The sequence below is a fragment of the Herbinix hemicellulosilytica genome (genome assembly GCF_002904165.1).
Classification (GTDB): domain Bacteria; phylum Bacillota; class Clostridia; order Lachnospirales; family Lachnospiraceae; genus Mobilitalea; species Mobilitalea hemicellulosilytica.
Genome location: NZ_CVTD020000007.1, coordinates 1 through 57,671 on the forward strand (window position 1 = coordinate 1; position 57,671 = coordinate 57,671).

Annotated in this window: 51 protein-coding genes, 2 tRNA genes, 1 pseudogene and 1 riboswitch (1 of these 55 running past the window's edge); of the genes and pseudogenes, 44 read left to right on the forward strand and 10 right to left on the reverse strand. The window is 35.9% G+C overall.

The features are described 5' to 3' along the window. Window positions 1–300 precede the first annotated feature (300 nt). Window positions 301–2,139 carry an O-antigen ligase family protein gene (locus HHT355_RS00775; protein ID WP_103201558.1) on the reverse strand — a complete coding sequence of 613 codons (1,839 nt, stop codon included), beginning with the start codon at window positions 2,137–2,139 and terminating at the stop codon, window positions 301–303. Between the two features lie 760 nt (window positions 2,140–2,899). Here HHT355_RS00775 and HHT355_RS00780 point away from each other — a divergent pair. The 5 genes from HHT355_RS00780 (at window position 2,900) to HHT355_RS00800 (ending at window position 7,848) form a co-directional block, all read left to right on the forward strand. Further along, window positions 2,900–3,865, forward strand: a complete 966-nt coding sequence (locus tag HHT355_RS00780; protein ID WP_103201559.1) for a metal ABC transporter substrate-binding protein — start codon at window positions 2,900–2,902, stop codon at window positions 3,863–3,865. A gap of 16 nt (window positions 3,866–3,881) precedes the next feature. Continuing rightward, the gene (locus tag HHT355_RS00785; RefSeq protein ID WP_103201560.1) at window positions 3,882–4,664 is read left to right on the forward strand and encodes a metal ABC transporter ATP-binding protein; all 783 of its coding nucleotides are present in this window, start codon (window positions 3,882–3,884) and stop codon (window positions 4,662–4,664) included. Then, window positions 4,661–5,503: a metal ABC transporter permease gene (locus tag HHT355_RS00790; protein WP_170124951.1), complete on the forward strand. Its 843-nt coding sequence runs from the start codon at window positions 4,661–4,663 to the stop codon at window positions 5,501–5,503. Before HHT355_RS00785 ends, HHT355_RS00790 begins: the two co-directional genes overlap by 4 nt. 325 nt (window positions 5,504–5,828) lie before the next feature. Next, on the forward strand, window positions 5,829–6,956 hold the full coding sequence (gene ytvI / locus HHT355_RS00795) for a sporulation integral membrane protein YtvI (protein WP_103201561.1): 1,128 nt from the start codon (window positions 5,829–5,831) through the stop codon (window positions 6,954–6,956). Window positions 6,957–7,059: 103 nt separating this feature from the next. Beyond that, window positions 7,060–7,848, forward strand: coding sequence for a hypothetical protein (locus HHT355_RS00800; RefSeq protein ID WP_146039158.1), 789 nt, complete (start codon window positions 7,060–7,062; stop codon window positions 7,846–7,848). 96 nt (window positions 7,849–7,944) lie between these two features. On the opposite strand, the gene typA is transcribed toward HHT355_RS00800, so the two are convergent. Then, window positions 7,945–9,777: a translational GTPase TypA gene (gene typA, locus HHT355_RS00805; protein WP_103201563.1), complete on the reverse strand. Its 1,833-nt coding sequence runs from the start codon at window positions 9,775–9,777 to the stop codon at window positions 7,945–7,947. A gap of 308 nt (window positions 9,778–10,085) precedes the next feature. Here typA and HHT355_RS00810 point away from each other — a divergent pair, with 308 nt between their 5' ends. From HHT355_RS00810 to HHT355_RS00850, 9 genes are all read left to right on the forward strand, one after another. Beyond that, window positions 10,086–10,718, forward strand: a complete 633-nt coding sequence (locus tag HHT355_RS00810; RefSeq protein ID WP_103201564.1) for a single-stranded DNA-binding protein — start codon at window positions 10,086–10,088, stop codon at window positions 10,716–10,718. A 287-nt stretch (window positions 10,719–11,005) separates the two neighbouring features. Continuing rightward, window positions 11,006–11,181: riboswitch (Lysine riboswitch) on the forward strand. A 184-nt stretch (window positions 11,182–11,365) separates the two neighbouring features. Continuing rightward, a complete protein-coding gene (dapA, locus tag HHT355_RS00815; RefSeq protein WP_103201565.1) occupies window positions 11,366–12,259 on the forward strand; it encodes a 4-hydroxy-tetrahydrodipicolinate synthase in 894 nt (297 codons plus the stop codon). A gap of 31 nt (window positions 12,260–12,290) precedes the next feature. Then, window positions 12,291–13,046: a 4-hydroxy-tetrahydrodipicolinate reductase gene (gene dapB / locus HHT355_RS00820; protein WP_103201566.1), complete on the forward strand. Its 756-nt coding sequence runs from the start codon at window positions 12,291–12,293 to the stop codon at window positions 13,044–13,046. Between the two features lie 210 nt (window positions 13,047–13,256). Then, window positions 13,257–14,294: an ABC transporter ATP-binding protein gene (locus tag HHT355_RS00825; RefSeq protein WP_103201567.1), complete on the forward strand. Its 1,038-nt coding sequence runs from the start codon at window positions 13,257–13,259 to the stop codon at window positions 14,292–14,294. Then, window positions 14,278–15,141, forward strand: a complete 864-nt coding sequence (locus HHT355_RS00830) for an ABC transporter permease (protein ID WP_103201568.1) — start codon at window positions 14,278–14,280, stop codon at window positions 15,139–15,141. Before HHT355_RS00825 ends, HHT355_RS00830 begins: the two co-directional genes overlap by 17 nt. Window positions 15,142–15,158: 17 nt before the next feature. Next, window positions 15,159–16,613, forward strand: coding sequence for a GldG family protein (locus HHT355_RS00835; protein WP_158245847.1), 1,455 nt, complete (start codon window positions 15,159–15,161; stop codon window positions 16,611–16,613). Next, a complete protein-coding gene (locus HHT355_RS00840) occupies window positions 16,613–18,124 on the forward strand; it encodes a DUF4340 domain-containing protein (protein WP_103201570.1) in 1,512 nt (503 codons plus the stop codon). Before HHT355_RS00835 ends, HHT355_RS00840 begins: the two co-directional genes overlap by 1 nt. 290 nt (window positions 18,125–18,414) lie before the next feature. Then, the gene (locus tag HHT355_RS00845; protein WP_103201571.1) at window positions 18,415–18,894 is read left to right on the forward strand and encodes a GNAT family N-acetyltransferase; all 480 of its coding nucleotides are present in this window, start codon (window positions 18,415–18,417) and stop codon (window positions 18,892–18,894) included. A gap of 207 nt (window positions 18,895–19,101) precedes the next feature. Beyond that, window positions 19,102–21,600, forward strand: coding sequence for a SpoIID/LytB domain-containing protein (locus HHT355_RS00850; protein ID WP_103201572.1), 2,499 nt, complete (start codon window positions 19,102–19,104; stop codon window positions 21,598–21,600). Between the two features lie 75 nt (window positions 21,601–21,675). Here HHT355_RS00850 and HHT355_RS00855 read toward each other — a convergent pair whose 3' ends face one another. After that, window positions 21,676–22,569 carry a YihY/virulence factor BrkB family protein gene (locus HHT355_RS00855; RefSeq protein WP_103201573.1) on the reverse strand — a complete coding sequence of 298 codons (894 nt, stop codon included), beginning with the start codon at window positions 22,567–22,569 and terminating at the stop codon, window positions 21,676–21,678. A 362-nt stretch (window positions 22,570–22,931) separates the two neighbouring features. Between HHT355_RS00855 and HHT355_RS13690 the strand changes: the two genes are divergently transcribed. Continuing rightward, window positions 22,932–23,078 (forward strand): hypothetical protein, encoded by a 147-nt coding sequence (locus HHT355_RS13690; RefSeq protein WP_170124950.1) that lies wholly within the window; start codon window positions 22,932–22,934, stop codon window positions 23,076–23,078. A 24-nt stretch (window positions 23,079–23,102) separates the two neighbouring features. Then, on the forward strand, window positions 23,103–24,497 hold the full coding sequence (locus HHT355_RS00860; protein WP_103201574.1) for a tetratricopeptide repeat protein: 1,395 nt from the start codon (window positions 23,103–23,105) through the stop codon (window positions 24,495–24,497). Window positions 24,498–24,793: 296 nt separating this feature from the next. Here the strand turns inward: HHT355_RS00860 and HHT355_RS00865 are convergent. After that, window positions 24,794–25,968 (reverse strand): annotated as a pseudogene (locus HHT355_RS00865) (ISL3 family transposase). A gap of 262 nt (window positions 25,969–26,230) precedes the next feature. On the opposite strand from HHT355_RS00865, the gene spoIIAA reads away from it, so the two are divergent. The 7 genes from spoIIAA (at window position 26,231) to spoVAE (ending at window position 30,263) form a co-directional block, all read left to right on the forward strand. Next, entirely contained in the window at window positions 26,231–26,617 is a 387-nt protein-coding gene (gene spoIIAA / locus HHT355_RS00870) for an anti-sigma F factor antagonist (protein ID WP_103201575.1), read from the forward strand. A 32-nt stretch (window positions 26,618–26,649) separates the two neighbouring features. Further along, a complete protein-coding gene (gene spoIIAB / locus HHT355_RS00875; protein ID WP_103201576.1) occupies window positions 26,650–27,108 on the forward strand; it encodes an anti-sigma F factor in 459 nt (152 codons plus the stop codon). A gap of 37 nt (window positions 27,109–27,145) precedes the next feature. Then, entirely contained in the window at window positions 27,146–27,862 is a 717-nt protein-coding gene (gene sigF, locus HHT355_RS00880) for an RNA polymerase sporulation sigma factor SigF (RefSeq protein ID WP_103201577.1), read from the forward strand. 212 nt (window positions 27,863–28,074) lie between these two features. Then, entirely contained in the window at window positions 28,075–28,224 is a 150-nt protein-coding gene (locus tag HHT355_RS13540) for a hypothetical protein (RefSeq protein WP_158245848.1), read from the forward strand. A gap of 25 nt (window positions 28,225–28,249) precedes the next feature. Next, entirely contained in the window at window positions 28,250–28,750 is a 501-nt protein-coding gene (gene spoVAC, locus HHT355_RS00885; RefSeq protein ID WP_103201578.1) for a stage V sporulation protein AC, read from the forward strand. A 65-nt stretch (window positions 28,751–28,815) separates the two neighbouring features. Continuing rightward, on the forward strand, window positions 28,816–29,883 hold the full coding sequence (gene spoVAD / locus HHT355_RS00890) for a stage V sporulation protein AD (RefSeq protein WP_103201617.1): 1,068 nt from the start codon (window positions 28,816–28,818) through the stop codon (window positions 29,881–29,883). Window positions 29,884–29,906: 23 nt separating this feature from the next. Next, entirely contained in the window at window positions 29,907–30,263 is a 357-nt protein-coding gene (gene spoVAE, locus HHT355_RS00895; RefSeq protein ID WP_103201579.1) for a stage V sporulation protein AE, read from the forward strand. A 289-nt stretch (window positions 30,264–30,552) separates the two neighbouring features. On the opposite strand, the gene HHT355_RS00900 is transcribed toward spoVAE, so the two are convergent. Beyond that, the gene (locus tag HHT355_RS00900) at window positions 30,553–33,234 is read right to left on the reverse strand and encodes a transglycosylase domain-containing protein (RefSeq protein WP_103201580.1); all 2,682 of its coding nucleotides are present in this window, start codon (window positions 33,232–33,234) and stop codon (window positions 30,553–30,555) included. Between the two features lie 363 nt (window positions 33,235–33,597). Here HHT355_RS00900 and HHT355_RS00905 point away from each other — a divergent pair, with 363 nt between their 5' ends. Continuing rightward, entirely contained in the window at window positions 33,598–33,888 is a 291-nt protein-coding gene (locus HHT355_RS00905; RefSeq protein WP_103201581.1) for a DUF6514 family protein, read from the forward strand. 125 nt (window positions 33,889–34,013) lie between these two features. Here the strand turns inward: HHT355_RS00905 and HHT355_RS00910 are convergent, their stop codons facing one another. Next, the gene (locus HHT355_RS00910) at window positions 34,014–34,673 is read right to left on the reverse strand and encodes a YigZ family protein (RefSeq protein WP_103201582.1); all 660 of its coding nucleotides are present in this window, start codon (window positions 34,671–34,673) and stop codon (window positions 34,014–34,016) included. A 227-nt stretch (window positions 34,674–34,900) separates the two neighbouring features. Here HHT355_RS00910 and HHT355_RS00915 point away from each other — a divergent pair, with 227 nt between their 5' ends. Continuing rightward, entirely contained in the window at window positions 34,901–35,362 is a 462-nt protein-coding gene (locus HHT355_RS00915) for a VanZ family protein (RefSeq protein WP_158245849.1), read from the forward strand. A 15-nt stretch (window positions 35,363–35,377) separates the two neighbouring features. Here the strand turns inward: HHT355_RS00915 and HHT355_RS00920 are convergent, their stop codons facing one another. Beyond that, a complete protein-coding gene (locus tag HHT355_RS00920) occupies window positions 35,378–35,563 on the reverse strand; it encodes a DUF4250 domain-containing protein (protein WP_103201584.1) in 186 nt (61 codons plus the stop codon). A gap of 114 nt (window positions 35,564–35,677) precedes the next feature. On the opposite strand from HHT355_RS00920, the gene HHT355_RS00925 reads away from it, so the two are divergent. Continuing rightward, the gene (locus HHT355_RS00925) at window positions 35,678–37,006 is read left to right on the forward strand and encodes a replication-associated recombination protein A (protein WP_103201585.1); all 1,329 of its coding nucleotides are present in this window, start codon (window positions 35,678–35,680) and stop codon (window positions 37,004–37,006) included. A 150-nt stretch (window positions 37,007–37,156) separates the two neighbouring features. Here HHT355_RS00925 and HHT355_RS00930 read toward each other — a convergent pair whose 3' ends face one another. Both HHT355_RS00930 and HHT355_RS00935 read right to left on the reverse strand, forming a co-directional pair. Next, window positions 37,157–37,414, reverse strand: coding sequence for a hypothetical protein (locus tag HHT355_RS00930; RefSeq protein WP_103201586.1), 258 nt, complete (start codon window positions 37,412–37,414; stop codon window positions 37,157–37,159). 24 nt (window positions 37,415–37,438) lie between these two features. Further along, window positions 37,439–39,550 carry a methyl-accepting chemotaxis protein gene (locus tag HHT355_RS00935; RefSeq protein ID WP_103201587.1) on the reverse strand — a complete coding sequence of 704 codons (2,112 nt, stop codon included), beginning with the start codon at window positions 39,548–39,550 and terminating at the stop codon, window positions 37,439–37,441. Window positions 39,551–39,866: 316 nt separating this feature from the next. On the opposite strand from HHT355_RS00935, the gene HHT355_RS00940 reads away from it, so the two are divergent. From HHT355_RS00940 to HHT355_RS00960, 5 genes are all read left to right on the forward strand, one after another. Next, complete coding sequence (locus HHT355_RS00940; RefSeq protein WP_103201588.1) at window positions 39,867–40,373, forward strand: hypothetical protein; 507 nt, start codon at window positions 39,867–39,869, stop codon at window positions 40,371–40,373. A gap of 492 nt (window positions 40,374–40,865) precedes the next feature. Beyond that, a complete protein-coding gene (locus HHT355_RS00945; protein ID WP_242967479.1) occupies window positions 40,866–42,074 on the forward strand; it encodes a S1C family serine protease in 1,209 nt (402 codons plus the stop codon). A 383-nt stretch (window positions 42,075–42,457) separates the two neighbouring features. Then, the gene (locus HHT355_RS00950; RefSeq protein ID WP_103201589.1) at window positions 42,458–42,811 is read left to right on the forward strand and encodes a hypothetical protein; all 354 of its coding nucleotides are present in this window, start codon (window positions 42,458–42,460) and stop codon (window positions 42,809–42,811) included. After that, window positions 42,801–43,979: a cation:proton antiporter gene (locus tag HHT355_RS00955; protein WP_103201590.1), complete on the forward strand. Its 1,179-nt coding sequence runs from the start codon at window positions 42,801–42,803 to the stop codon at window positions 43,977–43,979. The genes HHT355_RS00950 and HHT355_RS00955 overlap by 11 nt, the downstream gene beginning before the upstream one ends. A 180-nt stretch (window positions 43,980–44,159) precedes the next feature. Next, entirely contained in the window at window positions 44,160–45,428 is a 1,269-nt protein-coding gene (locus tag HHT355_RS00960; RefSeq protein ID WP_103201591.1) for an Ig-like domain-containing protein, read from the forward strand. A gap of 85 nt (window positions 45,429–45,513) precedes the next feature. Here the strand turns inward: HHT355_RS00960 and HHT355_RS00965 are convergent, their stop codons facing one another. Next, window positions 45,514–46,908: a L,D-transpeptidase family protein gene (locus HHT355_RS00965; protein WP_103201592.1), complete on the reverse strand. Its 1,395-nt coding sequence runs from the start codon at window positions 46,906–46,908 to the stop codon at window positions 45,514–45,516. A gap of 353 nt (window positions 46,909–47,261) precedes the next feature. On the opposite strand from HHT355_RS00965, the gene HHT355_RS00970 reads away from it, so the two are divergent. From HHT355_RS00970 to HHT355_RS01030, 13 genes are all read left to right on the forward strand, one after another. Then, entirely contained in the window at window positions 47,262–47,585 is a 324-nt protein-coding gene (locus tag HHT355_RS00970) for a hypothetical protein (RefSeq protein ID WP_103201593.1), read from the forward strand. Window positions 47,586–47,939: 354 nt separating this feature from the next. Beyond that, window positions 47,940–48,446, forward strand: a complete 507-nt coding sequence (locus tag HHT355_RS00975; protein ID WP_103201594.1) for an SEC-C metal-binding domain-containing protein — start codon at window positions 47,940–47,942, stop codon at window positions 48,444–48,446. Between the two features lie 185 nt (window positions 48,447–48,631). Then, on the forward strand, window positions 48,632–50,092 hold the full coding sequence (locus HHT355_RS00980; protein WP_103201595.1) for a putative glycoside hydrolase: 1,461 nt from the start codon (window positions 48,632–48,634) through the stop codon (window positions 50,090–50,092). Window positions 50,093–50,148: 56 nt separating this feature from the next. Further along, on the forward strand, window positions 50,149–50,523 hold the full coding sequence (locus tag HHT355_RS00985) for a TIGR04086 family membrane protein (protein WP_103201596.1): 375 nt from the start codon (window positions 50,149–50,151) through the stop codon (window positions 50,521–50,523). A 68-nt stretch (window positions 50,524–50,591) separates the two neighbouring features. Then, complete coding sequence (rfbD, locus tag HHT355_RS00990) at window positions 50,592–51,473, forward strand: dTDP-4-dehydrorhamnose reductase (protein ID WP_103201597.1); 882 nt, start codon at window positions 50,592–50,594, stop codon at window positions 51,471–51,473. 274 nt (window positions 51,474–51,747) lie between these two features. Beyond that, on the forward strand, window positions 51,748–52,488 hold the full coding sequence (gene rlmB / locus HHT355_RS00995) for a 23S rRNA (guanosine(2251)-2'-O)-methyltransferase RlmB (RefSeq protein ID WP_103201598.1): 741 nt from the start codon (window positions 51,748–51,750) through the stop codon (window positions 52,486–52,488). Between the two features lie 28 nt (window positions 52,489–52,516). Continuing rightward, complete coding sequence (gene sigH, locus HHT355_RS01000) at window positions 52,517–53,164, forward strand: RNA polymerase sporulation sigma factor SigH (RefSeq protein WP_103201599.1); 648 nt, start codon at window positions 52,517–52,519, stop codon at window positions 53,162–53,164. Between the two features lie 20 nt (window positions 53,165–53,184). Further along, window positions 53,185–53,257, forward strand: a tRNA-Thr gene (locus HHT355_RS01005). Window positions 53,258–53,303: 46 nt separating this feature from the next. After that, window positions 53,304–53,378, forward strand: a tRNA-Pro gene (locus HHT355_RS01010). Window positions 53,379–53,897: 519 nt separating this feature from the next. Beyond that, entirely contained in the window at window positions 53,898–54,905 is a 1,008-nt protein-coding gene (locus HHT355_RS01015) for a methionine ABC transporter ATP-binding protein (RefSeq protein WP_103201600.1), read from the forward strand. Then, a complete protein-coding gene (locus HHT355_RS01020; protein WP_103201601.1) occupies window positions 54,906–55,565 on the forward strand; it encodes a methionine ABC transporter permease in 660 nt (219 codons plus the stop codon). A gap of 54 nt (window positions 55,566–55,619) precedes the next feature. Beyond that, window positions 55,620–56,546, forward strand: a complete 927-nt coding sequence (locus HHT355_RS01025) for a MetQ/NlpA family ABC transporter substrate-binding protein (protein ID WP_103201602.1) — start codon at window positions 55,620–55,622, stop codon at window positions 56,544–56,546. A gap of 220 nt (window positions 56,547–56,766) precedes the next feature. Beyond that, window positions 56,767–57,671, forward strand: partial view of a DUF3810 domain-containing protein gene (locus tag HHT355_RS01030; protein WP_103201603.1) — the 5' portion only. Its footprint extends 208 nt past the window's final position; 905 of the gene's 1,113 nt are visible here — the first part of the coding sequence; the start codon lies at window positions 56,767–56,769; its stop codon lies beyond the right edge, outside the window.

The window sequence follows — 57,671 nt, forward strand, 5'->3', positions numbered from 1 at the left end:
CAAAGAGCCGGAAATTAAAAAGATTAATTTTTAAACAATACAGGATTCAATTCAACTAATTTTAGGGTTAGTAAATTTTTAATAAAAATCTTTTTTTGAGCCTTAGGCTATTATCATATATTATCTAAATTTTTATACTAACTTTATATACTCACAGGGATATATTATTAATCATATTATCAGAAAATACATTAAAATTAAGCATTACACACTACAATGCAATAAATTGGTAGATATATTAAATTATTAATTCCTTAGCGTTTGCAACATTTAGTTTGCTATTTAATTTTCTATAATATTTTAAGCGTTACCTAATAGTTTTTTTTCTTTTTTGTTGGTAACAATTCCTAATCCGATTAAGACCCAGAAAATAGGAGATACGGCTATAATAGAGTCGTTTGCCAGACTTACGACCATATAAGTAAAAGTTGAAATAAGTATAGCTACACCAACTTGAGAATAATAACTTATAAATTTACTTTTAATATATAGTTTAAAGCTTGAAACAAAATACATTGCGTAAAAGACAAGATAAGCTACAAGTGAAAGTACTCCAGACTGAACGGCTATTTGCAGATACATATTATGGGGTTTTGTAAGAATTTGATTAGAAAATCCATAATTATAAAGGTTTACATAATCTTGCTGAGGAAATGCTAGTACGTAAGTATCTGCTCCTGCACCCAAAAATAAATATTTTTTAAGTAAAGGTATAGTTCTTGACCAAATGTAACCACGACCTGATGCATATTTTTCATATCCGTTAAAAAGTACTGATGGGGCCTTTATAATTTTATCCAACTTTCCGTATCTGGTAATGTAATAATAGGTATTATCAGGTGTGAAATTTGTGAAAAACCAATCGTGTTCATCAATATTTACATAAAAGCTATTTATATCATTAAATAAGGCATATCCAAGTTCAAAACCTGGAAACCTATCATCCATTATAATATAACAATTCTTTTCCTCGTTATATAAAAGCGGCAAAGAATTATTATTTTCATCTAATGCTAAAAAGATTACATCATTATTATATGGAAAAGATATTATCTGAAGTTTATTTCCCTGATAAGTAATTAAGATTTTGTCATCCAATGTTTGTATATCTTCTAAAGCTGGTTCTGTTTTTACAAAATTAAATGCTTGTTTTAATTGGTTTACCAGAAGATTATTATTAGCATTATTATAAGTAAATAATAAACCTATAACGAAAAAGATAAAGGGAATACTCAAATAAAAATATTTTATAATAAATCTGTAAAAAACAATAACAGCTAGCAATCCACCTGCTATAAGCCCTATTATAGCAGTTTTAGATTTTGAGCCAATCAAGCATATTAAAATACCTGCAAATGAAGTAAGATAAATAGGAAGTTTCCAATACTTATTTTTAATAAAAAAAGTTAAAATCAAAATAAGAGGAGCTGCAAGAGCTATGTATGAACCAACGTAATTTGGATTATGCAATGTAAGGTAAACACGATTTTTTTCAAAATTAAATGATATTAAATCTAAATTATTCCAATATGATTTGGGTAAAATTAATTTTTTGCCTAATGTGGTTGCAAAAAAGTCTTTTCCCAGATACTGAGTAAGGCCCAATATACTCATCAAAATTATACTAATAATAAAACAATTTATAATTATCTCTATATCTTTTTCAGTTTGAATATATAGTAGGACATAGTAAACAATTATACAATAACCTAAAAATACAAATACAGGTTCATGATGATCAATAGTTCCTCTTAAACTGTAAGTTCTAAATTTAGAAAACAAAGAGGACAATAATGTAAGTGTGCCATATATAGTAAGAGGAATTAAAATACGGGTGTATTCCATGCTTATATTATTGATATATATTTTATATAAAACCAAAATAAACATATAGCATACGGCAAATAAAAATAAAACCTTTTTATAATAAAGAAAAAAGTCAGCATCAATATCATTTAAAGGAAACCAAGGATATATAGACAGATTAGCATTTGTTTGTTTTAATCTTGTGATAAAAGGTAATACTGAAATAACAAATATAACCGGCATTAATAACCAAAAATTTGATTTTGATTCATTAACGTTGGTGTAATTTTTGTATGATTTTTTCTTAGAGTTGTTATTGTTTTTATATCTCATTGCTATTTCTCCTACTTTTATATTTTGCAAAAAACTTAGATTATATATTTTATTTGAAAAATTATCGAATCTAATTATACAATATTATAACTATTAAGACAAGAAACCAATTAATATGCGTCGTTATAATGATTTTTATACTTAATAAATCTATTAGGATTTTTTATGAGGAGATTTCTATCTCATAGGTCTAATCGACAAACTGATATAGTCAAGAAGAAATGATTTGCATATAAGCGTTAATTTTCTATGACTCTGCAATATATTACCATTTATGTCTTAAAATGTACATATTAGTTTATGATGAAAATCAAACTGGATAAGAAAAATTTAGGAAAATAGTAAATGTTTTGCCTTGTTTTCAGAAGCTTGACTATTTGTAAACTGCATACCATAAATTTTTAAAAGTATCACATCAGAACAGTAAAGATTTTATAAAATACACAAAGAACTGCATAAAGAATATATACTATTTCAAAGTCTCAAAATAGTTCAATTAATAAATTATATCATTAGTTGCATATTGGTAATACAATCTTGAATTTTTTGGTAAACTTAAGAAATAGTTATTTTCTGTTTGTAATTTTTTTTGTAACTTAATCGTAATACAAAAGAGATTATTACGTTTTATATATTTTTTTTACCACATGTATTTTAAATCCTAAATAGTTAGACTACAATACGGCTAAAGCATTTGACATAGGGTAATACTTATAATATAATTTGTAAATGCAAATGAGTTGCAATAGAGGGAGACGTTATGAAGAAAAAATTATTAATTTTATTAAGTATAATGCTGGTGGTATTTGCTGCTGTTTTTGCCGTAATTACCGTCAACAATAGTAAAGAATTAAAAACAGATGAGGATAATATCAGGATTGTTACTTCCTTTTATCCGGTATACATCCTGACCTTAAATTTAACTGATCAGGTTTCTGGCATAAAAGTAGACAGTCTTACCGACTTTAGCGCAGGATGCCTGCATGATTATCAGTTGACTACCAATGATATGAGATTATTGTCAGATGCCGATGTATTTATAATAAACGGCGGTGGGATGGAAGAATATTTGGAGGATGTTATTAAAAACTATCCGGATATTACAGTAATTGACCTTAGTAAAAATATTTCTATGCTTGAGAGTCTTGAACATGAAGGTGAATATAACCCCCATGTTTGGCTTGATCCGGACCTATATATGATACAGATAGAAAACGCTAGACAGGGATTAGAGGAATACTTCAGTAATATATCTGTTAAAAATCAGAGCGAAATTACTGAAAAGATAAATACCAATGCCAAGGCATATCTTGATGAAGTTAAAGTTATTTCTGATGAAATGAACCGGTTACTTGATATAATAAAGGACATGGCTGAAAATAAAAACATCAGCAATAAGGTTATAATATTCCATGATTCTTTTGCTTATCTTGCCAAAAAGGCAGGGCTTGATGTGGCTTTTGCATTGGAGGTCCATGATGACAATCCTCTAAGTGCTGGTACAATCGCTGAAGTTATTGACTTAATTAAAAAAGATGGTATCCGTTATCTTTTTGCCGAAGAGCAGCATAAAGATACCGTATCGGATCGGATTAAGGAAGAAACAAATGCTCAGGTATATATAATAGATACCGCGGTTACAGGCGATGCGGACAAGGATTCATATGTTAAATCCATGAGAAAAAACATAGAAACACTAAAAGAAGCATTTGAAAGCGGCAATTAGCCTAAGGAGGAAACCTATGCTGTGGACCTTTAATCAGGATATAAAAAGAAACAAAGTTCATGAAAGTTCCGGCAATTTTGCCTGTGGTCAGCACTGTTTAAAAATCAGGGATATTAGTGTCAAGGCTGATGAGGAGTTTATCATAGACAAAATTAATCTTCATATCCATTGCGGTAAACTTACTGTTATAATAGGTAGAAACGGAGCCGGAAAAACAACATTGATAAAAGCAATTCTTGGTGAAGTAAAGCATAGCGGAAGGATTGAGTTTACCGATTTAAAAAGTAATGCAGTGGAAGATTTAAAAATAGGATATGTTCCGCAGAATTTTCATATCGAAAAAAATACACCTGTAAGTGTATACGATCTTTTTGCCGGCTACATAAGCAGGACTCCGGTTTTCCTTAAAAAAAGCAAGAAATTATATGACTTTATTAAAGAGCGTTTAAGTATTTTTGATGCGCAGGACTTAATCGACAAAAGAGCCTGCGATTTGTCAGGCGGTGAACTTCAAAGAGTTTTATTGGCAATTGCTATAACTCCTATGCCGAATTTATTGCTTTTGGACGAGCCGGTTTCCGGTATAGACAAAAACGGCATGGAGCTTTTTTATAATAACATTCAGAAAATCAAAGAAAATTTTGATTTGGCGATAATAATGGTTTCCCATGATTTTGAGTTCGTAAAAAAATATGCAGACCATGTGGTTTTGCTGGATAAAACTATATTAAAAGAGGGCACTTTTGAAGAAGTAAGCGGATGCGAAGACTTTTTAAAAGTGTTTGGGAGGGTTGAATGAATACTATCTATAATTTATTGGAAACAATACTTCCTTTTTCCTGGATTGAATATAATTTTATGAAGAATGCTTTGCTGGCTGTAGTTATTATAACACCCTTATTCGGAATTTTAGGTACCATGATAGTAAATAACCGAATGGCCTTTTTTTCGGATGCACTGGGGCACTCGGCATTAACCGGCATAGCCCTTGGGGCAATTATGGGAATAGCGGATACAAACTTTTCAATGACAGCTTACGCTATTATATTTGCAGTATTGTTAAATTACATCAAGAATAAAAAAACTTTGTCTACTGATACTTTAATATCGGTTTTTTCTTCATTCAGCATGGCACTGGGCCTTGTAATTCTGTCCCGGGGCGGAAATTTTTCAAAGTATTCAAGTTTGCTGTTAGGCGACATATTAAGTATTAACCCCATGGAAATAAGGCTGTTATGCATTATACTTATCGTTACACTAATATATTGGTTTGTCGGATTTAATAAACTTCACTCTGTAGCTATTAATACATCATTGGCGAAAAGTAAAAAAATAAATATTAACTTGGTCGAAGCATCTTTTTGTATTTTAATTGCCGTGATTGTAATGCTTTCTATAAAGTGGGTAGGCATACTGATTATTAACGCTTTACTGACTTTGCCTGCTGCCGCCGGCCGCAATATAGCATCAAATATGAGGGAATATCACCTGTTTTCCTTGCTGATTTCCGTATTTTCAGGTATTACAGGTTTAATTTTATCCTTTTATCTGGGAACTGCCACCGGTCCTACTGTGGTGATAATAGCTGCCTTGATTTTCTTTATTACATTAATTATCGGAACAGTTAAAAGCAAATAAGTAAAAATTATACGGGTTTAACAAAACATTTTCCATAATCACTGGAAAAATTAATTTATTTGGTGTAAAATTTATAAAATTTAAACGTTTTTTTGATAAGAGTATTTATGCCTGACTATAAACATTAAGGCTATGCTTATAAGCAGGAAAAGTGTGAGATAATATTTATTAATGAATCAATATTTATAATATTAGAAAATCTAATTTTAATATTAGTTAATTTTTTATTTATTCTATGGAAATGTATAAATATTTATGATATTATATTAAAAATGGGTTACTGCAAGTCTTATACAATGAGGCATAATCCGGCGCTGGAGGATTTATGGGTGAATCAAGATTTATAAAATATTTAAAAATATTTATAAATTTATTATTTGCCGTGATTGTTGTTTTATGTCTGGTTATTATAGTACCTAAACTGCTTGGTTTCTTTTTGCCTTTTGTAATAGGCTGGATTGTAGCAATGATTGCAAATCCCCTTGTAAAGTTTTTGGAAAGCAAGGTTAAGTTGCTTAGAAAACACAGCTCAGCAATAATTATTATCGTAGTTATTGCAGCCATAGTGGGAACTTTATATCTGATTGTATCGGTATTGATTAAAGAGAGCAAGCAGTTGGCAAAAGATCTGCCTGCTATAATAGAACAGGTTGAAGTACAGATTGATAATATATCTGTAAAAATAAGGGATATAAATAATGATATGCCAAAACCGGTCCAGAAATTTGTTGACAATCTGTTGGACAGAATAAACAAGAATCTGATGAATTTTGAACCAAGCGGAGATTTGCTTACCTTCAGTGGAGCAAGCAACCTGGCACAGAATATCGCTGAATTTTTCCTGACATTTATAATAACCATATTGTCGGCATATTTCTTTATAATTAAAAGAGACGAGCTTATGGAAGGCTTCAAAAAGTTTTTTCCGAACTCCGTAATTGAGGGATGGAATTTAATATATAACAATTTTACAAAGGCTGTAGGAGGCTATTTTAAAGCCCAGCTAAAAATTATGTTTGTCTTAACAATTATTATGATTGTGGGATTTGAAATACTAAAGGTATCATATTCGGTTTTGCTGGCGCTTGGTATAGCCTTTCTTGATTTCCTTCCAGTTTTCGGGACAGGAGCGGTGCTTTGGCCCTGGGCCTTGGTGGATATGCTTTCGGGTAATTATTTCAGGGCAATAGGATTGGTAATTATATATCTGATTTGCCAGATTACAAAGCAGGTACTGCAGCCCAAAATGGTCGGTGACAGTATAGGCCTCAGTCCGCTTAGTACATTGATATTTTTATATATCGGATATAAGTTATATGGGGTTTTGGGAATGATTTTAGGCGTTCCTGTCGGAATGGTGATAGTAAACTTATACAGAGTGGGGACGTTTGACAGGCTTATTAGGGGCTTTAAAATTATAATTCATGATATAAACGAATTCAGGAAATTTTAATTTTATATTATGCAAAGGTAATTACTACTGATGAGTATATATATATCAATTACCGTTGTTATATCCATAATAGCCATAAGATGAGGAGTAGAGGAGTATGGAAATGAGTAACAAATATGAAAACGAAGGGGTAATTACATCAGAGGAGATTAGAGAAATACTTGAAAAATACCGGATAGGAAAAAAACCTTTAGCCAAATTGCTTGGTTGGGGAGAAACTACAATAATTCGTTATATGGAGGGGGATATACCCACCAGCGAGTATTCCAGTAAGCTAAGGACTATTTTGGACAATCCTGAATATTATTATGATTTATTGATGAAGAGAAAGGATTGCCTTACTAATGTAGCTTTTAAAAAGAGCAAGAAAGCAGTTCTTTCAAAAATCATGGCATCCAAGATATATGCTGTGGCGTATTATTTGATTGCTAAAAGTGATGCCGAAGTTTGCCCATGCTATATTCAGTATTTGCTGTATTATGTTCAGGCCTTTTCTCTTGCCCTGTATGATAAGGAAATGTTTGAAGAAGACTATGGAATTAATAACGAGAAAATGCCGTATCTTAAATTATATCAAAATATGAAACGCTGCGGCATACAGAAATTGGATTTGGGTGACGATTACCTTAATGATGAGGAAAAGGAATTAATAGACGAAGTTTATGAAGCTTTTATGTGGTACGGACCTAAAGCTTTAGAAGCCCTGATGAATTTTGAAAGAACTATGATGAAGGTATCTCTTGATAAATATAATAACAAGATAATATCCAAGGAAAGTATGAAGCAATATTTTAAGGATATTTGTATAAAATACGATATTAAATCCGTAAAAGATATCAAAAAATACCCGGATCGTTGCTTTGATTATATATTGGAGCAAACGGGTTGCTGACGGAAAATAAATTATAAGTAAAAAGAGTGTAAACACTTAGGAATGTTTGCACTCTTTTTATATAACCAACTGTAATATCAGGCTGTATGATTACATTTATGAACCTGTTCTGTTTCTGCGTTCGCGCATACGCTGGGTTGAATCGAGGATTTTTTTGCGGATTCGAAGGCTTTTTGGAGTAATTTCCAATAATTCGTCCGTTTCAATGAAATCCAGAGCCTGTTCAAGACTTAATATTTTAGGCGGTGTTAATCTTAAAGCCTCATCGGAACCTGCAGCTCTCATATTGGTAAGCTGTTTGCGTTTGCATACATTTACTTCTATATCTTCGGATTTGGGATTTTGACCCACTACCATGCCGCAATAAACTTTCGTTCCGGGGCCGATAAAGAGGATACCACGCTCCTGGGCATTATATAAACCGTAAGCTGTACTTTCACCGGTTTCAAATGCTATAAGGCTTCCGGTCTTGCGGTACTGAATATCTCCCTTATAGGGGCCGTATCCGTCAAAAATGGTATTCATTATACCCGTTCCTTTAGTATCGGTAAGAAACTCTCCGCGATAACCGATAAGGCCTCTTGAAGGGATGGAAAATTCCAGTCTGGTATTGCCTGTTCCTGTGGGGCGCATATTTATCAATTCACCTTTACGCTGGCCAAGCTTTTCTATAACAATACCGGTATATTCATCGGGAACGTCAATAAGGGCCCGTTCCATAGGCTCCAACCTGTTGCCCTTTTCGTCTTCTTTATATAAAACTTCAGGTTTGCTTACCGAAAATTCATAGCCTTCTCTTCTCATATTTTCGATCAGTATGGAAAGATGAAGTTCTCCTCGGCCCGAAACCTTAAAACTTTCCGTTGTATCAGTTTCTTCTACCCGCAGGCTTACGTCTGTATTTAATTCTCTAAACAAGCGGTCACGCAAATGCCTTGATGTGACATACTTGCCTTCGGTACCGGCAAAAGGGCTGTCATTTACATTAAAATACATGGCAATAGTAGGCTCGGATATTTTCTGGAAAGGCAGGGGTTCCGGCCGGTCGGGAGAACATATTGTATCACCGATATGAATATCGGCAATACCCGATACGGCTACAATTGAGCCGATTGTTGCCTCTGTCACCTCAACCCTTTTAAGTCCGTCAAATTCATAAAGTTTACTTACCTTTACCCTGTTACTTTGATCGGGATTATGGGCATTTACAATTACAACATCGTCATTTACGCGTATAGTTCCCCGTTCTACTTTTCCGATGCCGATACGGCCTACATATTCATTATAGTCAATGGTACTGATAAGAATCTGGGTGCCCTGGTCGGGATCTCCTTCCGGAGCGGGGATGTAATTTATTATTGTATCAAAAAGGGGCTTAAGACTGTCTGTTTTCTCATCAGGTGAAAAGGATGCAAAACCTGCCTTGGCGGAAGCAAAAATAAAAGGACAATCAAGTTGCTTTTCATCCGCATCAAGTTCAATGAGCAATTCAAGGACTTCATCCACAACTTCCATAGGCCTTGCTTCCGGCCGGTCGATTTTATTTACACATACTATTACAGGAAGTGAAAGATCTAAAGCATTTTTAAGTACAAATTTAGTTTGGGGCATAGGTCCTTCGAATGCATCTACAACCAGAATGACCCCGTCAACCATTTTAAGCACGCGTTCAACTTCGCCGCCAAAGTCCGCATGGCCCGGCGTATCCACTATATTAATTTTAATACCGTTATAAGTAACGGCAGTATTTTTCGATAAAATGGTAATGCCTCGTTCTCTTTCCAAATCATTAGAATCTAAAACCCGTTCCATTACGAACTGATTGGAACGAAATACACCGCTTTGCTTTAATAACCCATCCACCAAAGTAGTCTTGCCATGGTCGACATGAGCTATTATGGCCACATTTCTGACATCGTGCCGTTTCATTAATTTAACCTTCTTTCTAAATTTAGCATACCATTATTTATACAACTTTTACATTTTATCAGAGGGAAACATAAAAATCAACTTTTGATTCAGGAAAAACTCACAATGTATTACATTATTTTTGTATAATATAACAAATTTTGGATAAAATAAAAAAATATGTAAATTTTTACTTCTAAATTATGTATATTAGCATATATATATCATAGGTGAATGAATGCTGTTAACAATAAACAGATAAATTTACCCCACATTTTAATAAAAAGCAGTGGCGTAAAAAACGTCACGAAAGAAGGGAGAGGTACGATATGGCGGATAAAATTTTTGAAAACAATCAAGTAAGTATTGCAGGTGAAGTGGCAAACGCTTTTACGTTTAGCCATGAGGTCTTCGGAGAAGGATTTTATCTTTTTGACGTAATCGTTAAAAGGCTTAGCGATGCGGTCGATATTATACCGGTTATGGTCTCCGAAAGGCTGATTGACGTAAAACAGGATTACACCGGTAAGTACGCCGAGATAATTGGTCAGTTCAGATCCTATAACAGGCATGAAGAAAACAAGAATAAACTGGTGCTGTCGGTTTTTGCCAGGGATATTAAAATAGTCGACCAATTATCCGAAAATGTCAAAACCAATTACATCTTTCTGGACGGCTATGTATGCAAACCTCCGGTTTACCGTAAGACCCCTCTTGGCAGAGAAATAGCGGACATATTGCTGGCAGTAAACCGACCGTATGGAAAATCTGATTATATTCCCTGCATAAGCTGGGGCAGGAACGCAAGATATGCCGAAACATTTGCGGTTGGCGGTCATGTGCAGATCTGGGGCAGAATTCAAAGCAGGGAATATCAAAAGAAAATTAGTGAAACCGAATTTGAAAAGCGCATAGCTTATGAGGTCTCCGTAAGCAAACTGGAATATTTGGATGAATCATAATCTTTGGATATTTAAAATGTATAATGTCAGATTCAAGGTATGCGGATATAACCAAAACATAACGATAAACACATTTTGAATTTAAGGTGCATATAATGAGGTAGGTGTGTTGGGTTATATCTGTATACCTTTATTTATTTGGTAAAGCTTCTTTTAAAATATTTATTAAATTTTTTGGCATTTTAATAAAAATATGAAAAGTTTGATTAAAAAATTAAGGCTTAATTATTTGTATTGACATCATATGATATAAATGCTAATATAAGTTTACGAAAATTGAAAATTTTGCTTAAGGTAGAGGTGCGGCATTCATAAGTACGCTGTATGATATTTCAGGGATAGGTGATTACAGCGGAAAGGGGATGCTGCCGAAGCAATAATAATCCTGAGTTATTATTGCTGGGCATATGGTGAATAACCATATGACTGTCATCAGTTTTATTGATGGAGCGCTACCTAAAGAATTTACGTATTATATACGTATTATGCGTATATATCTTTAAATTTATACGTATAGTACGTCTATAAATTAATATACGTACAGAATTCTTTAGAGTCGACTCTGCAGTCGACCTTTTTTTTAGCATAATATTGAATACAGAACGAAATGTAATTAATCATAGATAAAATTTTACGGAGGTGTCATTATGGCTTTATTCAAAGGAGCCGGTGTTGCTATCGTAACACCCTTTAACGAAAAAAACGAGGTTAATTATGAGAAACTGGGTGAATTGATTGACTATCAGATTGAGAACGGTACGGACAGCATAATAATTTGCGGAACGACAGGAGAATCATCCACACTTACCGAAGAAGAACATCTGGAATGCATCAAATTTGCTGTGGAAAAAGTAAACAAGAGAGTACCTGTTATAGCGGGAACCGGGTCAAACTGCACCGAAACAGCCATATACCTGTCAACCGAAGCAGAAAAATACGGGGCGGACGGACTTCTGCTTGTCACACCGTATTACAACAAAGCAACACAAAACGGGCTTATAGAACATTTTACGGCAGTGGCAAAAAAGGTGTCGATTCCTATTATACTTTATAACGTACCGGGAAGAACCGGATGCAATATTCTGCCCAAGACGGTAGCAACTCTGGTAAAGAACGTTGATAATATAGTAGGAATAAAGGAAGCCAGCGGCAATATAGCTCAAGTGGCAGAAATAATGAATTTGACTGACGGAAATATAGATATGTATTCAGGAAATGACGAGATGGTTGTTCCTATTTTATCCCTGGGCGGCATAGGGGTAATCTCCGTATTGTCAAATATTGCTCCCAGAGAAACCCATGATATGGTTATGAAATATCTGGAAGGCGATATAATTACAAGCCGCAATCTTCAGCTTAAATATCTTCCTTTAATTAATGCATTATTCTGTGAAGTTAATCCTATCCCGGTAAAGGCAGCTCTTAATCTGATGGGCTTTAATGTAGGAAAACCCCGTATGCCTTTGACCGAAATGGAACCTGCAAATCAGGAAAGACTTAAGAAAGAAATGAATAATTGCAACATTAAAACGGTAGCATAAATACCGGTAAAAATACGATCGGAGGAAGCATATGACAAATATCATTTTACGCGGATGCAATGGCAAAATGGGCCGGGTAGTTACGCAGTTGGTAAATGAAGATGAAAATGTCGCCATTGTGGCAGGAATTGATTTGTCAACTGATGGTCAAAATACTTATCCGGTTTTTCAAAGCTTTTCCCAGTGTAATATAAAGGCAGATGTCATTATTGATTTTTCTTCACCGGTGAATGTCAGGGATATGCTGGATTTTGCCATAGACAGGGGTATAGGGATTGTACTATGCACAACGGGCTTTACAAAAAAGGACCTGGAGCTGATAGAGGAAGCTTCAAGGTTAATTTCCATACTTAGGTCGGCGAATATGTCCATGGGTATAAACCTGATTACCAAGTTGGTCAAAGAAGCCGCAAGGGTTCTTGCTGTATCAGGCTTTGATATTGAGATCGTAGAGAAGCATCATAATAAAAAAGTAGATGCCCCGTCAGGGACAGCACTTGCCTTAGCCGATGCCATAAACGATGCGTTAAACAACTCTTATGAATATGTCTATGACCGTACCGATATCCGGGCTCCCAGACAGAAAAAAGAAATAGGAATATCGGCTGTCCGCGGAGGAACTATTGTCGGCGAACATGAAATAATATTTGCGGGAAGCGACGAGGTTATCGAAATAAAACATACGGCTTATTCCAAAGCGATTTTTGCCAAGGGCGCTATACAGGCAGCAAAGTTTTTGCATGGCAAGCCTGCCGGAATGTACACTATGAATGATGTAATAGGCTAAGTAAAAAATAAAACTGGACCCTAAAACACTTAACCGGTGATTTTAGGGTTTTTTATTTTTACTCTTATATATGATGATGGTTAATATATATTTTCAATTACATAGAATGATGAAATAATATCAAATTGTATATTTGTTCACAATTTTTTCGTATTCTTATTGTATTATACTGGATGGAATATATACATATTTGCAAGGGAGGAGACTGTTTTGATTGAGGTAAAAAATCTGGTTAAGCGTTATGGAAACCATACCGCTGTAAACGATTTGTCTTTTACCGTTAACAGGGGGCAGATATTAGGTTTTCTCGGCCCCAACGGGGCAGGAAAAACCACAACTATGAATATTATTACAGGTTATATATCTGCGACGGAAGGAACAGTAACAGTAAACGGCATTGATGTTTTTGAAGAGCCTGAAGAAGTTAAAAAAATGATAGGTTACCTTCCGGAATTCCCGCCTTTGTATCCTGATCTTACGGTTTGGGAATACCTTAACTTTGTGGCAGATATCAAGAAAGTAAAAAAATCTGCAAGAAGACAGATGGTGAATGATGTCATGGAAGCCACAAAGATAGCAGACATGAGAAACCGTCTGATAAAACATTTGTCTAAAGGTTATAAGCAAAGGGTAGGACTTGCCCAGGCCATTATGGGATATCCTGAAGTTATTATTCTTGATGAACCGACAGTCGGACTTGATCCTAAGCAGATTATTGAAATAAGAGATTTGATTCGTGACCTTAGCAAAAATCATACTGTAATTTTAAGTTCACATATAATGCAGGAAGTAAATGCGGTTTGTGACAGTGTTATGATAATTGATAAAGGCAGATTAATATTACAGGACAAACCGGAAAACTTAAGCCTGCATTTCGGGTCTACCGGAGGCCTTAAGCTGGTTATTAAGGGCAATAAAAACGATGTACTTAATGAGCTTAAAAAGATAGGAAGAATAACCAAGATAGAAGAAAAAGAAAGCCTTGAAGAGGGAACAGTCAGTTTTACCGTATATTGTAAAGAAGACGATGATATTAGGGAAGAAGTCTTTTACAGCATGAGCAAAAACAATACTCCTATCTTAGAGATGCAATCCATACGGATGAGTCTGGAAGATATCTTTATTAAGGTTACTCAGGATGATGCTTTTATAAATGAGGACAAACCGGAAGTATATGAGGATAAAACCGAGGATTTGTCATCATCCGCAGATAAAGAGGAGGTAAGTAATAATGCTGGCGATTTATAAAAAAGAATTGCGTTCGTATTTTACTTCTATGATAGGGTATGTATTTATATCGCTGTTTTTGGCTATAATCGGAGTTTATTTTTACATTTATAACCTGGTAAACAGGGCAGCAAATTTTGAATATACGGTAGCAAATGTAAGTTTTATCTTTGTTCTTCTTGTACCTCTTCTTACTATGAGAATCATGGCGGAAGAAAACAGACAAAAAACCGACCAGCTTCTTTTGACATCGCCGGTTACGGCTGCCGATATTGTTCTTGGTAAGTTTTTTGCGGTATTTACCATATTGTTTATGGTAGTTGCCGTTATCAGTACATACCCCCTGATTATGTCAAGGTTCGGGGAAGTTCCGTATGCTTCGGCTTATGCCAGTTTATTTGGCTTTCTTTTGCTTGGAGGAGCTTATCTGGCAATGGGCTTGTATCTTTCTTCCCTTACTGAAAGCCAGGTTGTTGCGGCTGTAATTACTTTTATAGTATTCTTCATAACTTTATTTATGGACAATATAGCCAAAAGTATATCTACCGGCAGTAAATCCGCATTTATCTTTTTTACGGTTTTGATTCTAATAATTTGCTTTATACTCTGGCTTATGATGCATAACCTGACTGTTTCTGTCGGAACAGCAGTTGTAGGAGAGGGGATATTACTTGCCATTTATCTGTCTAAACCTGCTCTCCTTGAAGGGTCTGTTATAAAGGTATTTAATTGGCTTTCGGCAAATGCCCGTTTCTATAATTTTTACATGGGTATATTTGATTTGTCGGATATAATTTATTACCTAAGTATAATTATAATATTCTTGTTCCTTTCAATTCAGGTTATTAAGAAAAAGAGATGGAGCTAGGGATGGAGGAGGAAGCAATGAGCGATAATAAAAAGCAAAATTCAAAAAATATTATTGAGCAGATAAAGGCTTCCTTTACCGGAAGAAAATTTAAAAGCGGAGCTTATGTATCTGTAATATCTGCGGTAGTTATAGTTTTGATTCTTCTTATAAATTTAATAATATCAGAATTTGATTTAAAAATTGACTTAAGTAACAATAAGCTGTACACCTTAACTGACGAAACCAAGGAATACATAAAGAATATGGAAGACGACATAACAATTTATTATCTGGTCGAAGCGGGAAATGAAGCTCAGATTTTCCAAAAGATAGCCGAAAAATTCGACAGTCTTTCCGACAAGATTACCCTGGTGCAAAAAGACCCGGTTCAATACCCTACTTTTGCCCAGCAGTATGTGGATGATGAGATTAGTGTAGGCAGTTTTCTTGTAGTAAATAACCGCACAAACAAGGCAAAGTATGTGGATTATAATGAAATGCTTGTGCAGGAATTCGACTACCAAAGCTTTCAATATTTTACGGTAGGTGTGGATGTAGAAGGTAAACTCATATCAGCCATTCAATATGTTACAAATCCGGATCTTCCTGTTGTTTATTATACGGTCGGCCATGAAGAGTATGAAATCGGTGAACTGTTTAAGGATACCTTAGACAGGATGAACATAGAAATCCAGTCTCTTCAGACTCTGACTCTGGAAAAGATGCCGGATGACTGTGACGTATTGATAATTAACAGCCCTAAGATAGATTTCTCCGATTCGGAAATCGATATGATAAAGCAGTATATGGCAGCAGGGGGCAAGGCAGTCATAGTAATGGACTATCAGGCCCAGGATTTTGTAAACTTAAATTCATTAATAAATTACTATGGTATGCAGATTGAAAAAGGGATTATATGTGAAGCGGATGCCGACAGATATGTTCCATTATATCCACGATACATTGTGCCTGAGGTATTGGAACATGATATTACAAATACCTTATCAAAAAGCAACCGTATTGTGGTTACCCCCAAATCTTCCGGCATAACCCTTTTGGATAATGTAAGAAGTTCCCTTACCATTGAACCGTTACTAAAAACTTCCGATTCTGCATACTCAAAAGTCGACCTAAATCCTCAGACCCTCTTGAAAGAGGATGGGGATATTGACGGGCCATTCTATACTGGTGTTGTTTCCAGTGACACCTATGAAGGAGTTACTTCAAAACTGGTAGTATATACATCGGAAATGATATTTGACGATAATATGATAAGCGATTTCGGAAACTTTTATCTGCTTGTCGGAACAATATCCAATCTGGTAGGAGAAATGGATACCATATCGGTAAGAGCCAGATATCTGTATCCTCAGTTTCTTAATATAACACAGAAAGCTGCTATGATATGGGCCGCCGCCATAGTAATAGTGCTGCCGGTAATTATCCTAGCTTCAGGTATAGTAATCGTAGTTAGGAGGAGGAAGCGCTAATGTCAAAGAAAAAAAAGAAAAACCGGATAACACTGATATCCCTTATAGGGATATTAGTGATTTTGACGGGTTTTTATGTATGGTATCTAAACAGGGATAAATTCGGCAATAACAATGAAACAAGTGATGAAGATACCTCTCTCATCATGGCGACAATGGACCCTGAGCTTATAGATACTATTCATTATAAAAATGAGAATGCGGATATGACCTTTATAAAGGAAAATGATACATGGGTATATGTGGACGATAAAGAAAGGCCTATAAGACAAAATTATATTCAAAATATGATAAATCTCATTGATGAGATCAAAGCTGACAGGATTGTCATTGAAAATCCCGATGACCTTGGACAGTACGGGCTTACTGATCCTTTCGCATCTATAAAAGCAACCCAGTCCGACGGAAAAAGCGTTTATCTTTTAATCGGAAACGAAGTTACCGGCGGGAATGGGTATTATGCAAAACTGGAGGGTAATGATACCGTATTTATACTGCCTACTATATACGCAACCAATCTGTCTTACAGCGATGTCAATATGACTCAGGTAGAAAATGGGCCTTCCATAATATCTAACAATATATATCATATAGAGGTCACAAAAAAGGACGGAGAAGACTTTGAGCTGCTTTATGACCCCGATTCGGAATATCATGTGGCAGGTACACCTTTATTGTCCTGGGCCATACTCAAACCTTATGAGGAGCCCTATGCCGCAGACAGTTCCAAAGTTACAGAACTTCTTGATGATTTTACCAATTTTTACTTCTTAAGTTGTGTAGACTACAAAGCAAGTGATTTCTCCAAATATGGATTAGATGAGCCATTAGCCACCATATTTGTGGAATATTATGAAGAACGGGAAGAAGAACTTGAAAAACCTGAAACAGATCCGGACACCGGTGAAGAAATCACCAAAAAAACTGTCAGGGAAGATAAGAGCTTTAAATTATATGTCGGCAACAAGGACGATAAGGGAAATTATTATGTAAGGAAAGACGGAGACAATGCGGTCTACACCATGACCCCAAGCTATGTGGACGCTATGCTTGAAATAGATATTTTTAACCTTATGAGTTCGTTTGTAAGCATCCATAACATTGAAAATATTGAGCGCGTAGATATTGATATCTCCGGAAGGCCTTACACAATGGAAATTAAACGGGAAGTTACTACAGACGAAGAAGGAAACGAAGAAACCGTAGCAACTTATTACTATAACGGCAAGGAAGCGAAAGAGGACGTATTTAAGGAAGTATACCAGGCTATGATAGGAGCCAAGTATGATACTCAGCTTAAAGAGGAAGTATCTGTAGAAGGCCTGCAACCCGTGCTTACCATTACTTATCGCTATAAAGATACCGGTGAAACATATACAAGCAAATACTATCCGTATGATGAAAGCTTTTACCTTGTAGATACCGGTTATCCCATCCGCTTTACCGCCGATAAAAGAAAAATTGATGCAATTATAAAAGCCATACGGGAATTCAAAAAATCAGATGAATAATAGGTAAAGAAACCGATTCAATTCTATTTAAAAGCCGATATAGCGTGCCTGTTTTTATTTAAATTATCGGTAAACGGTTAACAGAGCTGTTTATAAACCTTAAAGGTTGTATATGGTTTATAAACAGCTCTGATTTATTTAAATCGATAAATTTTAATTAGTAAAAAATGTAGGACGAGATATAGATGCTCTGTTATATTTAATATAAATAATTTGCCACGAGACCTTTACTATGATATTATGATTTTAACTAAACAAGAAAGTTTAATCCGAATAAGAGAGGATAAATAATGGACATAGTTAAATTAAGCTCACACCCTGATCTCTTTGACAAAGCGGCGCAATTTTTTCATAGTATATGGGGAATACCAAAACAAGCCTACCTAGACAGCATAAATGAAAGCCTGAACGCAAAAGAAGGCATACCTGAGTGGTATATTGTAAAGGAAAATGATGAAATTATTGCAGGGATCGGAGTAATAGAGAATGACTTCCATAAGCGCCCGGATTTAAGGCCCAATATATGCGCTGTTTATGTGAAAGAAGAATACCGCCGTCAGGGAATAGCCCGCAGGCTTATGGACAGGGTATGCAAAGACTTATATGAGCATGGAATAACTGACGTATATCTTATAACAGACCATACCGGCTTTTATGAACGCTGCGGATGGGAATTTTTCGGTGAGATTGAAGAAAACAGCGGCAATTTGGCCCGGTGTTATCACAGAAGGACAAATGAAAAAGAACCGGATTATCAGGACAGGTTTTAAGATGAGTTTGCGGAAGAATTAAAAAACGACATAAGAAAAATAATATCAGGCCTTCAGGGATTATTCCGGAGAAGGCTTTTATTATTAACAACTTGTACGAATATTCCGTGCACTGATATAATATATTAGCATATGGGATAACAATCCGCACTAGTTTTTTGGCAACAAGCAGAAAAGTATGCTTCTGTGCCCGAAGGGGGAATATTTATGAATATAAAGAAAAAGCTTATTATAATAGGTGTATGTTTTGTAATCATAATAATGGTATTAACGGCCAATATTATCAGACGAATTATAGCGGATAGGGATAATAAGCAGGAAGATAATGTTCTGGCAGAGAACGTTATTTCAAGGGCAGAAGCTTACCGCCTTTTAAGCTATCTTGAATATGACAAAGCAAAAAGAGAATCTCTGCCGATGGGGATTACTTATGCCGATAAAGATATGTCTGATTGGTATGACAGGTATGTAAATGCCATTTGGAGAATGGGCCTGATAGACGAAAATATAACCGTATCCCCCAAAGAGGCTTTGACACTTGGGGAATGCAAATTTTTAATCGATAAACTTATTACTAAAAAGCCAATACTGCAAGGGGTGTATTCAGGAATTTCTTTTGATTTTCTGAAGGCTGAAAGCGAAATGCTGATACCTCAATTTTTGGAATTGTATAATGCCATTCTTGATTTGCTTCCTGAGGATGAGAAAATTGTTAAGGACGAGATTCTTTTTGTCCTGGACCGTGAAATAGCCGAGGACGGCAAAGACAGAATAGTTACCGACCAAGGGAAATATTTTTATGTGAATTCAATGGATTACGAAAAGTTTTATAATCCCGAAGCAGACAGGCCTTATGACAGGCTAACCGGGGAAGAGGTACTGAGGCGTTTCAATAATAAAGGAATAGAAGTGTTGGCCTGTAAAAATGAAATTATATATATAAAAAATATTTATACCGGTAAAATTACAATTAAAAATGTCTGGATTAAACAGGGTAAAGAACTTAAAATTGATACTTTTATAAACGGAGTACATAAAGAGTTCCAGGCTCAGTTTAAACTTTCCCAGGATATTGAAGAGATAGTCGGTGATATTGCTATTGAAAACGGAAATGTAGTCGGTATCAGTATCAAGCCTGATATTATAACAGGAAAAGTATTGCTGTCGGGTGAAGATTTTATAGAAATCGAAGGTTACGGAAAAATTCCGCTGGATGATGACTATAAAATATATAAGATTTACGGCGAATTGTCAATGGAACAGACAAGCGGAATTCTGGTAGGATATGACACCACGGATTTTGTGGTATCCGAAGGAAAAATCAGCGCCGCACTCATCAAGGAAAGTATAAAAGCCGAAAGAATTAGGGTGCTTCTTCATACTACGGGATTTAAAGATATATATCATAAGCAGGTTGAAATAGGGGCGACTTCCGATTATGTAGTAAGAACCGGTGAAAGCGAAACCCGCTATAGCGCTTCTGAAACTTTGACTTTAGAGCCGGGAGACAAGATGCTGTCTTTGGGAAGAGTAATAATAGAGCCTGTTTCGGAGGAAGGCAAAATTAAGTTGTTGTCAATAGAGCGCTCTACGGGTACTCCTAAATACAGGGGGAGAATAGAGATTACACAGGAAGACAAGGGGCTTCTGATTGTAAATGAATTGCCCCTGGAGGAATATCTGTATGCGGTTATACCCAGCGAAATGCCCACATATTACGGTCTTGAGCCGTTAAAAGTGCAGGCGGTTTGCGCAAGAAGCTATGCATATCGCCATCTTTTGGCAAACAGCTTAAGTGCATACGGAGCTCATGTAGACGACAGCGTAGCATATCAGGTTTACAACAATATAGAAGAAAATGAAGAATCCATTCTTGCCGTCAAGGAAACTTACGGAAAAGTCGTAGAATACAATGGAGATGTGGTTGCGGCATATTATTTTTCTACTTCCTGCGGGCATACAACCGACGTGGAATATGTATGGCCTAACGGAAAAGATTTGCCATTCCTGAAAGGAAGGCTGCTTTCCGCAGAAGATGAGAGTGAGAGTGTCATATCAAATCAGAAAACCAATATCTACAGTGATTTAACCAATGAGGATAATTTCAGGACTTTTATTCTTGATAAAGATTATAATACCTATGACAGCGATTTTGCCTGGTACAGGTGGCAGGTAACAATAAATGCAGACGATATAAAGAATAATATAAACGATAAGCTTTCAGCAAGATACAAGGCAAATCCTGATTTTATACAAACTCTTGTTTCAAATAAGCCTACGGATAAAAATGCAGTATTTGAAAGTATGCCGGTGGAAACAGTAGGGGATATTCTTGATATATCCGTGGCAAAGAGGGGAACAGGCGGAATTATATATGAGCTTATTATACAAGGGACCGAAAGGACAATAAAGGTGCAGACAGAGTACAATATAAGAGCCCTTCTGGCACCGGTTAATGCTACGGTTTATCGGCAGGATGAAAAAGGCATAAACAATTTGACTTTGCTTCCCAGCGCATTCTTTTTTATAGAGCAGAATAAGGAAAACGGAAAGCTAAAAAGTATAACTCTTACCGGAGGAGGTTACGGTCACGGGGTAGGATTAAGTCAGAACGGTGTTAAATCATTGGCTGATGCAGGGAAAAAATACGATGAGATAATTTCGTATTTTTACAGAGGAACCAATATAGGTTTTATTTATGAATAGCATAAATATTAGGCAGGATTTATATTCAACTCAGTTTCTTTATGCGGAGACTGTTGAATATGAATCCTGCATATTTTATTGTTCGCCCCTCTCTGCGTGTGAGCTTGCGTAATGGATTTCATTTTTATAAAGTTGTTTTACTTTGTTTATTAAATCTTTGTTTTGAAGGAGTATGTTGATCTCCGCACCTAAAAAGAGGATATACATGCAAAAATACATCCAAAGCATAAACAGCACAATGGTTGTAAGGCTTCCGTACATGGAAGAATAATTGGAATAATGGTCAATGTAATATGAAAAAGCATAGGAATATCCCATCCATCCCGCAGCACAAACAAAGGCTCCCGGGACTTCTTTGGACAGTTTGGTTTGTCGGTTTGGTACAAACTTGTATATTATTAAGAAGAAAATAAACAGGGCAATCAGGCCTACCATTGTACGAATGCTTATAATCACCAGGGCTAAATCGTGTAAAACGGAAAACCTCTGGGTTATCCACAGGTATAATCTGTTTCCGAATACAAAAATTGTCATACTGATGATTATCATTATGGCAAATATAAGAGTATACAGGGTTGAAACAATTCTTAGAAATATTGAATGCCTGGTTTCCTGGATTTCATAAACGGAATTTAAACCTTTCATTATTGCAAGAAAACCTTTGCCTGCCGACCAAAGGGCAGTAAGAGCGGTAACAGAAATTACAGTTCCTGAATTGGTGAGGTCATAAATTTCGGTTATAACCCGGACTATTAATGAGTTAAAAGCCTTAGGAAAAACCTGTATAAAAATCTTCAGAATGGTGCTTTCCTGAATATTAAAAAATGGAACAATGCTTAATAAAAACATGATAAACGGAAAGAAAGATATGATGATAAAAAATGCTGCCTGAGCCGAGAAGGCAGATATATGATCATCTTTTATTTTTTTAAAAAACATATCGATAATTTTTATTGTTGTTTTTATCATAACACTACCTCTGCCTTATCAATAAGAGTTAAATATGCTGCTTTAGCAAAGTACTTTCAAACAGCAATATCGGTTTTAATTATTTATTTATATTATATTTCCTGTTTTACATGTATATAATTTAGATTAAAAGTTAAGCACTTTTATTGTAAACTATTTGACCGGTTAGTCAAGTATAAAGGACTGAAAAATATGTGGCTTTTAAGTAACGGAATTGTGGACGGAATGAAGATTTTATAAAAATTGCTATATAATAGTATAAACACTTGATTTTTAGTATTATTATGAGTATGATGATAGTTAGAATATAGAAATTTTTGAGATATTCCTAAAATCATCATTATAGATAAGGAGAAATGATTATGATTAATTTTGAAGAAGAAATCGAAAAATTTCAACCGAGTCCTGAAATAGAACAAGCGGAAGACTTGATCAACAACAATGATTTGACGGATATCTCTGACATTTTAAAAGCGTTACTTAAGGATAAAGAGAATAATTCATTTTGATGAGTGAAGTTAGGTGGGGATTATATGGTTTGTCCGAATTGCCATGGCATGGTTTCTGAAAAAAGAAGTCGCTGTGACCGATGTGGGCAGGATTTGACTTTATACAAAAGGATATACAAAGCTTCCAATATGTACTATAATTTGGGGCTTGAAAAAGCAAAAGTAAGAGATTTATCCGGAGCGGTTATTGCTTTAAGAAAGAGTCTGGAATTCAATAAAAGGAATACTAATGCCAGAAACCTGCTGGGACTGGTATATTTTGAAATGGGTGAAACGGTAGCTGCACTTACCGAATGGGTAATCAGCCGGCATTTTAAACCGGATGATAATGATGCAGATAAATATATTAATGCCGTACAGGAAAATCCTACAAGACTGGATGCCCTAAACCAGGCTATTAAACGGTATAATAATGCGCTTACGTTTGCCAAACAGGGAAGTGATGATCTCGCTATAATACAATTAAAGAGAGTTCTTCAGTTAAATCCCCATTTTATAAGAGCTTATCACTTACTTTCAATCTTATATATTAAAAATGGTGAGATTGAAAAAGCAAGAAAATGTTTACTTCGGGCATCTAAAATAGATGTATCAAATACTACAACCTTAAGATATATGAATGAGCTGGAGCAAAAACCTGCTGGCGGGCAGGAGGGAGAGGCTTCTTTAAGTCATGACAGTTCCACAATTATGCCTATTTCTTCTTACAGGGAAGATAAGCCCAATATTATGGCGTTTGTTAATTTGATTATCGGGGTATTGATAGGCGTTGCCGTAACGGCATTCCTGATAGTTCCCTCAATAAAAAGAAATAACGTAGCCGATAACAATCAGGATTATGTAGATTACAGTGCGGGGCTTGCCGCTTTGGAAGAAAAAGAGGCTGCTATTGCAAAGCTTCAGGAAGAAAATGCAGAATTAAGCCAAAAGATAAATGACCTGCAGGCCGAACTTGACGGTATTGAAATGCCGGAAGTAAATCCTGAATTGTACGACCCTTTATTTGAAGCAGCTTCCCTATATATGGATGAGCTTAAAAAAAGGGAAAGAGACAGGGATTATTCGCAGATAGCCGAGATTTTAAGAAACATAGATACCGACAAATATGAATCCGAACAATCCCTTCTGCTTATAGACCGGCTTAAGCAGGATATTTTCCCGGTTGTATCGAAAATACATTATGACATAGGGCATAAATTATACAGTGACTATAAATATGAACAAGCACTGGATGAACTGTTCCTGGCATATAATTATGACCAGACCAATGTAGATGCTATCTATTTTATTGCCCGGTCATATCATAGGCTTGAGGATTATGAGAGTGCCCGGACTTATTATGAAATGATAGTAAATGATTTTGCCGATTCCAGAAGATATCAGAGTGCAGCAGAATTTTTGGAAAGTTTGCCTGATTAATATATCAATTACATAAAAAGATTATAATGAAAAATAGTAAGCCATATCTCATTCTTTTGAAGAATTAGGCTGTTTATAAATTTTGCCGTTATTTATGCATTCACATACGGATTGTTGTATCCTAATGTGAAGCATAAATAACGGCTTTTTTTAGAGGCTCTTTGTCAAGTGTTGGGGTATGATATGTTTGAATTATGTTAAAACACTAGGCTTAGAGCCTATTTTTATGATTGATTCATTAATCCCTGTTTTTGGGCATGACAAATAAACCTCGGGCCAGTCATATTTATTTTTACTTAATTGCAAGAATGTAAGATACGTGTACGAAATCTTTCAAAGTTTTTTATACCATACGATATACGCTAGGTACCTTTATTTTATTATTAAATCCCTCTGTTACACCATTGGTTAAGCCATATTTAAATGCATTTAGTATTTCTTTTGACCAATGTCGGAAAGTTGCTGCACATTTTTTAAACTCTTTAATGCCTGAGTTTTCTGCATTCTTTATCCATTCAAATAATTCTTTTCTTTGAATAGAATACTTTTCATTATGACAAATATCATAAAACCATTCTTTAAGCATATGAGCTTTCCTTAAATCATCGTTATAAAGCAGCATAAGATCACAGGCTTTTTTATCTTCATCCTTTAACTTATAATACCTGGTAAGAATTAATTTACGGCTTCTTTTGTAGTATTTTCTCAAAGTAGGAGACATGGATTTTTGTATTCTTTTACGTACATTTTCTATTGCCCAGGTTACATGCCTTATGAAATGATATTTATCAATAATTACTACAGCATTAGGAAAATAACTATAAGCTAAATCAACATATGGCTGCCACATATCACAAACAAAGAATTTTACCCGATGCCTTTCATTACGATTCATTTCTCTAAAATAAGCAGAAAGATGAGATTGTGTTCTGTCAGGTAGGATGTCCATAATGTAATTCTTTTTAGGATTAACAATAATACATTGATATTTACCTGTTTCAGCGTTACCTTTAAATTCATCAATAGCAATAGCATCTTTCAAAGGGAAACTAGAATAATGAATAGTATCCAGAATTCTAGTGACCGTTGAATGAGATACATTAGATTTTTCAGCAACAGCTTTTATAGAAACCGAATTTCGTAATTCATTAGCTATGTATTGAGTAAGACGAGTGGTTCGTTGCTGATATCTAGCTAAAAAGGGATATTTTTCATAAAAACGTTTTCCACACTTACAACGATACCGCCTTTTTTTAAGAATTAGATAGCAGTCTTTGAACTGTAAAGGTAAATCTTTAATTTTTTGATAACGGTAATCATGTATCTGTTTAGTTTGTTGATGACAACAAGGGCAAATCTGTGTTGTGGCTTTTGTTTCAATATAAATTTTTAAATAATTATCTGCGTGGTTGATTTTTTTTACAAAAATACCTTCCAAATTTAATAAAGATGTGATATGCTTATTAAGCATATTTATTTACCTCCTGGTGGTCTACTTATTGACTGGCACTGGGAGGTTTTTTTATTATAAACTAAAATGCTGGGGTTGTGAACTAAATGATTCACTTACCCCAACATTTATTATAGAACCTTTTTAGACATAAAACAGAGAAGGTATTGGTATACCTTGTTTATAAAGGACGGGATATCTTAATAATTATTTTTAACTTGACTATAACTGGAATAATATGTAAAAATATAACTATATCCAACAGAATGGAGGTTAAGTTTTAATGCAAGATAGCAAAAGGTATTATAAACCGGACGTAAGGACGGGAAAGGAGGGGACAAGCTATGAAATCTACCAAAGATGCCTGATTATCAGACTGAATGACGAGTTAGACCATCACAATGCGGTAAAAATAAGAGAACAGTCGGATAAGCTGATTGACAGGAATCATATAAAGTATATTATATTTGATTTTTCAGGTACCGATTTTATGGATAGTGCAGGTATTGGGGTTATCATGGGCAGATATAAAAAGTTGGTTTTCATTGGGGGGAAAATAGCCGTGGCCAATGTGAGTTCTGCTATAGACCGAATTTTAAGGCTTTCCGGCCTTTATAAAATTATAGAGAAGTACGATACGGTTGAAGCAGCTTTGCAAAGTTTTATATAGATATAAGTAATAGGAAAGGGGAATAAGTATTTATGGATAATACTAATCGAATGGTATTGGAGTTTGAAAGCAGGTCTCAAAATGAAAGTTTTGCAAGAACTGTGGTTGCGGCTTTTGCGGCAACAATGGACCCAACTTTAGAGGAGCTTGCAGATATAAAAACAGCCGTATCCGAAGCTGTAACAAACTGCATAATTCATGGATATCCTGACAAAATCGGCATTATTACCATGAGATGCTCCATTTCGGGAGATGAAATAACTGTTGAAGTAGAAGATAACGGAGTAGGCATTGAAGATATAAATAAGGCCATGGAGCCGTTATATACAACCAGGCCGGATCTTGAGAGGTCTGGTATGGGTTTTTCCTTTATGGAGGCTTTTATGGACGAGCTTGAGGTGGAATCTGTAGTCGGAGAAGGTACTTTAGTAAGAATGAGAAAACGGATAGGTAAAGAAGCAATTAAAGGTTATACACAGCATACCGGATAATTAGGCCTAAACTTAACCGAAGGGAGTGGGGTTTAATGTGGATACGCTGGAATTGATTAAAAGGAGTAAGGAAGGCGATAAGGAAGCCCGGGACAGGGTTGTAGCTGAAAATGTCGGTTTGGTATGGAGTATAGTAAGAAGGTTTGCCAACCGAGGTTATGAAATGGAAGATTTGTTTCAGATTGGCAGTATCGGATTGATTAAAGCAATTGATAAATTTGACTGTTCTTATGATGTTAAATTTTCTACTTATGCTGTCCCTATGATAACCGGTGAAATAAAACGGTTTTTAAGGGACGACGGTATGATTAAGGTAAGCAGGTCACTAAAGGAAAATGCCGCCAAAATAAGAGCGTACAGAGAAAAATACAGCAATATGTACGGTAAAGAACCAACCATAGAAGAGATAGAAGAAGAATTAAAACTTCCAAAGGATGAAATTTTGATGGCTCTTGAAACAGGAGCCGAAGTTGAATCACTTTATAAAACCATATACCAAAGTGACGGAAGCCCAATATATCTGATAGATAAATTGGCACAATCAAAAGATGAAAGCGAAAATATGATAGATAAGCTTGCATTAAGAGAAGTTATTGCTTCCCTGGATGAAAGGGAACAGGAAATAATCAAGCTTAGATATTTTAATGATAGAACTCAGACCGATATAGCAAAAGAACTTGGTATTTCACAGGTTCAGGTTTCCAGAATGGAAAAAAGAATTTTAAAAATACTAAAAGATAAGCTCGGTGCTTAAATTCATGGATTTTCCAGTATAGTAATTTTCTAAAAACACATAATAATATAGGTAAATGTAAACAAAAAGCATCAGGATAAATAAACTGATGCTTTTTTATATAAATAAAATTTTTCAATTTTATGCTATAAAATATATCCATTAAAAGGCGGAAATTCTTATATTTATTCAAATAAATCTTGATAAAAAGCCGTTTGCTGGGAGGGATGTTTATGATAAAAAAACGAAAAATTATTGTAGTGGCAACCCTGCTAATTATAGCCGCAGTTGCTGTTGTGCTTTGCGTAGGTTTTCTTACAGGAGAAAAGAAAAGGGATATTGACGGGACACTGGTGAATATAAGAATTGAGCAGGATTGCTGAATATGTTTTCTGGGAGGTGACTTAAGTGGAAAAGGAGAAGAATACAGTATCTGATATAATAAGGGAAACCAACAAGACGATAAGAGATGAAAAATACAATCAATATGTAAAGCAGGTCACACCGACATTCAGTACGGTAAAAAACTGCGTGGCAGCGTATATTGTAGGCGGTTTTATTTGCGTTATCGGCCAGGGGCTTACTAATTTCTTTTTAAAGAGGTCGGGAGATATAGAATTGGCAAAGGCATATACTACAATTTGCCTTGTTTTCCTGTCTGTTTTTCTGACAGGAGTCGGTTTGTACCAGAAACTGGCCAAATTCGGCGGTGCAGGAACATTGGTTCCTATTACCGGATTTGCCAATTCTGTAGCCGCTCCTGCAGTTGAATACAAGAAAGAGGGACAGGTATTCGGGATCGGATGTAAGGTATTTACAATAGCAGGACCTGTAATTTTATACGGAATATTTTCGTCATGGGTATTGGGTTTAATCTATTATATTTTAAAACAGGTTGGAGTTGTATAAGAATAAAAAAGTAAAAAGTAAGCACGATGGGAGTTGGGAAAATGGCGGAAAATCTCAGTGGCAATATGCAGGAAGCAAATACCGGCAATGAAACAAGCGTAAGTAAGATTGTAGGAAAGCAAAGTGTCGCTTTTAGGAAGCCACCGTATATAATTGCAGCATCCTCCATAGCAGGGAAAAAAGAAGGTGAAGGACCGCTTGGTACCTTGTTTGACCAAATAGTTGAAGACCCGATGGTCGGCAAGGAAAACTGGGAGGCGGCTGAAAGCGAACTGATGAAAATGGCGGCACAAAAGGTTCTGACAAAAGCAGGCCTTAAAAATACCGATATCAGGTATCTGATAGGCGGAGACCTGCTTGGTCAGCTAATAGCGACATCTTTCGGTATTGCGGAACTTGGCATACCTGTATTCGGTGTCTTCGGAGCATGCTCTACCATGGGTGAAGCCATGATTATAGGCTCCACGCTTGTAGAGGGAGGATATGCAAATAAAGTTATGGCTATTACTTCAAGCCATTTTGCCGGGGCGGAAAAACAGTTCAGATTCCCACTGGATTACGGCAATCAGCGGCCTTACTCTGCATCCTGGACCGTCACCGGGTCCGGAGCGGTTATTATATCAAATCAAAAAGATCCTAATAAAAATACAGGAGAACCGGATATCGTTATTACCGGATTTACTACAGGCAAAATAGTGGATTACGGAATAAAGGACTCTATGAATATGGGTGCCGCAATGGCTCCAGCCGCTTTTGACACCATAAAGCAGAACTTCGAAGATTTTGGTATCAAACCGGATTATTACGATAAAATAATTACCGGAGATCTGGGATATGTGGGCAAGAATATACTGATAGAATTGCTGAAAGAAGTAGGCTACGACATTACAAATCAACATATGGACTGCGGTATGGAAATCTTTGATCAGGAATCCCAGGATACCCATGCAGGCGGAAGCGGATGCGGCTGTTCTGCCATAACATTTGCAGCTTATATATTAAAGCAGTTAAGGGAAAGAAACTGGAGAAGGATATTGTTTATCCCGACAGGAGCTCTGCTTTCCCAGGTCAGCTTTAATGAAGGAAATACGATACCGTGTATTGCTCATGCGGTTATGGTAGAGGCAAGGTAACAGAAGAAAGGAGTAGATTTTTAATGGATTATGTTATCGCCTTTTTGGTTGGTGGGGCCATATGCGCACTGACACAAATATTACTTGATAAAACAAAACTGATGCCAGGGAGGGTAATGGTAATATTAGTCTGTTTGGGTGCTGTTCTTGGAGCTATCGGTATATACGAACCTTTTTCAAAGTGGGCTGGAGCCGGAGCCAATGTTCCTTTGACCGGCTTTGGAAATGCCCTGTTTAAGGGTATAAAAAAAGCTGTGGATCAGGAAGGATTTATCGGAATTTTTAAAGGCGGTTTTACCGCATCGGCAGTCGGAATTTCGGCAGCGCTTATTTTTTCATATATTGCTTCATGGTTCTTTAATCCGAAGATGAAATCATAAATTTAAGCCAATCTAATACGGATTAAAAATTTTACTATAAGAACAAATTCATATAACAGATTCATAAATGTCAATTTTTAATTGAAAACACCTGCTTAAGCAATTTGTTGTTTAGAACGAAATACAGTTAAATAAAGCAGCAGGTGTTTTATTATTTTAAATTCAAACAAAAACACATAGTGTACTTTACTGTGGCCTATTGGCGTTATAGTACACTATGTGTCTTTTATCTTTTAAACTATATCTTAGTATTTAATTTTCGGTAACTAATTATATAATATCAGGCAAACTACCTAAAGTTAGTGAAAAAATCGTTAAAATTATCTTCAAAATAGTATTCATTGAAATAATTATCATCGGAAGGAGCAAAAGGCGGTTCATCTTCATAATAGTTGCCGGTATGAATATGACATGTTTCTTTAGGAAGGATATAAGGGGTGTCATAAGTAGTACCGGTTTCTGTTTTGTCAAGGTATACGGCCTCTTTCTGCTTATTTGCAGGACAATATTCGGTAGCGAGAGCCGATGATTCGGTACAGATTGTAGCTTTTACATGTACGTCACATTTTTCTGTAGGTTCTGTTCCCTTGGCAAAGTATTCTGTTTTTATCGTATTTCCACCCAAATAGTGGTCACATAAGCCCTCTACGGCCAATTTTCCGGATTTTGTGCATATCTTTGCTGTAACTATAGAATTGGGCATAGGAAAGCTTTGTTTTTCCAGGCCTTTTTCAATATGGATTCTCTCCATAATGGTACGCCAGATAACTCTGTTAAAGGTACGGTCCACCATTGTCTTGTTGTTGTCAAAACCGGCCCAGACTGTGGCGGTATAATAAGGAGAATAACCGGAAAACCACAAATCATTATAATCCGAAGTTGATCCGGTTTTACCGGCTATGGGCATATCGATTTCTCTGAGTCGCAGATTGGTACCAGTTCCGATTTTAACAACGTCTTCCATGGCATTTGTTAGAAGCCAGGCCGTTGATTCTTTCATTACCTGTTCTTTCATAGGGTGTTTTTCAAGGAGAACCTTGCCGTTTTGATCCAGAACCTTTGTATAGAATATGGGCTCAATATATACCCCTTTATTGGCAATGGCTGCATATGCTGCCGTCAGTTCCAGATTGGTTACACCGTCCGTAAGCCCTCCCAGAGCCATAGGAAGGTTTATGTCTGATACCACTCTGCCGTCGGCTTCCGTTCTGGACTCAACCAGGGTAGTAAAACCAAGTTTTTTAAGATATTCATAACCTACCTTTGGTGTAACTTCAGCCAGGGTCTTGACTGTAACTATGTTCATAGAATCATAAATACCTTTACGAAGAGTTACCAATCCTTCATATTCTTTTTTCGATCTCCAGTTGCTGACCTCAACCTTGGTACCGGGATAATAGTATGGGCCTGAATCGTCCTGAACGCTTGCCAGGGTAAAACCGGCCATATCCAGTGCGGGTAAATAAGTAGACAGGACCTTAAAGGTTGAACCGGGCTGTCTTTTTGTATCAGTAGCCCTGTTTAAGGTACGGTTACCAACCTTTTCGCCTCTGCCGCCGGCTATAGCCACAACATGGCCTGTATGCTGATCAATAACCACAAAGGAAATTTGAGGTTGGATAGTCATATTAATCCTTTCAAGCAGGATTTTATCGCCTTCTTCTAGTATGGATGCTTTAAATTCTTCAATTTTTTTGAGCATGTCATCCTTATCTTTAAAGTATAAGGAAAATTTTCTGCCCTTTTCATCCGCATATAAATTATCCGGATCGGAATAGTTTTTAAAGTATTCTAGCAGGTCTGAGCTGTGATAATGTTTAGTTGTTTTCTCTTCATCATTCTTTTGAATTGAAATGGCATAATTCAACTCATAATATGATATGCCCATTTCTGGATAATATGATTCGTCAGAAATTACTTCATCAACAATTCTTTGGATAGTGGGATCCATAGTTGTTATTATTCTTAGACCGCCGCTATATATTAAATCCAAAGCCTCTGACTGGGTATAACCCAGTTCGGACTGAAGATCATTCATTAGCTGGTCTATTAATTCATCTACAAAATAGCTGTAATATGAAGTTGAAGAATATTCTTCGTTTACGGCCTGAATTCTGGCATAAACATCATCAGCCATGGCCTCGTCGTATTCTTTTTGAGTACATTTGCCCTGTTCGAGCATCAGGCTAAGAATCTTGTTCTTTCTGGCTTCGTTTCTTTCCGGGTTGGTGATGGGATTATGATATACCGGCAATTGTGCTATGGCAGCCAGTACCGCTGCTTCGGACAAATTAAGTTCCCAGACATTTTTATTAAAATATCTCTTTGATGCCGTCTGAACTCCATATGTACCGGAGCCGAGATTAATGGTATTAAGATAATATTCAAGTATCTGCTTTTTATCCATCCGGTTTTCCAATTGGATAGCCAAATACTGCTCCTGAATTTTACGCTTCAGTCGGTCAATAAATTTTTGCTCCCTGCCTCCGTCAAAAACCTGATTCTTTATAAGCTGCTGGGTAATTGTGCTGGCTCCCTGGTCAAACTCGCCGCCTTTTATACCTGAGAAAAAGGCCCTGAGTATACCTCTGATATCAATTCCGTCATGTTCGTAGAATCTCTCGTCCTCAATAGAGATAAATGCATCTTGGACTATTTTCGGAATTTGATCTATGGTAACATATTCGCGGTTTGCCTCGGCGCCTATCAGATTTTCAATAACGTTGCCTTCGCTGTCATATACTTTTGTGGTAAAACCCTTGGGGCTTACGTCAATCTGGGTAATGTCAGGCGCACTGTCAATCAATCCTTTTAAATAACCAAAACCCGCATATGCACCGATTATTACCGCCACAACGGCAGCAATAACGCATAAGCGGAATACAGTTATCCTGAATTTTGATGTAAGGCGTCTGGCATTTGACTTTATATAATTTTGCTTTTGCTCAATTCCTTTTTTACTGTAATTCATAGTAACCTCCAATTTGCATTAAAAATGCATGGACTTCGGACTAAGAAGAGTATAACAAATTATTCTTATTAAATAAAGTATAAAATCTTTACATATAAAGGATTACCGTTTTATAGGAATAAAATACCAATTTTAGGGAAAACGGATAAAACTTGTCTTTTTCTAATAATTCTATATATTGTTGTATTATTTTTATAATTTAACATTATATAGGGGCATTGTATATAAAATGAAAAGATGTGTCGAAAACTAACGAACTCTACGGAAAGGTGCGTTAAATTTCACTTTATTTCGTATAATATTCAGTGTATAATTATATTTGTCAGCCGTTTTCGGGAAGTTTCAATATAATGGGGGATGAAAATGAAAAAGATGAGTCTGTTATTTAGCAATGAAGTGACATTGGAAGACAACAGAATTATGAGGCTGGAGTATAACATTACTGAAAACAGAAGCTCTGACACTGACGAACCTTATTATGGAATACTGATCGCTAAATATTTGGACGGAAGTAAAGAAGTTGAAGAAATTGAGGGGATATCATATTCCAGAGATAAGGTTGAAGCAATCGCAAAAATTTTGCACAGAAACACAGTTACACCTATTTCGATGGTAGAGATTGTAGACGACCTGATAACACTTGAGGCAGTATGAATTGTCCTAAATACATACAGTATTAACACTTCTTCAGATGTGTTTGACGGAACCCATGCTGTGATTTTGCAGGCTTTAATCGGACAGGCACCGAAAATAAAGCGGCAAATTCACAGCATGGGTTTTTATAGAAGATGTACTTGTCCTTCAATAAGGGCATAGTATGTCTTTTTTATTTCTGCAGCTTTTAGTGTTCCGTTTGACAGATCTGCCAGCTTTTTTTGAAAAGCATTAACTTTATCTGCAGGTATTATAACATCAAGCGCTACAGTATCCGTATAGTCTGATGAAAGTATATGATAATTTTCCTGACCAAGATAGTATTGGATTTTACCGACAAGATTATAGTCGGTTATAAGCCGCATATGGACCCCCGGCTCCTTACTTATGATTATACTGTTATTTAGACCTTCTATTGTAGCTGTCTGGTATGCTTTTACCAAACCGCCGGTACCAAGCAGGGTTCCTCCGAAATAGCGGGTTACCACCACAACCAGATTGGTTAATTCTTTGGCGATAAGGACATCGAGCATGGGCTTGCCGGCTGTTTTGCTGGGTTCTCCGTCATCGGAACACCGCATTACGGGATTTTTTATACCTATTATATACGCATAGCAGTTATGGGTTGCATCCCAATATTTTTTCTTTAACTGCTGAATAAAATCAAGAGCTTCTTCTTCGGTTTCCGCTGGACTGACAGTTGCTATAAATCTTGACTTTTTCATTATGATTTCGCCTGTACCGCCTTGGTATATGGTTTTATATGATTCCAGGGACTGATCCATTTTATTTCCTCCCAAAATTTTTTCTTGCTTAATTATATCAGCAGCATCTGATATAAGCAAGCAGGCAGAAGCTTATGACCTTACGGTGGGAAGTAAAGCATATATTTAAGGCTGGCCCTAACTGGGGTATATTACTGCCTGATTAAGGGAGATTAAAACATATGTTTGAATTTTACCCGCCATATGGTATAATTCACTTTAAAGAGTGCGTAAACGGGAGACTAATTATGAAAAGAATCCTTTACTTTATTCCTGCTTTATGTATGATGATTGTTATATTTGCTTTTTCGTCAAAGCCGGCCGATATTTCCGGAAAAAGCAGTATGAGAATAGCAAATAAGATCTATTCGGTATATGAAGGTATTACCGGCAGGACAAAAACTGAAGAAGAAAGGCTATATGAGGTAGAAATTTTGGATCATATAGTGAGAAAAGGAGCACATGTTACGGAGTTTGCCTTGCTTGCCGCAGCTTGGGCCTGGCCGTTATCAAAGTCCGGTTTAAAAGGCATAAAACTGGCCCTGACTGCAATAGGTTTAACCGTACTTTATGCTGCATCCGATGAGTATCATCAGACTTTTGTTCCCGGAAGAAGCGGAGAAATAAAGGATGTGTGTATCGACAGCATAGGTGCATTGATTGGGTATTTTGCTTTTAATGCGCTGGTTTTTATTCGAAGCAAAAGATAAATTGCCAATAGTATATCAGTCTTTTTGGATAAACTGATTTTTTACGCTATCATAAACGTAGCCGATGGATGCCAGGGAAGATGTAAGTTCTTCATAATCCGCATGAAGGCTTTGGCATAAATCGTCCAATGAATGAAACTCGTTTCTTAATTTTGTGTTGATGTAACTTAAGAGAATATATGGATCTTTAGGGAGATTCATTTTATCACCTCTTTTTAAATACACAACTTGTTTTATTAATTATTATTATGCACATTATCCTTAAAATTGCAATATAAATGGACATTTACTTTAGTATAAACGGGAGGTGGCATTGTGGATTTATTTGATTATATGAGAAACAATGCTCTGGAAAAGGAAGCTCCTTTAGCTTCCAGGCTTCGGCCGCGAACTCTTGATGAGGTGGTTGGCCAAAAACATATTATAGGCAAAGATAAGCTGCTTTATCGTGCCATTAAAGCGGATAAATTAAGTTCCATAATATTTTACGGCCCTCCCGGGACAGGGAAGACCACTCTTGCCAAGGTTATTGCCAATACGACAAGTTCCATATTTATGCAGTTAAATGCAACGACATCAGGCAAGAAAGAAATGGAGTCCGTAATAGAAGAAGCAAAGAGTAATCTGGGAATGTACGGGAAAAGAACAATCCTGTTTATAGATGAGATTCACAGATTCAATAAAAGCCAGCAAGATTATTTGCTGCCATTTGTTGAAGACGGTACAATTATCCTGATAGGTGCGACTACCGAAAATCCTTATTTTGAGGTAAATTCAGCCCTTATTTCCAGATCTATTATCTTTGAACTCAAACCTTTGGAAAAGGAAGACATCAAGATATTAATTACCAGAGCAGTTACAGATGAAGAACGGGGGCTAGGGGCTTATAAAGTAAAACTCCATGACGATGCCCTGGACTTTTTGGCTGATATGGCCAATGGGGATGCAAGGACTGCCCTCAATGCCATAGAATTGGGGGTACTTACAACGGAGAGGTCTGATGACGGATATATTCACATAACATTGGAGGTAGCCTCCGAATGTATCCAGAAGCGCCCAATCCTATATGATAAAACAGGGGATAATCATTACGATACCATATCGGCATTCATAAAGAGTATGAGAGGATCCGATCCTGATGCGGCCGTTTACTATCTGGCACGGATGTTGTATGCGGGAGAAGATGTGGCTTTTATTGCAAGAAGGATTATGATATGTGCCGCCGAAGATGTAGGAAACGCCGATCCGAACGCTTTAGTTGTTGCGGTAAGTGCTTCTTTGGCAGCGGAAAGGTTAGGCATGCCAGAAGCTCAGATAGTACTTTCACAGGCAGCGATATATGTAGCATCTGCACCGAAAAGCAATTCGGCAGTCAAGGCAATAGGAGAGGCAATGAGAGTAGTTGAGACTGTAAAGACGGCATCCATTCCCCCTTATCTTAAGGATGCCCATTATAAGGGAGCTGAAAAACTTGGGCATGGAATAGGCTATAAATATGCCCATGATTATAAGAATAATTATGTCAAGCAGCAATATCTGCCGGATGAAATCAAAGACTATGTATTTTATGTTCCGTCTGACAACGGTTATGAGAAAACCATTAAAGAATATTTTAAGAGAATAAAAGAGGAAGCAGAGGTTTAATCATATATAAAGAGCCAATTAAAACTGCATTTAGTTTATAAGAAGAAATATGATTAATTGAACATTTTTTGATGAGGGTATCAATTATATAAAATAAGATTAAAGGGGTTGCCGCATAATATGTGGCAACCCCCTTTTTAAATTGGATATTTACTCGTTTTCGCTATTGTCAGTATCTTCAGGATCATTAAAATTATAATCCTTTATATCCTGTTTTTTATACACCCGTTCATAGACTGCTAAAAATAAGTGTATCATAATGGGGATAATTACTGTGCAAAAAGCACTTGCCATAAATAATCCCGGTGCCTTATCCGAGGCAAAGATAGCTAAAAGCAAGGTTACTAAATACAGAGACAATATAGCTATGATACCGATTATGGCACTAATTCTTTTTACTTTGTTCATATGTTACCTCTTTATTATAATGTTTTATACCGTAAATTTCTGTATTTCCTTGGCTAGATTATCAGCATAGGTGTCCAGGCGCACAGCGGCTTCATTAAGGCTTTCAACAGAACGCAGCTGATCGTCTGAGGTCTGGCTTACGTTATTGGAAGCAGCCGCAATTTCTTCCAGTACGGCAGATATATTTTCAATAGCTGCCAAAGTTGTAACTCTAGTAGTATTTATACTGTCAACATTATCGGATATTTCCTGTAAAAATACAACCAATTTTTCAACACTTTCATTAATTTCCTGATAGGAATCGGTTGTATTTTTTACTGCACTTTCCTGAAGTTTAAGGGCATTTTCAACATTTCTTGCGGTTTCAACCAGATTTTTGGTGTCTTTTATTATACTGTCTATAATTTTCTTAATATCGTTGACTGACGATTTGGATTGCTCAGCCAGATTTCTGATCTCATCAGCAACTACTGCAAAACCTCTGCCGTATTCACCTGCATGGGAAGCTTCAATAGATGCATTAAGTGACAGCAGGTTGGTCTGGTTGGCTATATCGTTAATAACATTTATGATTCTGTTGATTGATGAAGATTTTTCGGCCAGTTTTTCTATTTCACTGATTATGCCCTTAGTAATGGAAATTGTGGAAGAGGTCTGTTTATTCAGTTCGTCGGATACAACGGTTCCTTCTAGTACCCGTTGTTTAGTATTTCCTGCAATCTGGCCTATTTCCTTAGTATTTTCACTTACTACCTCGATCTTTTTGCTCAATGTGTCCATCTGAAGCAAGCACTGTTCGGCTTCAAGTGCCTGTGAGTTGACGCCTTGTTCAATTTCATTCATGGCCCTTGATATATCTTCGGAAGATTTTAAAAATGCCTCGGAAGCCTTTGACACTTTGGAAGACGACTGTGATACTTCCAAACTCAGGTCTTTTACCTGCTGGATTAGTTTTTTCATATTATCTATTGTAGTCTGCAATTCTGTGGACAGGGCTTTAAATTCGTCTTTTCTGTTGGCAGAAAATTGAACCGTAAGGTCGCCTTGAGCAGCTTTTCTTAATGCTGAATTTATTTTGCTGATAGTATTTTTTATGTCGGTGGATAACAGTGCTGCGGTAAGCAATGCAATAAAGCAGGCGATTACAACTATAACAAATGTAGTACGTCTGATATTGTTGGCTTGTCTGTTTATTACTGACAAAGGAGTCAGTGAACATACCATAGCTCCCGTGTCGCCTACTTTTGAGTAAATGAAAAGATAAGGCTTTCCTTTATAGGTTACGTCGTATGAACCGGAAATATTTTCAGATGCTACGGCTTCCTGATAAAATGTTTGGTTTGTAAATATTACATCATCCGAAAGAGGCGCTTCTTTCTTGGACATATCTATTATTTCACGCCCGTCGGGAGTTATTAATCCTAAAAATCCGGAAGCATCAAATGATAAATTTGCAAGGATGTTCTTAACCGTATCGGCTTTTACTTCTATAATGAGAACGGAGTCTAAGCTACCTAATAATCTGACTAAACGAATGGAATAAACATCATGGTTTGTCTGAAGTTTTTCATCCAGATAATCGTCCTGGCCATCCCATAAAATATTAAAAGGATTTTTCAGTAAATACTGGCCGATTTCGGTTTCTGAAAATTCGTCAAAAAAAGTATCACTGATTTGAATCTTTGTAGAAATAATTGGTTTGGCTTTACTTGATATTATGTAAATATTTTTGATAAACTCGTCAGATGTGAGTCTTGCTGCAATAGATTTTGAAGTGGTATTCTTCAGGTTCATCAGTTCAACAACATCGCCTTTGTTTTGCAGATATTTTGTAAGATTATTATCGCTGGCATATTGGTTGCTGGTAGATTTGACATTGTCAAAACCAAATCGTAAATATTCCGCAGCCATATTAATGGAGTCGGCTGTAGACTTTTTGTAATTGCTTATAATTCCCGAAGAAGCCAGATTATATGACACAATTCCGAGCAATATAATACAAAAAACCGGAATTAAGAACATGGCAATCAATTTTGATCTTAATGATGTAAATAAACCCCCATTGTTTGAATTTACCAACTCTTTTTTGAAATTGCGAAAAAAAGATGTTGATTTTTCATAAAACTTTTTAAACATTACTTTTCCCCCTAAGCAATAATTATAGTATAGCCCCTTTTTGTGTAAGTAATTATAACATTATACACAATATGATTCAATAGAACATAATATAAAGGTAATTTGGTGCATAATTTTGTCAAAATAAGATGTTTTTTATTATACCCATCTGATTTGGTAAAGTGTTTAATTTTAAACTTTACTGAAATTGTCATATGGGTGTAATATGGTAATAAATAAGTTGATATACACTTTATAATGTAACAGATAAGGTATTTATTAACTATAGGAAATTTGTTGTAATTTAAGAAAATAAGTCGAATATTAGGAGGTATTTATGAATTCCGAATTCCGAAAGCCTTTTGAGTATAGAGAAGATAATAAAGGACTATTGATATTGTTTATAATTATGATACTTGGCATAGACCCTTTGCAGTCTTTATCTTTTGCATCCCAGGAGTACAAGTATATGGGGCATATTCCTATACTAGGAGTATTGTTTTTTGTTATAGGAGGTATATTTATTCTTTATACGATTTATACCGCTGTTGTAGTATTCAGAATGAAAGAAAATTTTTCTTGCGCAGCCAAAAAATATATAATTATAAGAACCCTTTATTCTGTTTTGAATTATTTAATTATATTTTTTAATATATTAAAAAAGGAAAATTTAATTGGAAATTCGGCAGATCAATATGAGTCGTTCGGCAAAATGATTGTAGGTGAATTAGTTGTTCCTTTGCTTTATATATTATCATTCAGTTTAGCATGGTATCTGTATTTTACTTTTTCAAAAAGGTGCAGGAATGCTAAGATGCATAAGGATATGAAAGATAAAACATGATGGTGAAATAATATATTGAAATGTGAAAAGAAATGTGAAAATTTCTTGAAAAATTAAATTTCGATATAAATGTTCAATAAATCATGCCGATAAAATGTATAAAATATAATGATTTCTAAAATCATACCAGTTTAATTTTATAAGATATGTTCATATTTAAGAGTATGATAATATAAATGCTAAGTTATGAAGTATGTAATAATGTTTATGTCTGAATATTCATGCAATATCTATTTGTTAGGCACTTTATATTGACAAAAATTGTATAATTTTATAAAATTTGAGTATAGCTTCCATAAATGTATCATAGGCGTTTTAACATTCCTTTTAGCTGCTAATGCATTCGCGCGAGTATTTGTTTAAATTTAAAAGGAGGTTTAAAACGCTTTATTATATTTATTGCTTTAAGAGTACATAAACTTGGGACATTATATGATTTCATTTTATTCTTTATTCATTCCCGTATGCAATAACTCGTTGGAGGTGATAAGTGTGTTTGATGATCGATTTTTAAATTACGAAATATCAAAAAAGAATAAGAGAAAAAAAGCAGGAAGTATTTTGGGAACGGTTTTTTTGCTGATTGCCAGCTGCCTTATGACAGGCTTTATTACAGGAAGAGCAATATATACGAAGCTATCCGATGAGATTAAAGAACTAAGAGTAAAAACGCAACAGAAAGAATATATTATATCAGATTCAGATATTACCCTCGAAAATGCCCTGCTGCTTGCCACAGACGGGGAAATGTCAGTAAAAAATATTGCAAAAAAAGTCGGACCGTCTATTGTCGGTATAAGAATGGTAACAAAAAGCCCGAGATATTGGTATTCCACAGATGAAATGACCGAATCTGAGTATGAAGGATCAGGCATTATAATAAGCAATGACGGATATATTATGACAAATTATCATGTGGTACAGTATGCCGATCCTAAAAATTCACTGAGCAAAAATACAACATTGGAAGTTTTTCTTTCGGATAAGCAGCAGGCAGCGGCTAAATTTATAGGTGGGGATTCAAAAACCGATCTGGCTGTAATAAAAATTGACAAGAAAAATCTTCCGGCCGCAATCTTGGGCGATTCGGACGAACTTGAAGTAGGTGAACTGGCAGTTGCAATCGGTAATCCGTTGGGGCTGGAGTTTCAGGGTACCGTAACTGTAGGAGTAATAAGCGCCCTTAACAGGACAATAAATATAAATGATAAAGTCCTAAATTTAATTCAGACTGATGCCGCCATAAATCCTGGCAACAGCGGTGGAGCCCTGGTTAATTCCAAAGGGCAGGTTATAGGTATCAATACCGCAAAAATATCTGTTAGCGGTGTGGAAGGACTGGGGTTTGCCATACCTATAAACGAAGCTAAGCCTATTATTGATCAGCTTATAATGTTTGGTTATGTAAAAGGAAGACCGTTTATAGGCATAAGCGGAAAGGAAATCACTGAGCAGTTATCCCGCTATTACGGTTTGCCGGTAGGAATTTATATTGTTGAAGTTGTTCCAGGAAGCGGAGCGGAAAAAGCCGGTATTAAAAACGGAGACATACTTATTTCCCTTGCCGGGAAAGAAGTCCGTACTATGACAGAACTGGACAAAATCAAAGAAAATTATAAAGCAGGAGATACGGTAAAGGCGGTTGTAGTAAGAAACGGCAAAAAAATTACTCTTACCCTTACTTTTAGTGAAGAACAGTAGATTTAAAATTACTTAAAACATAAAGAAATATAAGAACCTGCCGCTTTATAAAAAGCCTGGCATTAAATGTGCCGGGCTTTTTTAGATACGCTCAGGATTTACATAATATAAAGGCTTATAATACGTTTATCAGGAATTATCGCCAAAGCTTCGGAAACAGAAAAAATGAATATAGGCTTAATCTATGGTCTGTTACCTTAGCGTATAGTAGTGGGAAGTGTATCATAAGCATGGGTTTATTAGTTAAATCAAATGATTATTTATTCATTATAACAAAAAAATCGGTATCAAATTTGAAAAAATTGGTCTCTATTAAGATTGAATAATAAAAAGTACAGTTTTATAATTAATAAAACAGGATTTGATTGGAGGATATTTTTGTTATGAGACTCTTTTTTTATGTACTGAATAAGACAGAGTATCTGGATACTCTGCTGGATGAGTTTGCCCATAACGGTATTAATGGGGCAACCATTATTGAAAGTACAGGTATGGCGAAAATTTTAAGCAGTAAGTATGACGAAGATGAACTGCCGTTTTTGGCATCCTTACGTAACTTTCTTAACCCGGAAAGAGAAAACAGTTATGTAATATTTATGATTATAGAAGATGAGCAGCTTAACAAAGTAGTTGATATTATAGAAAATATTGTTGGTGACCTAACACAAGACAATAACGGAGTAGTATTCAGCTTTCCAATAGATTATGCAAAGGGGATAAAGAGAAATGGAAAATGAAGTAATATTTGACGTGGCACTCCTTCTTATATCGGGAATTCTGTTTGGCAGGTTAGTTAAAAAAATAAAATTGCCTAATGTGACTGGCTACTTGATAGCCGGTCTTTTATTGGGACCTTCTGTATTAAATATTATTTCTGCAGATATGGTGGAAAATTTTAATCTTATATCTGATATAGCGCTGGGTTTTATAGCATTTTCTATAGGAACCGAATTTAACCTGAAGTATTTTAAGAAGGTAGGAATCGCGCCTATTTTAATTGCAACAACGGAATCATTTGGGGCTATAATTTTTGTTTTAGGGGCCCTTGTACTGCTGGGATTTGATTTAAAACTGTCGATTATGCTTGGAGCTATAGCTGCCGCTACAGCGCCTGCACAGACTATAGCGGTCATTAACCAGTACAAAGCAAAAGGTTCCTTGACATCAATGCTGATAAGTGTTGTAGCTATTGATGATGCAACGGCTTTAATCGGATTTGGCTTTGCCACAGCAATTGTTAATATGATGAGCAGCCAAAAGAATTTTAACCTTCTTTTAGCTTTGCTTTCTCCTTTTTATGAGATATTAATATCTTTTGTAATTGGCGCATGCCTAAGTTTTATAATGAAATTTATGTTCCGCTGGTTTAAAAAACCTTCAAACCGCTTATGTATTATAATTTCATTTATTTTATTTACTTATTGGACATCTGTAATGTTAGGCGGCTCTCCGCTGATGGCATGTATGACATTGGGAGGAGTTTTGGCAAATATATTCACTGATATCAATAAAATTGTCGAAATCACTGAAGCCTTTAACCCTCCGATTTTAATGCTGTTTTTTGTGGTATCCGGGGCAGGTTTCAAGATTTCTGCTCTTAAAGGTATCGGAATTATCGGTGTTGTTTATGTAGTGGCAAGAGTCATAGGAAAATGCCTTGGAGCCTGGTTTGGCGGTGTTGTTACAAAACAGGAAGAAAAGATTTGCAAATATCTTGGACCTACCTTGATGCCTCAGGCAGGAGTGGCCTTGGGACTGGTTGCAGTGGCAAGCAGGATTGTCCCTGATTATGCTGCTCAGATAAGAGTTATAGTCCTTTGCTCTACATTTATATATTCTATTATTGGTCCCGCCGTATCAAAGGCTTCACTGGTAAAAGCCGGCGAAATTGTAACTGATAAGTAAAAGCAAATTTAAATAAATATAACTGAGATTACGGTACATTAGCTAAAATTGCTTTTTAATACATAGGATTTACGTTTAATGGCACAAGTTTGACATATTTTTGCTTTATAATAATACAAAATTAATCAAATTATGAAAAATATTTAAGGAATGTAAAAATAATACCGAGGAGGAAACCGGGTGAGGGTACAGAAGGGTATAGCAATAATTTTAACTGTTTTGATTTTAAGCCCATGCTTTTATGGCAGCTATAATTTTATAACATATTCAAAAGCAGCAAGTTTTGATGAAATTAATCATCCGGATGTTTTTTTAAAGCAGGTAAACGGAGATATGCAGTGTACCTTAGTAGCTGCCACTATGTTGATACGAAGGGCTGCCATTTTGACTGGAAATCCAAATTGGAAAGATATAACGGTAGATAAAGTAAAAGTACAGGCTTGGGTTGACGGGATAGGTCTGAAATATACATTTACATATGCCGGTATTACCGTAAATAAGGCCAAATTCGCAAATGATCCGGTAAATGAATCGATTGCATTATTACAACAGCATCCGGAAGGCATTGTTTTGTATCACCAAAACCGTAAACCCAGAGCCCATGCAATTTTATTGACGGACTATACGGACGGAATATTTTACTGCGCCGACCCTTCTGATGCGGTACCCTATGGCAGAATTCCTGTGAGTCTTGGACTGGTACAGGTAGAGAATGCGGATTCTTATTATTATATATCAAGTCCTTCTATTCCTTCATACATATATCCGTATACAAATGAAGACTCAATAAGCGAAAACAATAATGCAAATGATAAAAGCGTATATAATGAAAACAGCGCTGTAAGTGAAAATATTGAAAAAAATAATAACGGCGTAAGTATTGACACAAATTTATATGATGAGAATACTATTTCACCTGTAACGGATATTTCTTTGTATGAAGCCCAATTATCCAGGGCAATATTTTATTATGACGGGAATGTAAAGAAGCCGACAGTAAAAATACCCGGCTTGACCGAGAACATTGATTATACGGTTTCATATATAAATAATATTTATCCGGGAACAGCAACAGTCGTAATTGTCGGGACGGGGAATTATTCCGGATATATAATAAAAAATTTTGAAATCAGACAAGCCACAGTTTATGATTATTTCAATGATATAAATGTTGCTGTATCAAAAAGTTCAATTAAAGTAGGAAAAACTGCCAAAATAGAACTTTCTTTGCCGGATGCTCTTACTGCAGTAAAAGATTTTAGTATTGAAGAACAAAACGCTGTCTATGAAGTAAAGATAAGTTATTCATCAAGTAACAGCAAAATCGCAAAAGTTAATTCAAACGGAAAAATAACCGGCAAAAAGAAAGGCACAGTAAAAATTAAAGTAACAGCAGAGTTGGCAGACGGAACAAAGAAGGAATTTACATTTAAAATTAAAGTGAAATAAAACTATTGATAACATAAATCAACCCACTGCTTTTTTGCAGTGGGTTGTTGCTGTTTAATCCGAAATAGGGTTACTTATAAAGTTATTATTCCTCATAGACTACTACGGGAGTTCCTTCTTCTATATTTTCAAAAACAGTTTTAGCCAGATATAAGGGGGCATTAACACATCCATGTGAGCCGTTTCTAAGGTAAATGTCACCGCCAAACCGATATCTCCACGGGGCATCATGCAAACCGATATTGCCGAAAAAGGGCATCCAATAGGTTACTTTTGCTTCATAACCGGGCCCGGTTAAAGTGGCATTCATTTGCTTGTAATTTATCATATATACACCAAGTACAGTGGCGTGGCCCCTGTTAGGATTTCCGGTAACTACAGGCCCCTGGACTATCATTTTTCCGTCTTTATAAAACCACAGATGCTGCTTTGTTATATTGATTTCTATGTAGGTGTCTCCTATTTCGTTGCCATATCTGGAAACAGCCTTTTGAAGGTATGCAGGTTCTTTTTCAATTTTATCCCCTTTTTTAATATGATTGATTAACGCTTCTGTTTCTGCATTCCGGTCGATTTTCCAGCCGTACAGACCACCCTGCAATTCCGCTATTTTACCGGTAGAAGTAAGAAAAGTCCGTTTAATGCCTACGGTATCGTATTTCTTACTGAGTTCCCGAACATAAGCCGCCACATCATTATTGTTTATAATAACGTCTAAATTTTCATCAACTTTTAGCCATTTATGTATGGACGCTGCATCTAAAGTTTCTGTATCTTTACCAAACCGATATGTTATTTTTGCAGAAACATATTTATCTAAAAGGTTTTTTGTTTTAATAGTCTTTTTAGAGCTTGCGGTATACTTCGGTTTTTCGTAGCAGTTCATTTTATCCAGGTCTAAAATGCGTTTTCCTTCGGATATGTATTTTATAAGGGCTTTTTTAAGGTAAAATTTATTTATTTTATTGCCGTCTATTTCTTTGATTATTTCATAGGAACCGTTGATATATTTAAAATCTACGTTACGGGGGTTTATTATTTCTCTGTTTAGGCAATTTAGACGGTTAATCCTTATGTCGAGAAGTTCAGCGTTATAAATAAAGAGGTCTTTAATGTAAAACTTGCTGCTTTTAAATAAAGAGCTTAACCACATAAAAGGATTTTGGATACACCAAATCCTATGTAAGGAAATGCCGTTATTATATTTCATTCCGATTTCATGGCCGGTTATAACTTCTGTTTCTCCGCTTCGTTCTATTATAAGGATGTCATATTCCCTAATATACTTACTTATAATATTTGAAAAATTCCGATGAGCTTTTAAAGACACATTGACACCGTTTATTTCGGTACGGAAAAGAAAATGATTGATAAAGTACAGAGAGATAAGCAAGTATAAGCCAATAAAAGAAAAGAGTATTATGAAGAGGTTTCTTTTGATTTTTCTTTTACTTAAAACCATTATTCTAACCTGCTTCATATCCGGTTACCTGCTGGTATATTTCAATTATATCATAATATGTTCGTGTTCCAGGATATATAACCGGATTTATATAAGCATATCACCTGTTAGTAAAAGGATAATTTTAATTAGAGCTATTTGCATTTTTTCTGCGGGCATTTTGCTAAAATTAAGATTGTAATTTCAAATTACAAGGTGAGTATAAAATAAGCTTTATAAGTTTAAAAATTTTAAAATAATTATTTATCGCAATAGAATCTATTGAGTAATAAAAATTATTTAATTTTATTGAAAAATAAAGTAAAATATAGTAAACTTATGATGGAATAAATTAGAATTATTAAACAATAGACTGCAAAGGTAGTGAGGTTATGTTTTCAGAATTAAAAAAATTACAAAATATTTTGATATTTTTTTCAGGTTTAAGTGTATTATTTTCACTTATATCAGCTATTTTAGTGTTTGATAACAGACGTTTTTTAGAATTTGATGGATTGTTTTTCATTTTATGTTGTCTTATAGTTCTGGTGCCAATCGGCTTTATAATTCTAACTGTTGCTTTAAACAGAATAGTTAACGCACTAATTTCAAGAGAAATGTCCTTAATTGAACGTATTAGAGAGATTGAAAAAGAACAGGAGAAACAAGCCGAATCATTGACAGATAACAAAAAGTCAGGCGCTTTATCAAAATAAGGTTATTTAAAAAAATAGAAATAATTATAAGCATAAATAACAACCCACTACGCCTTTATGGGATATGAAAAAAGTCCGGCACGCCATTGTGCCGGACTTTTACAAAAAAGGGGAGGATAAGTATTTACTTGTCTTTAGTGCCCATAATTGGAGGGGGAGTCCAATTATGAAAAGAGCATACGCATTTTATCCTATACAGAATATTCTATATAAGGACATTACTATTATGATACAGTTTTTCTTTATTTATACATTGAAAGAAATTTTTTTTAAAATTTTTTAATATTGGATATTGTAAGGTTTATATGATATAATTACTGACTATAAAATACAGTACTAGGGAAGGATGAAATTATGGGTCTACTTCAGGAATGGAGAGATTATGCTTATGCCTATGATATGAACAGCAGAGCTGGTCAGATGTTCTGGGCAAACTATTTTAATATTGAAAAGGAAATATATAAAAAATTGCTTGCCAATCCGGACAAGGTGTGGGAAGGAACCGTTGAAGATCTGGCAAAAGAATTTGGTACAGACCTTAAACTTTTTGTCGGATTTTTGGACGGTATAAATGACAGCCTGGTAACTCCTAACCCTATTGAAGAGATGGACAAGGATACGTTAGTCAGCTTAAATTATGATAAAGAAAAACTTTATTATAATATGGTAGCTGCCAAAGCCGACTGGCTGTATAATCTGGAAGAATGGGATCAGTTGCTTACCGAAGAACGCAGGAAAGAGCTTTACAGAGAACAGAAAAGTTCAGGAACTGTTGTAAAAGGAAAGAAAATCGGTAGAAACGATCCTTGCCCCTGCGGCAGCGGCAAAAAATATAAAAAATGCTGCGGTCTTAATGCATAATAAAATATTTTACATCAACAATAAAGGATAAGCATCTGTTGTATGCCTATCCTTTTAAATTTTTATACTTAAAACTTTACCGCACCATAAGTCATACAAGCGGATGTCCAAACTTGACTAACCCAATATATGGCTTTATCATATAATTATTGAAAGTTACCATAAGAAGAAAACGGAGTAAAAACATGAGAAAAAAGAACGAAATTAACATGTATATAGATTATAAAAAAACTTACCGCAAAAGAAGAAGGGGTTATAATACATTTCTGGGGGTTATAATTGTTTTTATTCTTGCTGTTATTGCTGGTCTTGGCACCTATTATGCCATCAGGATTAAAACAGGAGGGGAATATAGCCTAAGAAAAAACAGTTCTTATGAAGCAAATAACGGATACGCAAAGAAAATATCTGAATTGGAAGCGGATAATACCGATGACTATTATTTAGTCAAAGATAATGCCGATTCGGTTAACGGCAAGGATGAAAATATCAATGAAAAAAATCATGTTGACCAAATGAATAATAAAGATGAAGCTAGCGATATAAAGCAGGATAACAAACAGGCGGATAATACGGAAGGTAAAAATAAAGACAATAAGCCTGAAAACGGAAAGGAAAGTAATGAAGTTTATAGGGAAGATGACCCGAGAAAATCGGTAAAGGTTAAGGGAATTTATGTTACATCCCTGGCTATTATGTATAAAAGGGATCAACTGATTGAAATAGCCGATTCAACCGAAATAAATGCTATGGTAATAGATGTAAAGGATGATAACGGCAGGATTACGTTCAACATGGAAAATACCATGGCTCATGATATCGGTGCAACCACCAATACCATCCATGATATAGCTGATTTAATGAAACTTTTTGAAGAAAAAAACATTTATCCTATAGCCAGAATAGTTGCCTTTAAAGATCCGTATTTAGCCGAAAATAAACCGGAATATGCCATTAAAAACAAGGACGGTACAATTTACCGGGACAATAACGGAGAAAGTTGGGTTAATCCTTACAATAAAGAAGTTTGGGACTATCTGATAGAAATATCAACAAAGGCAGCGGAAGTGGGTTTTAAAGAAATACAGTTTGACTATATCCGTTTTTCGACAGGTAAGGGTATGTCTGATGTCGATTTTGGACCACTGGCTGAGGAAAAAACAAAAGAAGAAATTATTCTTGAATTTACAAAATATGCATACGAAAAGCTAAAGCCTTTAGGAGTATTTGTATCGGCGGATGTTTACGGAACTATTATAAGCAGCACTATTGACGCAAGCCTGGTAGGTCAGAATTATGTGGAAATGGCCAGATATCTGGATTATATTTGTCCTATGATTTATCCGTCTCATTTTGCGGAAGGCAATTATGGGGTAGAATATCCGGATTTAGAACCGTATCAGATTATCAGGAAGGTTCTTATGGTATCCAGGGAAAAATTGGAGCAAATACCCGAAGGGGAACATAAAGCAATAGTAAGGCCCTGGCTGCAGGACTTTACCGCTTCATGGATACGGAATTACCAGGTTTATACAGGTAAGCAGGTCCGTGAGCAAATTGAGGCTGTATATGCTTCAGGGTATAGGGAATGGCTTTTATGGAATGCGGCAAGCAACTATTCTGTGGACGGATTGTATGACAGATGAATATTTTGGACTCCTTGTTAATATATTCTATTAGAGGATAAAACAAGGGGTGTAAAATGAATAAGGCAGTTACTCAAAATAAAAAATTTATTTACGTTTTGGAAGGGTTGCTTTTTTCCTATATTATTACTGCAATTTTGCTGTTGATAGTTTCATTTTTAATGCTAAATTTTGAGCTTTCCGGTTCCGTAATAAGCGGGATAATTAATGTAACCTATATAGTATCAACTTTTATGGGAGGCTTTTTTGTAGGAAAAAAGACCGAGCACAGAAAGTTTATATGGGGATTGGTTGTCGGCGTATTTTACTTTATCATTTTGATGCTGGTTTCGTTGCTGATGAACCGGGTAGGGCCTCTTCCTATCGGCAGTCTTATTACTGTGTTTATTATTACAGGTCTTGGCGGCATGCTTGGCGGTATGATAAGTTGAAAACCGTTGTATTTTAATACGAAATTGTTTATACTATGATATATTATGGAGAAATTTAAGGAGCACATATGAAAAAGATTCTTATTACCGGCGCTTTGGGGCAGCTGGGACAGGCTTTATATGAGCTTTTAAAACAAAAAAATGAATATCGGTTATACCTTACCGATTCCCATGGAAGTGACGACGGGCTTATAAGAAAACTGGACATTTCTGATGAAGTTTCCGTAGAATATGAGATTCAAAGTACAAATCCCGATATTATAATAAACTGTGCGGCTATGACCGCGGTAGATTTATGCGAGAAAGAAAAGGAAATGGCATATAAAATTAACAGTCTTGGGCCCAAGTATCTTGCTATTGCAGCCGAAAAAACAGGAGCAAAACTTATTCATATATCTACAGATTATATATACGATGGACAAGCCAAAACTCCTTATACGGAAGAAGCCAAGGCTAACCCTATTAATGTATATGGGCAAACCAAACTGGCAGGAGATAATTTTGTCCTTAAGTACTGTAAAAAATCTTTCGTTCTTCATACAGCCTGGCTTTATGGAGAAGGGAAAAATTTTGTAAAAACCATGCTGAGAATGGCAGATGAAGGCAAAAGAATCCGGGTGGTATCGGATCAGATAGGTTCACCGACCAGTGCTATGGAACTTGCCCGGGTTATTCTGTTCTTAATGGAAACTGAAAGTTACGGGAAATACCATGCCACCTGTGAAGGCAGTACAAGCTGGTACAGGTTTGCGGTGAAAATATTTGAACTGGCAGGACTGAATGTTGAAGTTGAACCGATATCCAGTGACGAATATCCTACACCTGCAAAGCGTCCGGCTTATTCCGTTCTGGACAATAAAAGGCTTAGGGAAGAGCACGGATATTATATGAAGGATTGGATTGATGCTCTACAGGAATATATGGACAGATTAAAAGAAAAGAATTTATAAAGGAATTTAAAAATATCAGGATAATATTAAAAAGATATTTAATTTAAAAAGATATAGATTTTAAAATGATAATAAGGATAAAAAATACCAGAGTATTTAAAGATTAAAAGATATGTACGCAAATTTTTTGCTATTATACACATTTATAAAAGCATATAGCTTCTATTTTATTTACAAGAATTTATAAGTTATTTGCAGTTATAACCGGATAAAGATTTGAAGTTTGTGCAAAATACTACTGAAAATAAAATCCTTAAAGTGAAAGGTAAAATGTATGAGGTACGAAGAATCAGTTATAGAAGGAAGAAATGCGGTTTTTGAAGCAATACGTTCGGGGAAAACCATCGATAAGCTTTTTGTTTTAAAGGGCAGTGATGACGGGCCTATAAGAACCATTGTAAGTAAGGCAAAGAAGGCAGATACTGTTATATCCTATGTGACCAAAGAACAGCTTGACCGGATGTCACAGACCGGAAAGCATCAGGGAGTCATTGCATATACGGCAGCTTATGAGTATGCAGAGATTGAAGATATTTTAGAAGCGGCGAAAGAAAAAGGGGAAGACCCTTTTATAATATTACTTGACGGTATTGAAGACCCTCATAATCTCGGTGCTATTATCCGTACCGCTCATCAGGCCGGTGCCCATGGCATTATCATTCCGAAAAGACGGGCTGCAGGGCTTACAGCCACAGTGGCAAAGACTTCAGCCGGAGCCGTTAACTATCTTCCGGTCGCCAGGGTAACGAATCTTTCGGCAACTATTGAAGAACTTAAAAAAGAAGGCCTGTGGTTTGTGTGTGCGGATATGGACGGAGAACTGATGTATAATCTTGACTTAAAAGGTCCGATCGGTCTTGTTATAGGCAGCGAAGGCGAAGGAGTAGGCAAGCTGGTAAAGGAAAAATGCGATTTTGTTGCCAAAATACCTATGTTTGGGCAGGTAGACTCATTAAATGCATCAGTGGCGGCTGGAATACTGGCTTATGAAATAGTAAGGCAAAGGATGAGTTAATCTTTTGGGCCATAAAGGAGCTGATAGTATGAAAACAGATATGAAATACAGTGCCATGCCCGATGAAGAAGTTGTCAGCCTTATTCAGGCAGGAGATAATCAGGCTATGGATTATCTTTTTGAGAAATATAAGCATATAGTAAGGAATAAGGCTAAAGCTTTGTTTCTGATCGGCGGAGATAAAGATGACCTTATTCAGGAGGGAATGATAGGGCTATATAAGGCTATCCGGGATTTTCAAAATGATAAGCAAAATTCATTTTTTAGTTTTGCCGATATGTGTATATCAAGGCAAATTTACAGTGCCATAAAGGCATCCAACCGTAAGAAAAACATTCCTTTAAATACATATATTTCCCTGTATACACCACTTTCTGGTGAAAACGGAGACGGTGTAGAAAAAGAAACACTGGTTGACATAATTTTTCAAGAAAAAAGGTCAAATCCTGAAGATTTAGTTATTGACAAAGAGAATACAAGTATGATAGAATATGAACTCGTAAGGCGCTTGAGTGATTTAGAAAAGAGTGTGTTAAACCTGTATATGCAGGATATGAAATACACACAGATTGCCGAAGTACTTGGTAAGGAACCTAAGGTAATCGACAATGCATTAACCAGAATTAAGACAAAACTTAATCAGGTTCTGATTGATCTTGAAAAGCAAGATACTTAGGCAGTCGTAATAAAAAAGATGCTGTTGTAGCTCAGACGGTAGAGCACCTCATTGGTAATGAGGAGGTCAGCGGTTCAAGTCCGCCCAACAGCTTTATCCGTTCTTTCCTTTAAAATTGAATAAGGCAAAAACGGAATATCGAGGTGTGGCTCAGTTTGGCTAGAGCGCTACGTTAGGGACGTAGAGGCCGCAGGTTCAAATCCTGTCACCTCGATTTTTTTATGCTTAAATACGCCCATTTAATTTGGCGATATGCTGTAAGAATAGGATTGCATTGGTTAAGCCGAAAGACATGATAAAGAGCTTTTAAAAAAATATAATGCTATGCGGAAAATATGGATGCATAATTATAAATTTTATAAATAATGTATTGACATAATATAATTCATACGTTATACTACCAACAAACATATCTGATTACTTGGAATTATTCAGAAGTTTCCAGGAAAGGAGCAAATATAGTGAGAACATCAGTCATCGTCATGTGCAATATGTGTGACATGTGCGGTATGTGTAATATGTATGACATGCCATATAAAATATTGCGCTCTGATAGATGAATGTGGTGTTTTCATAATAAGAAGATAGACATCTTGTAATAATATTATAGATAATAGTTATGAAAACCGACAGGAGGCTATCAGCCGTCCTGTTTTTTTTAAGCTGGCATATGAATGCAGTTAAATAATTAGGGATAAGGAACGGTTTTACTAAAGTTTGCGAGGTGGGAGTCATGGATAATCGAACTCCGATAATTGAACTTATCGGTCTTGGTAAAATTTATAATAATAAAAATAGTTCGGTTAGAGCTTTGGAGGATATCAATTTAAGCATATATGAGGGAGAAATATTCGGTATTATCGGACTTAGCGGGGCAGGGAAAAGTACCTTGGTTCGATGTATAAACTATCTGGAAAGGCCCACGGAAGGGAAAGTCATTTTTAACGGAATTGATTTGTCAAAAGTCAGTGAAAAAGAATTACTGAAAATCAGACAGTCAATGAGCATGATATTCCAGCAATTTAACCTTTTGATGCAGCGTACGGCATTGCAGAATATTTGTTTTCCTCTGGAAATAGCCGGTGTACCAAAGAAAGAAGCAAGAAAACGGGCTTATGAACTTTTGGAGGTTGTCGGACTTAAAGATAAAGCAAAAGCATATCCGGCACAGCTGTCAGGTGGGCAAAAACAAAGGGTTGCCATAGCAAGAGCTTTGGCTACAAATCCTAAAGTTTTATTGTGTGATGAGGCAACAAGTGCCCTGGATCCGACAACAACAAGGTCAATCCTTAACCTTCTTAAAGAAATTAATCAAAAACTGGGAATTACCGTTATTGTTATTACCCACGAAATGAGTGTTATTGAGGAAATTTGCAGCCGTGTTGCCATAGTCGACAAGAGTCAAATTGCTGAAATAGGCACAGTGGAAGAAGTATTTATGAAGCCCAAGTCTAAGATTGCAAAACAGCTGGTCTTTTCGGGTGCCAATCATATTGAAATATTTGAAGGAAAAGATAAACTCAGGATAATATTTGACGGACGGACTTCTTTTGAGCCTGTAATTGCCAATATGGTATTGGAATGTAAGACTCCGGTGAATATATTATTTGCCGATACAAAGGATATTTACGGTAAAGCTTACGGTCAAATGGTTATTCAGCTTCCTGACGATGAAAGCGGGAAGAAAAGAATATATGCTTATCTGGAAACCCATAAAATACCGTTTGAGGAGGTGATCTAGATGTTTACCAAGGCTATTATCAATATGATAGGAAGAGGAATACTGGAAACTCTTTATATGACATTCTTATCCTCTTTTTTGGCCTATCTCATCGGGCTTCCTTTGGGGATTTTATTGGTTATAACGGATAAGGACGGGATTAAGCCTTTTATAACACTTAATAAAATCCTGGGTGTGTTAGTTAATCTGATCCGTTCTGTTCCTTTTGTTATTTTGCTGGTTGCCCTAATGCCGTTTACCAGGGCGGTTGTAGGAACCACCCTTGGCCCCAATGCCGTTGTTGTTCCTTTAGTAATCGGCTCGGCCCCTTATATAGCCAGGCTGGTTGAATCTTCATTAAAGGAAGTGGACAGCGGCGTTATCGAAGCTGCACAGTCTATGGGAGCATCACCTTTTCAAATAGTATTTAAGGTGTTAATTCCGGAAGCTAAACCGTCCCTTATTATGGGAGGAGCCATAGCGGTGATAACTATTCTAAGTTATTCGGCTATGGCAGGATTTGTCGGAGGAGGGGGACTTGGTACAATTGCCATTAACTACGGTTACTATCGCTATAAAACGGATATAATGTTGGTAACCATAGCCTTAATGGTATTAATTGTCCAGGGAATCCAGGAGATCGGAGCCAGATGGATGAGGCGTACCGATAAAAGATTATAAGTAGCATATAAACTATATAAGGTATGGGAGTAAATAATTAGAGGAGGTAAGAGGATGAAAAAGATCAGTTTAGTATTGTTTTTATTAATTTTTGCGGCTGTACTTGCAGGCTGCGGTACAAAAGATAAGAAGGACACCACCAATCAGCAAAACAATACAGTTAATGAGAATACGCAAGATAATAAAGAAGATACAAAAGAAGATGCAAACGTAGATAATAATGATACAGGAAATAATAATACAGCCGAAAAGAAAAAGATTGTAGTTGGGGCCAGCGTTACTCCCCATGCCGAAATTTTGGAAGTTGCAAAAGGTATTTTGGCTAAAAAGGGCTATGAACTTGAAATAGTTGAGTACAGCGATTATGTACAGCCTAACCTGGCTTTGGATTACGGTGATCTTGATGCGAACTACTTCCAGCATCAGCCTTATTTGGATAACTTCAATGAAGAAAGGGGCTTAGACCTTGTATCCGTAGCAAAAATTCACTATGAGCCCTTCGGTTTGTATCCCGGAAAGACTAAAAAGATAGAGGATTTAAAAGACGGAGCCTTGATTGCCGTACCCAATGACGGAACCAATGAAGCCAGAGCTTTGCTTCTGCTTGAAGCTCAGGGGCTCATTAAGCTTAAAGAAGGCGCCGGCATGGACGCAACAATTACCGATATCGTAGAAAATCCGAAAAATCTTGAAATAATTGAAATCGAAGCTGCTCAGCTTGCCCGTTCATTACAGGACGTTGATATGGCGGTTATAAACGGCAACTATGCTATTCAGGCCGGATTAAATGTATCTAAAGATGCTGTAGCTGTAGAAGCTCAGGATTCACTGGCAGCTGAAACATATGCCAATATTGTTGCCGTAAGAAGAGGCGATGAAGACAGGGAAGAAATTAAAGCTTTAGTAGAAGCCTTAATGAGTGACGAAGTAAGAGACTTTATCGAATCAACATATGAAGGAGCAGTCGTACCTAAGTTTTAATACTGTGTATAATACGGCCGGGACCCGTAAAAACGGGTTCCGGCTTTTTTACGTCAGGTACTGATATCGTTTGACTTATAAATACAGCTATAACTGTGACGGCCTTTATGATTGTGCCAACAATTACATAAATCTATTGAGGCCGGTTTTATTGCTAATAAGGGGATAATATGTTACTATAAATTACGGGGACTGACCGTATGAAAGGGGAGATTCTTAAGTGAAAGAGCTGTCTAAATTAAAGAGAATTTATTTAATATTATTGACGCCATTGTCTTTGATTTTGATACTTTTTGCCAGAAAGAGCGCTTTTTTTGCGGAGCAGATATATGCGCTGCGCATTTATAAATATATCTCCCAGTTTATTTCCATTATTACAGGTATTTTGCCCATTTCCTTAGCAGAAATTGCGGTTATAGCCTTACCGGTAATTATTATAGTTTTGATAATTAGATTTATTTATCGTATCCTTACAGATAAGGACAGATGGAAAATATATTTAGCCAGGGCAGCCATTAATGTAGGCGTTGCCGGAAGTGTTTTATTATTCTCATTTACTCTATTGGGTGGACTTAATTATTACCGATATCCTTTTAGTTATTATTCTAATCTTGAAATAAAAGAATCTTCTCTTGAAGAATTGTACGGACTTACCAAATATCTTGCTCATCAGGCTAACGATTTAAGAAGTAAAATTCCCATGGAAGATGAAAACGGTATTTTTAAGCTGTCCGTAAGCAAATATAAACTGGCCAGGGAAGCTAATCAGGCTATGAGGAAACTTTCGGGAAAATACCCTGTTCTAAGCGGCAGATACGGACAACCAAAGCCCTTGATGTTATCAGCCTTAATGTCATATACGGAAACGACAGGTATATTTATTCCGTTTACAGTGGAGGCCAACGTAAATGTCGATATTCCCGATTACTCCATCCCTTTTACCATGTTGCATGAACTGGCCCATCAAAGGGGATTTATGAGGGAGGATGAAGCAAACTTTATCGCTTATCTTGCCGGTATAAGTTCGGAAAATACAGAATTAATGTACAGCAGTGTCATGCATGCTCTTATAACAGCAGGAAACGCCCTGTACGGACAAAACGTGGATATGTATTTTGAAATCAG

Bases quoted from the DNA above. Each gene is read 5' to 3' on its own strand.
- HHT355_RS00775 (WP_103201558.1), bottom strand. From the start codon at position 2,139: ATGAGATATAAAAACAATAACAACTCTAAGAAAAAATCATACAAAAAT.
- HHT355_RS00780 (WP_103201559.1), top strand. From the start codon at position 2,900: ATGAAGAAAAAATTATTAATTTTATTAAGTATAATGCTGGTGGTATTT.
- HHT355_RS00785 (WP_103201560.1), top strand. From the start codon at position 3,882: ATGCTGTGGACCTTTAATCAGGATATAAAAAGAAACAAAGTTCATGAA.
- HHT355_RS00790 (WP_170124951.1), top strand. From the start codon at position 4,661: ATGAATACTATCTATAATTTATTGGAAACAATACTTCCTTTTTCCTGG.
- ytvI (WP_103201561.1), top strand. From the start codon at position 5,829: ATGGGTGAATCAAGATTTATAAAATATTTAAAAATATTTATAAATTTA.
- HHT355_RS00800 (WP_146039158.1), top strand. From the start codon at position 7,060: ATGAGTAACAAATATGAAAACGAAGGGGTAATTACATCAGAGGAGATT.
- typA (WP_103201563.1), bottom strand. From the start codon at position 9,777: ATGAAACGGCACGATGTCAGAAATGTGGCCATAATAGCTCATGTCGAC.
- HHT355_RS00810 (WP_103201564.1), top strand. From the start codon at position 10,086: ATGGCGGATAAAATTTTTGAAAACAATCAAGTAAGTATTGCAGGTGAA.
- dapA (WP_103201565.1), top strand. From the start codon at position 11,366: ATGGCTTTATTCAAAGGAGCCGGTGTTGCTATCGTAACACCCTTTAAC.
- dapB (WP_103201566.1), top strand. From the start codon at position 12,291: ATGACAAATATCATTTTACGCGGATGCAATGGCAAAATGGGCCGGGTA.
- HHT355_RS00830 (WP_103201568.1), top strand. From the start codon at position 14,278: ATGCTGGCGATTTATAAAAAAGAATTGCGTTCGTATTTTACTTCTATG.
- HHT355_RS00835 (WP_158245847.1), top strand. From the start codon at position 15,159: ATGAGCGATAATAAAAAGCAAAATTCAAAAAATATTATTGAGCAGATA.
- HHT355_RS00840 (WP_103201570.1), top strand. From the start codon at position 16,613: ATGTCAAAGAAAAAAAAGAAAAACCGGATAACACTGATATCCCTTATA.
- HHT355_RS00845 (WP_103201571.1), top strand. From the start codon at position 18,415: ATGGACATAGTTAAATTAAGCTCACACCCTGATCTCTTTGACAAAGCG.
- HHT355_RS00850 (WP_103201572.1), top strand. From the start codon at position 19,102: ATGAATATAAAGAAAAAGCTTATTATAATAGGTGTATGTTTTGTAATC.
- HHT355_RS00855 (WP_103201573.1), bottom strand. From the start codon at position 22,569: ATGATAAAAACAACAATAAAAATTATCGATATGTTTTTTAAAAAAATA.
- HHT355_RS13690 (WP_170124950.1), top strand. From the start codon at position 22,932: ATGATTAATTTTGAAGAAGAAATCGAAAAATTTCAACCGAGTCCTGAA.
- HHT355_RS00860 (WP_103201574.1), top strand. From the start codon at position 23,103: ATGGTTTGTCCGAATTGCCATGGCATGGTTTCTGAAAAAAGAAGTCGC.
- spoIIAA (WP_103201575.1), top strand. From the start codon at position 26,231: ATGCAAGATAGCAAAAGGTATTATAAACCGGACGTAAGGACGGGAAAG.
- spoIIAB (WP_103201576.1), top strand. From the start codon at position 26,650: ATGGATAATACTAATCGAATGGTATTGGAGTTTGAAAGCAGGTCTCAA.
- HHT355_RS13540 (WP_158245848.1), top strand. From the start codon at position 28,075: ATGATAAAAAAACGAAAAATTATTGTAGTGGCAACCCTGCTAATTATA.
- spoVAD (WP_103201617.1), top strand. From the start codon at position 28,816: ATGCAGGAAGCAAATACCGGCAATGAAACAAGCGTAAGTAAGATTGTA.
- spoVAE (WP_103201579.1), top strand. From the start codon at position 29,907: ATGGATTATGTTATCGCCTTTTTGGTTGGTGGGGCCATATGCGCACTG.
- HHT355_RS00900 (WP_103201580.1), bottom strand. From the start codon at position 33,234: ATGAATTACAGTAAAAAAGGAATTGAGCAAAAGCAAAATTATATAAAG.
- HHT355_RS00905 (WP_103201581.1), top strand. From the start codon at position 33,598: ATGAAAAAGATGAGTCTGTTATTTAGCAATGAAGTGACATTGGAAGAC.
- HHT355_RS00910 (WP_103201582.1), bottom strand. From the start codon at position 34,673: ATGGATCAGTCCCTGGAATCATATAAAACCATATACCAAGGCGGTACA.
- HHT355_RS00915 (WP_158245849.1), top strand. From the start codon at position 34,901: ATGAAAAGAATCCTTTACTTTATTCCTGCTTTATGTATGATGATTGTT.
- HHT355_RS00920 (WP_103201584.1), bottom strand. From the start codon at position 35,563: ATGAATCTCCCTAAAGATCCATATATTCTCTTAAGTTACATCAACACA.
- HHT355_RS00930 (WP_103201586.1), bottom strand. From the start codon at position 37,414: ATGAACAAAGTAAAAAGAATTAGTGCCATAATCGGTATCATAGCTATA.
- HHT355_RS00935 (WP_103201587.1), bottom strand. From the start codon at position 39,550: ATGTTTAAAAAGTTTTATGAAAAATCAACATCTTTTTTTCGCAATTTC.
- HHT355_RS00940 (WP_103201588.1), top strand. From the start codon at position 39,867: ATGAATTCCGAATTCCGAAAGCCTTTTGAGTATAGAGAAGATAATAAA.
- HHT355_RS00950 (WP_103201589.1), top strand. From the start codon at position 42,458: ATGAGACTCTTTTTTTATGTACTGAATAAGACAGAGTATCTGGATACT.
- HHT355_RS00955 (WP_103201590.1), top strand. From the start codon at position 42,801: ATGGAAAATGAAGTAATATTTGACGTGGCACTCCTTCTTATATCGGGA.
- HHT355_RS00965 (WP_103201592.1), bottom strand. From the start codon at position 46,908: ATGAAGCAGGTTAGAATAATGGTTTTAAGTAAAAGAAAAATCAAAAGA.
- HHT355_RS00970 (WP_103201593.1), top strand. From the start codon at position 47,262: ATGTTTTCAGAATTAAAAAAATTACAAAATATTTTGATATTTTTTTCA.
- HHT355_RS00975 (WP_103201594.1), top strand. From the start codon at position 47,940: ATGGGTCTACTTCAGGAATGGAGAGATTATGCTTATGCCTATGATATG.
- HHT355_RS00980 (WP_103201595.1), top strand. From the start codon at position 48,632: ATGAGAAAAAAGAACGAAATTAACATGTATATAGATTATAAAAAAACT.
- HHT355_RS00985 (WP_103201596.1), top strand. From the start codon at position 50,149: ATGAATAAGGCAGTTACTCAAAATAAAAAATTTATTTACGTTTTGGAA.
- rfbD (WP_103201597.1), top strand. From the start codon at position 50,592: ATGAAAAAGATTCTTATTACCGGCGCTTTGGGGCAGCTGGGACAGGCT.
- rlmB (WP_103201598.1), top strand. From the start codon at position 51,748: ATGAGGTACGAAGAATCAGTTATAGAAGGAAGAAATGCGGTTTTTGAA.
- sigH (WP_103201599.1), top strand. From the start codon at position 52,517: ATGAAAACAGATATGAAATACAGTGCCATGCCCGATGAAGAAGTTGTC.
- HHT355_RS01015 (WP_103201600.1), top strand. From the start codon at position 53,898: ATGGATAATCGAACTCCGATAATTGAACTTATCGGTCTTGGTAAAATT.
- HHT355_RS01020 (WP_103201601.1), top strand. From the start codon at position 54,906: ATGTTTACCAAGGCTATTATCAATATGATAGGAAGAGGAATACTGGAA.
- HHT355_RS01025 (WP_103201602.1), top strand. From the start codon at position 55,620: ATGAAAAAGATCAGTTTAGTATTGTTTTTATTAATTTTTGCGGCTGTA.